The organism is Chitinophaga hostae (assembly GCF_018224885.1).
Taxonomy (GTDB): Bacteria; Bacteroidota; Bacteroidia; order Chitinophagales; family Chitinophagaceae; genus Chitinophaga; species Chitinophaga hostae.
The window spans coordinates 519,045-576,715 of record NZ_JAGTXB010000002.1 but is presented as its reverse complement, the minus strand read 5'-3'; the positions used below and the strand labels follow the sequence as shown (position 1 = coordinate 576,715).

General features: G+C 46.4%; 50 protein-coding genes, 3 tRNA genes and 2 pseudogenes (2 of these 55 cut by a window edge). 26 read left to right on the top strand and 29 right to left on the bottom strand.

The window, feature by feature from the left end; all coding sequences use genetic code 11:
- From KE626_RS06665 to lepB, 5 genes are all read right to left on the bottom strand, one after another.
- Positions 1-1,021 carry the 5' end (the start) of a SusC/RagA family TonB-linked outer membrane protein gene (locus tag KE626_RS06665; protein ID WP_211972074.1) on the bottom strand. Its footprint begins 2,336 nt before the window's first position, so the window shows 1,021 of its 3,357 coding nt (coding positions 1-1,021); its start codon is at positions 1,019-1,021; the stop codon falls past the left edge of the window.
- Between the two features lie 293 nt (positions 1,022-1,314).
- Entirely contained in the window at positions 1,315-2,502 is a 1,188-nt protein-coding gene (locus tag KE626_RS06660) for a FecR domain-containing protein (RefSeq protein WP_211972073.1), read from the bottom strand.
- Positions 2,503-2,564: 62 nt separating this feature from the next.
- The gene (locus tag KE626_RS06655; RefSeq protein WP_211972072.1) at positions 2,565-3,155 is read right to left on the bottom strand and encodes an RNA polymerase sigma factor; all 591 of its coding nucleotides are present in this window, start codon (positions 3,153-3,155) and stop codon (positions 2,565-2,567) included.
- Between the two features lie 100 nt (positions 3,156-3,255).
- The gene (locus KE626_RS06650; RefSeq protein WP_211972071.1) at positions 3,256-4,161 is read right to left on the bottom strand and encodes a YheT family hydrolase; all 906 of its coding nucleotides are present in this window, start codon (positions 4,159-4,161) and stop codon (positions 3,256-3,258) included.
- A 380-nt stretch (positions 4,162-4,541) separates the two neighbouring features.
- Positions 4,542-5,729, bottom strand: coding sequence for a signal peptidase I (lepB, locus tag KE626_RS06645; protein WP_211972070.1), 1,188 nt, complete (start codon positions 5,727-5,729; stop codon positions 4,542-4,544).
- A gap of 277 nt (positions 5,730-6,006) precedes the next feature.
- On the opposite strand from lepB, the gene KE626_RS06640 reads away from it, so the two are divergent.
- Together KE626_RS06640 and KE626_RS06635 are read left to right on the top strand one after the other, a co-directional pair.
- Positions 6,007-6,984, top strand: coding sequence for a sugar phosphate isomerase/epimerase family protein (locus KE626_RS06640; protein WP_211972069.1), 978 nt, complete (start codon positions 6,007-6,009; stop codon positions 6,982-6,984).
- Positions 6,985-7,239: 255 nt separating this feature from the next.
- A complete protein-coding gene (locus KE626_RS06635) occupies positions 7,240-8,457 on the top strand; it encodes a tetratricopeptide repeat protein (RefSeq protein WP_211972068.1) in 1,218 nt (405 codons plus the stop codon).
- A gap of 92 nt (positions 8,458-8,549) precedes the next feature.
- Here KE626_RS06635 and KE626_RS06630 read toward each other — a convergent pair whose 3' ends face one another.
- Positions 8,550-9,221: an ankyrin repeat domain-containing protein gene (locus KE626_RS06630; RefSeq protein WP_211972067.1), complete on the bottom strand. Its 672-nt coding sequence runs from the start codon at positions 9,219-9,221 to the stop codon at positions 8,550-8,552.
- Between the two features lie 194 nt (positions 9,222-9,415).
- On the opposite strand from KE626_RS06630, the gene KE626_RS06625 reads away from it, so the two are divergent.
- The 7 genes from KE626_RS06625 (at position 9,416) to KE626_RS06595 (ending at position 17,120) form a co-directional block, all read left to right on the top strand.
- A complete protein-coding gene (locus KE626_RS06625; protein ID WP_249207304.1) occupies positions 9,416-10,039 on the top strand; it encodes a (2Fe-2S)-binding protein in 624 nt (207 codons plus the stop codon).
- On the top strand, positions 10,036-11,016 hold the full coding sequence (locus KE626_RS06620; RefSeq protein WP_211972066.1) for an FAD binding domain-containing protein: 981 nt from the start codon (positions 10,036-10,038) through the stop codon (positions 11,014-11,016). The genes KE626_RS06625 and KE626_RS06620 overlap by 4 nt, the downstream gene beginning before the upstream one ends.
- Complete coding sequence (locus KE626_RS06615) at positions 11,013-13,214, top strand: xanthine dehydrogenase family protein molybdopterin-binding subunit (RefSeq protein ID WP_211972065.1); 2,202 nt, start codon at positions 11,013-11,015, stop codon at positions 13,212-13,214. Before KE626_RS06620 ends, KE626_RS06615 begins: the two co-directional genes overlap by 4 nt.
- Positions 13,215-13,239: 25 nt before the next feature.
- Positions 13,240-14,394: an XdhC family protein gene (locus KE626_RS06610; RefSeq protein ID WP_211972064.1), complete on the top strand. Its 1,155-nt coding sequence runs from the start codon at positions 13,240-13,242 to the stop codon at positions 14,392-14,394.
- Entirely contained in the window at positions 14,394-14,990 is a 597-nt protein-coding gene (locus KE626_RS06605; protein WP_211972063.1) for a nucleotidyltransferase family protein, read from the top strand. Before KE626_RS06610 ends, KE626_RS06605 begins: the two co-directional genes overlap by 1 nt.
- Positions 14,991-15,405: 415 nt before the next feature.
- Positions 15,406-16,299 carry a phytanoyl-CoA dioxygenase family protein gene (locus tag KE626_RS06600; protein WP_211972062.1) on the top strand — a complete coding sequence of 298 codons (894 nt, stop codon included), beginning with the start codon at positions 15,406-15,408 and terminating at the stop codon, positions 16,297-16,299.
- An 11-nt stretch (positions 16,300-16,310) separates the two neighbouring features.
- The gene (locus KE626_RS06595) at positions 16,311-17,120 is read left to right on the top strand and encodes an SDR family NAD(P)-dependent oxidoreductase (protein ID WP_211972061.1); all 810 of its coding nucleotides are present in this window, start codon (positions 16,311-16,313) and stop codon (positions 17,118-17,120) included.
- Positions 17,121-17,272: 152 nt separating this feature from the next.
- Here KE626_RS06595 and KE626_RS06590 read toward each other — a convergent pair whose 3' ends face one another.
- A complete protein-coding gene (locus KE626_RS06590) occupies positions 17,273-18,052 on the bottom strand; it encodes a DNA-formamidopyrimidine glycosylase family protein (RefSeq protein WP_211972060.1) in 780 nt (259 codons plus the stop codon).
- A gap of 328 nt (positions 18,053-18,380) precedes the next feature.
- Here KE626_RS06590 and KE626_RS06585 point away from each other — a divergent pair, with 328 nt between their 5' ends.
- Positions 18,381-19,133: a murein L,D-transpeptidase catalytic domain family protein gene (locus KE626_RS06585; RefSeq protein ID WP_211972059.1), complete on the top strand. Its 753-nt coding sequence runs from the start codon at positions 18,381-18,383 to the stop codon at positions 19,131-19,133.
- A gap of 1 nt (position 19,134) precedes the next feature.
- Here the strand turns inward: KE626_RS06585 and KE626_RS06580 are convergent, their stop codons facing one another.
- From KE626_RS06580 to KE626_RS06545, 8 genes are all read right to left on the bottom strand, one after another.
- Positions 19,135-20,703: a L,D-transpeptidase family protein gene (locus KE626_RS06580; protein ID WP_211972058.1), complete on the bottom strand. Its 1,569-nt coding sequence runs from the start codon at positions 20,701-20,703 to the stop codon at positions 19,135-19,137.
- 164 nt (positions 20,704-20,867) lie between these two features.
- Positions 20,868-21,449, bottom strand: coding sequence for a hypothetical protein (locus KE626_RS06575; protein ID WP_211972057.1), 582 nt, complete (start codon positions 21,447-21,449; stop codon positions 20,868-20,870).
- Positions 21,450-21,641: 192 nt separating this feature from the next.
- The gene (locus KE626_RS06570; RefSeq protein WP_211972056.1) at positions 21,642-24,176 is read right to left on the bottom strand and encodes a phosphocholine-specific phospholipase C; all 2,535 of its coding nucleotides are present in this window, start codon (positions 24,174-24,176) and stop codon (positions 21,642-21,644) included.
- 225 nt (positions 24,177-24,401) lie between these two features.
- Positions 24,402-24,818, bottom strand: coding sequence for a hypothetical protein (locus tag KE626_RS06565; RefSeq protein WP_211972055.1), 417 nt, complete (start codon positions 24,816-24,818; stop codon positions 24,402-24,404).
- Positions 24,819-25,058: 240 nt separating this feature from the next.
- Positions 25,059-26,201: a hypothetical protein gene (locus tag KE626_RS06560; protein WP_211972054.1), complete on the bottom strand. Its 1,143-nt coding sequence runs from the start codon at positions 26,199-26,201 to the stop codon at positions 25,059-25,061.
- 69 nt (positions 26,202-26,270) lie between these two features.
- Positions 26,271-28,079, bottom strand: a complete 1,809-nt coding sequence (locus tag KE626_RS06555) for an STN and carboxypeptidase regulatory-like domain-containing protein (RefSeq protein ID WP_211972053.1) — start codon at positions 28,077-28,079, stop codon at positions 26,271-26,273.
- A 15-nt stretch (positions 28,080-28,094) separates the two neighbouring features.
- Positions 28,095-29,075, bottom strand: coding sequence for a FecR family protein (locus KE626_RS35015; RefSeq protein ID WP_211972052.1), 981 nt, complete (start codon positions 29,073-29,075; stop codon positions 28,095-28,097).
- A 10-nt stretch (positions 29,076-29,085) separates the two neighbouring features.
- Positions 29,086-29,658: an RNA polymerase sigma-70 factor gene (locus tag KE626_RS06545; protein WP_211972051.1), complete on the bottom strand. Its 573-nt coding sequence runs from the start codon at positions 29,656-29,658 to the stop codon at positions 29,086-29,088.
- 403 nt (positions 29,659-30,061) lie between these two features.
- On the opposite strand from KE626_RS06545, the gene KE626_RS06540 reads away from it, so the two are divergent.
- Complete coding sequence (locus KE626_RS06540) at positions 30,062-30,559, top strand: OmpH/Skp family outer membrane protein (protein ID WP_211972050.1); 498 nt, start codon at positions 30,062-30,064, stop codon at positions 30,557-30,559.
- A gap of 140 nt (positions 30,560-30,699) precedes the next feature.
- Here the strand turns inward: KE626_RS06540 and KE626_RS06535 are convergent, their stop codons facing one another.
- Entirely contained in the window at positions 30,700-30,993 is a 294-nt protein-coding gene (locus KE626_RS06535; RefSeq protein WP_159454320.1) for a GNAT family N-acetyltransferase, read from the bottom strand.
- 183 nt (positions 30,994-31,176) lie between these two features.
- Positions 31,177-32,049 (bottom strand): SMP-30/gluconolactonase/LRE family protein, encoded by an 873-nt coding sequence (locus KE626_RS06530; RefSeq protein WP_211972049.1) that lies wholly within the window; start codon positions 32,047-32,049, stop codon positions 31,177-31,179.
- A 123-nt stretch (positions 32,050-32,172) separates the two neighbouring features.
- Here KE626_RS06530 and KE626_RS06525 point away from each other — a divergent pair, with 123 nt between their 5' ends.
- Together KE626_RS06525 and KE626_RS06520 are read left to right on the top strand one after the other, a co-directional pair.
- On the top strand, positions 32,173-33,153 hold the full coding sequence (locus KE626_RS06525; protein WP_211972048.1) for a DUF2157 domain-containing protein: 981 nt from the start codon (positions 32,173-32,175) through the stop codon (positions 33,151-33,153).
- Positions 33,140-34,315, top strand: a complete 1,176-nt coding sequence (locus KE626_RS06520; protein ID WP_211972047.1) for a hypothetical protein — start codon at positions 33,140-33,142, stop codon at positions 34,313-34,315. The genes KE626_RS06525 and KE626_RS06520 overlap by 14 nt, the downstream gene beginning before the upstream one ends.
- A gap of 42 nt (positions 34,316-34,357) precedes the next feature.
- On the opposite strand, the gene KE626_RS06515 is transcribed toward KE626_RS06520, so the two are convergent.
- The 5 genes from KE626_RS06515 to KE626_RS06495 form a co-directional block, all read right to left on the bottom strand.
- Positions 34,358-34,430 (bottom strand) — tRNA-Gly (locus KE626_RS06515).
- A gap of 67 nt (positions 34,431-34,497) precedes the next feature.
- A tRNA-Gly gene (locus KE626_RS06510) sits at positions 34,498-34,573 on the bottom strand.
- 228 nt (positions 34,574-34,801) lie between these two features.
- Complete coding sequence (locus tag KE626_RS06505; RefSeq protein ID WP_249207303.1) at positions 34,802-36,064, bottom strand: PepSY-associated TM helix domain-containing protein; 1,263 nt, start codon at positions 36,062-36,064, stop codon at positions 34,802-34,804.
- Positions 36,065-36,201: 137 nt separating this feature from the next.
- Positions 36,202-36,402, bottom strand: a complete 201-nt coding sequence (locus KE626_RS06500; protein WP_211972046.1) for a hypothetical protein — start codon at positions 36,400-36,402, stop codon at positions 36,202-36,204.
- An 84-nt stretch (positions 36,403-36,486) separates the two neighbouring features.
- On the bottom strand, positions 36,487-37,506 hold the full coding sequence (locus KE626_RS06495; RefSeq protein WP_211972045.1) for a glycosyltransferase family 2 protein: 1,020 nt from the start codon (positions 37,504-37,506) through the stop codon (positions 36,487-36,489).
- A 118-nt stretch (positions 37,507-37,624) separates the two neighbouring features.
- Here KE626_RS06495 and KE626_RS06490 point away from each other — a divergent pair, with 118 nt between their 5' ends.
- The 3 genes from KE626_RS06490 (at position 37,625) to KE626_RS06480 (ending at position 39,606) form a co-directional block, all read left to right on the top strand.
- Positions 37,625-38,773 carry a sensor histidine kinase gene (locus KE626_RS06490; protein WP_211972044.1) on the top strand — a complete coding sequence of 383 codons (1,149 nt, stop codon included), beginning with the start codon at positions 37,625-37,627 and terminating at the stop codon, positions 38,771-38,773.
- Positions 38,774-38,854: 81 nt separating this feature from the next.
- Positions 38,855-38,941: transfer RNA gene (locus KE626_RS06485), tRNA-Leu, on the top strand.
- Between the two features lie 164 nt (positions 38,942-39,105).
- Positions 39,106-39,606 (top strand): DinB family protein, encoded by a 501-nt coding sequence (locus KE626_RS06480; protein ID WP_211972043.1) that lies wholly within the window; start codon positions 39,106-39,108, stop codon positions 39,604-39,606.
- Between the two features lie 64 nt (positions 39,607-39,670).
- Here the strand turns inward: KE626_RS06480 and KE626_RS06475 are convergent, their stop codons facing one another.
- Positions 39,671-42,040 (bottom strand): PAS domain-containing hybrid sensor histidine kinase/response regulator, encoded by a 2,370-nt coding sequence (locus KE626_RS06475; protein ID WP_211972042.1) that lies wholly within the window; start codon positions 42,038-42,040, stop codon positions 39,671-39,673.
- 370 nt (positions 42,041-42,410) lie between these two features.
- Between KE626_RS06475 and KE626_RS06470 the strand changes: the two genes are divergently transcribed.
- Together KE626_RS06470 and KE626_RS06465 are read left to right on the top strand one after the other, a co-directional pair.
- A complete protein-coding gene (locus KE626_RS06470) occupies positions 42,411-43,232 on the top strand; it encodes a hypothetical protein (protein ID WP_211972041.1) in 822 nt (273 codons plus the stop codon).
- 386 nt (positions 43,233-43,618) lie between these two features.
- Positions 43,619-45,565 carry an ATP-binding protein gene (locus KE626_RS06465; RefSeq protein WP_211972040.1) on the top strand — a complete coding sequence of 649 codons (1,947 nt, stop codon included), beginning with the start codon at positions 43,619-43,621 and terminating at the stop codon, positions 45,563-45,565.
- Positions 45,566-45,583: 18 nt separating this feature from the next.
- On the opposite strand, the gene KE626_RS06460 is transcribed toward KE626_RS06465, so the two are convergent.
- On the bottom strand, positions 45,584-46,642 hold the full coding sequence (locus KE626_RS06460; RefSeq protein ID WP_211972039.1) for an alpha/beta hydrolase family protein: 1,059 nt from the start codon (positions 46,640-46,642) through the stop codon (positions 45,584-45,586).
- A gap of 364 nt (positions 46,643-47,006) precedes the next feature.
- Here KE626_RS06460 and KE626_RS06455 point away from each other — a divergent pair, with 364 nt between their 5' ends.
- The 4 genes from KE626_RS06455 to KE626_RS06440 all read left to right on the top strand — a co-directional run bounded on the left by KE626_RS06455 (position 47,007) and on the right by KE626_RS06440 (position 50,419).
- Positions 47,007-48,299 (top strand): DUF2130 domain-containing protein, encoded by a 1,293-nt coding sequence (locus KE626_RS06455; RefSeq protein ID WP_211972038.1) that lies wholly within the window; start codon positions 47,007-47,009, stop codon positions 48,297-48,299.
- A gap of 8 nt (positions 48,300-48,307) precedes the next feature.
- Positions 48,308-48,925, top strand: coding sequence for an HAD family hydrolase (locus tag KE626_RS06450; protein WP_211972037.1), 618 nt, complete (start codon positions 48,308-48,310; stop codon positions 48,923-48,925).
- Between the two features lie 209 nt (positions 48,926-49,134).
- Positions 49,135-49,773 (top strand): DUF4136 domain-containing protein, encoded by a 639-nt coding sequence (locus tag KE626_RS06445; RefSeq protein ID WP_211972036.1) that lies wholly within the window; start codon positions 49,135-49,137, stop codon positions 49,771-49,773.
- 25 nt (positions 49,774-49,798) lie between these two features.
- Positions 49,799-50,419, top strand: coding sequence for an outer membrane beta-barrel protein (locus tag KE626_RS06440; RefSeq protein ID WP_211972035.1), 621 nt, complete (start codon positions 49,799-49,801; stop codon positions 50,417-50,419).
- Between the two features lie 74 nt (positions 50,420-50,493).
- On the opposite strand, the gene KE626_RS06435 is transcribed toward KE626_RS06440, so the two are convergent.
- Together KE626_RS06435 and KE626_RS06430 are read right to left on the bottom strand one after the other, a co-directional pair.
- The gene (locus tag KE626_RS06435) at positions 50,494-51,510 is read right to left on the bottom strand and encodes an FAD:protein FMN transferase (RefSeq protein WP_211972034.1); all 1,017 of its coding nucleotides are present in this window, start codon (positions 51,508-51,510) and stop codon (positions 50,494-50,496) included.
- A gap of 92 nt (positions 51,511-51,602) precedes the next feature.
- Entirely contained in the window at positions 51,603-52,781 is a 1,179-nt protein-coding gene (locus tag KE626_RS06430; protein WP_211972033.1) for an acyl-CoA dehydrogenase family protein, read from the bottom strand.
- A gap of 187 nt (positions 52,782-52,968) precedes the next feature.
- Here KE626_RS06430 and KE626_RS06425 point away from each other — a divergent pair, with 187 nt between their 5' ends.
- The gene (locus tag KE626_RS06425; protein ID WP_211972032.1) at positions 52,969-53,406 is read left to right on the top strand and encodes a YciI family protein; all 438 of its coding nucleotides are present in this window, start codon (positions 52,969-52,971) and stop codon (positions 53,404-53,406) included.
- Between the two features lie 200 nt (positions 53,407-53,606).
- Here KE626_RS06425 and pyrF read toward each other — a convergent pair whose 3' ends face one another.
- Positions 53,607-54,428: an orotidine-5'-phosphate decarboxylase gene (gene pyrF, locus KE626_RS06420; RefSeq protein ID WP_211972031.1), complete on the bottom strand. Its 822-nt coding sequence runs from the start codon at positions 54,426-54,428 to the stop codon at positions 53,607-53,609.
- A 210-nt stretch (positions 54,429-54,638) separates the two neighbouring features.
- Positions 54,639-55,265, bottom strand: a complete 627-nt coding sequence (locus KE626_RS06415; RefSeq protein ID WP_211972030.1) for an FMN-binding negative transcriptional regulator — start codon at positions 55,263-55,265, stop codon at positions 54,639-54,641.
- Between the two features lie 104 nt (positions 55,266-55,369).
- Here KE626_RS06415 and KE626_RS35155 point away from each other — a divergent pair.
- Positions 55,370-55,546 (top strand): annotated as a pseudogene (locus KE626_RS35155) (hypothetical protein); the annotation flags it as partial.
- On the opposite strand, the pseudogene KE626_RS06410 reads toward KE626_RS35155, so the two are convergent.
- Positions 55,460-56,470 (bottom strand): annotated as a pseudogene (locus KE626_RS06410) (Mrp/NBP35 family ATP-binding protein); the annotation flags it as partial. The pseudogenes KE626_RS35155 and KE626_RS06410 overlap by 87 nt on opposite strands.
- Positions 56,471-56,596: 126 nt before the next feature.
- Between KE626_RS06410 and KE626_RS06405 the strand changes: the two are divergent.
- Both KE626_RS06405 and KE626_RS06400 read left to right on the top strand, forming a co-directional pair.
- Positions 56,597-57,262, top strand: coding sequence for a carboxypeptidase-like regulatory domain-containing protein (locus tag KE626_RS06405; RefSeq protein WP_211972028.1), 666 nt, complete (start codon positions 56,597-56,599; stop codon positions 57,260-57,262).
- Positions 57,263-57,321: 59 nt separating this feature from the next.
- Positions 57,322-57,671 carry the 5' end (the start) of a 3-hydroxybutyryl-CoA dehydrogenase gene (locus KE626_RS06400; RefSeq protein WP_211972027.1) on the top strand. It continues 538 nt past the right edge of the window, so the window shows 350 of its 888 coding nt (coding positions 1-350); its start codon is at positions 57,322-57,324; its stop codon lies beyond the right edge, outside the window.

Here is a 57,671-nt window from a genome sequence, read left to right as displayed (position 1 = left end):
TGGCATCCAGCAATTTGAGTTTATGTGCAGGCGCAGAAGTACCCAGGTAGCCGTTGTAGCTGACAGATATTTTACCGCTCTTTCCTTTCTTTGTTGTAACCAGGATAACGCCGGCAGCAGCACGTGCCCCGTAAATAGCCTGGGAAGCGGCATCTTTCAATACCTCTACCGATTCTATATCATATTGGTTCAGGTAACTGATACCGCCATTATCTACCACCACACCATCTATTACCCACAGCGGATTATTATTGTTGAAAGAAGTGATACCTCTTACGCGCACAGAGGAGGCAGACCCCGGCTGCCCGGAGCTGGCAGCTACCGTTAAACCGGAAGTGCGGCCCTGTAATACCTGCTCAATACGGGTAACAGGCTGCGACTCAATATCAGCGGCACGAACGCTGGAAATAGCGCCGGTTACCACACTCTTTTTCTGGATACCATAACCTACCACTACTGTTTCTGTGAGCGCGGTGTTGGCGGGCTTTAACCGGATATGTAAAGGACCGGCGGTAACAGGTACCGTTTTGCTGTCGTAACCAATAAAAGATACCAACAACATTACGCGGTTATTAGGCACTCTTAGCGCAAATTTTCCGTCAGCGTCTGCAGCCGTACCGGCGCCCGAATGCTGGATACGCACGGTAGCTCCCGGAATGGGTTCACCTGCTTCATTCGTAATACTGCCCGTAACGGTAAAACTGGAATCAGCCGCGCCCTTCTCCGGGAATACATTTACGAGGGTAATGCGGTTTCCATCTACAACATAAGCCAGTGGCTTATTTCTCAAACAAATGTCCAACGCTTCCTTTACGGATACATTGGTTACGTTGACGTTAACAGGAGCGAAAGAAGACAGCAAAGCTTCGTCATACACCACAGAGACACCTGCTTGTCGGGCCACTTCCCTGAGCACTTTTTTCAACGGCGCATTTTTTTCCGAGAGTGTGATCTGCTGCGACAATCCTTTTGCGCTGATATGCAGGCAAGCTGTAAGAAGCAAAAAGGCGGTCATTTTCATAACGCAGAACGTTTTGGTTGATAGTAATTTCCGGGTACAGGAAATTATACCACATAAGTTTAATTGCATACTTTTGTAGTGTTTGGGAATTCTTGTAAAAGAGATCGTTGATTAAGGGATTGATTTTCAAGGGATGCCCAGACATATACCGGCAGTGTTGCGAGCACTTCCGGTTTTTTTTGGGCAATACATCCCCGATTAGCTTGTTTCGGTTGTTGCCATCTTGATTAAAAATTTATCAGTTTTACTTATTATACGTGGTTTGCCATAACGTGGAACAGCAATTTTTGAACTTATCTTATAACAGTTAATTTCTTTCCTTCGAGTTTAAACCTCGCGCCGCTGCTTTCCAGCAACGACAACATTTCAGATAATGGCAGATTCCTGTTGAGTCTTCCTCCAAAAAGCCGGTTATCAACTGTTTGCGTATCTACGTCAATGTCGTACCAACGGGCTAACTGACGTAAAATGATATTTATGTTGGCATTGTCAAACTCAAAAAATCCTGTTTTCCAGGCTATCACGCCCTGTACATCAGTGTTGCGTACTGACATCAGGCCGGTGCTGTTGTCTATCGCCGCCTGTTGCCCGGGTTTCAGGTATTTCTCCACACTGCCCTGTTTCACTTTTACCGCACCGCTCACCAGCGTGGTTCGGAGCTCGGCTTCATCTTCATAGGCCATGATATCAAAACCTGTTCCGAGTACCTGCACTTCCGCCTTATTTACCTTCACTATAAACGGTTGCTTCGCATTCTTTGCCACTTCGAAATAGCCCTGGCCCTGCATTTCCACGGTACGGTTACCGCCTGTAAACGCAGTCGGATAACGCAGGCTGGAAGCGGAATTCAGCCATACCTGGGTGCCATCCGGCAGTACTATCGTAAACTGGCCGCCTCTCGGCACTTTTAAGGTATTAAATCCAATCGCCGCATTATCGCCTCCCGGTGCATATTGCAGCTTTCCATTCTGTTGCTGCACTTTGGTATCTCCCTGTTGTATCACCTGGTTACCGGCGCTGTCGAGCGTTACCACCGAACCATCGGCAAGCGTAAGCACAGCTTTGTTGGTACCCGGTTTCACATCGGTGGTACTATTCACCGCCAGCGGCGCCGATGGTTGATGGGAGCGATAGAACACCGCTGCAGCAGTTGCCAGCAATACCGCCACACTGGCGGCAGCCACCCACTTCCAGCGCCCGGATGTATTAATAGGCACTACCTTATCGCGGCGGATCGACTGCAACAATTTTTCCTCTATCCGGTTACTCAACTCTTCCGGTACTCTTGGCTGCTCTTTCATAATACGCTCAAAATCCTGCTGCATAACGGTCAGCAGGGGCTTATGCGCATCGGAAGTAAGCAGCCAGCTGTAAAGCGTAGCCATTTCCTCCGGGCTGCATTGCCCGTCAAGGTATTTTTGTAATAATGCTTGCTGATAGTCTTCCGGTTGATTCATCAGTATAAAGAACCATTTGAACACAGGTCCTGTATTATAATATCCGGAAATGAAGAAAGAGGGTACCCTCCCTGGAAAATATTTTTTTAAATCGTGGAAGCAACCAGGAACGCTGCCACCAGGATATCGCCATGGCGGAAGATATAGTCCTGTATAAACCGCATGCTGAGCACCATGTGTTTTTTAACGGTATCGCGGGAAATGCCCAGTATGGCGGCCGCTTCATCATAAGTTTTGCCTTCCTGCCGGCAAAGACGGAATACATTTAAACGCTGACTGGTCATCTGGCTCAGCGCCTCCTGGAAAAGACGGTCATATTCCCTGGCCCTCACGGCCAGGTCTGTCAGCCCGGCATCCTGCTGCGTCAGCTGCAAAAACAGCTGCTCCCGCATCTGCTCGTCGGTCGATAATTTAGCGATGGTTTTAAAAACGTGGTTGCGGGCAATCCGGTAAAGGTAACCACTGAAAGAAAGCTGCGGGTTAATACGCGCCCTGATTTCCCATATCTTCAGAAATACATCATGAACAAGGTCCTCCGCCAGGGAAGGCACTTTGCAAAAGCGTAGCAGGTAGATATAGAGAGAAGAATGGTAGTGCCGGTAAATACTGGAAAAAGCCAATTCATCGCCCGATATCATCCTCAACAACACCTCCTCTTCAGATGCCATTCGCTCCATATGAGTATAACAATTTTAATTGATGCACACCGTTCGGATGTAAATTAAAAAAAAGCAGGAAGAATACAAATACCAGGTTCCGGCTGTAAAAACGTACCCGTTACACTTGTTGCAGAAAGGCCAGCGCCCTCTTCTCTGACCAATAAAAATCCTCCCCAAAGCTTACAAAACCCACGTGTCCGCCCTGATGCGGCGTTTCCAGGAATACATACCGGCTGTTAGCTGCTATCTCATACGGATAACATTCCTTCCCTAAAAAAGGATCATCCTGAGCATTGATCACCAATACGGGTATACGGATATGAGACAGGTATTTCCGGGAACTACACTGTTCCCAATAGGTCAGCGCATCTTTAAAACCATGCATAGGCGCCGTATAGCGGTCGTCGAACTGCCGGAAAGATCTTACCTCGTTATAGCGCTCCATATTAATGCTGCCCGGGTATTGCAGCGCCTTTAAACGAAGCTTCTCACCCAGGTCGCGGATAAACCGCTGCATATATATGATGTTATGCCGTTTCTCAAGTTCGGCAGACCCGCTTTTCAGATCGCAGGGCACAGATATAGCCACCGCCGATTGAATAACCCCTTCAATGCCCGCCCCTTGTTCACCCAGATACTTCAGCGTTACATTCCCTCCCAGCGAAAAACCAACCAGGTGAATAGCGGTATACCTGTTCAGCGATAACAGGTGCGTGATCACGGTGTGCAGATCAGCTGTTTCCCCGCTATGGTAAAAACGAAGATTCCTGTTCGGCTCACCGCTGCAACCGCGGAAATTCATTGACACCGTATCAAACCCGGCGCCATTAAAGATATGCACCATACCCAACACATACTTGCGTCCCGAATTACCCTCCAGGCCATGCAAAATAACCACGATGCTTTTATTTCCCTGCTCACTGAAGTCCAGGTCCAGGAAGTCGCCGTCGGGTGTGGCAATCCGCTCCCTACGGTACTTTGCGGGGTTTATTTTCCGGAACAAAGAAGGATAGATCGTCAGCATATGACGATTCTGCAATAAAAAAGGCGCTTGATAATCTGAATTGTGTATCACCGGCATGCGGCGAAAATACGAATTCGTAGCGCTTAGTCGTATTTTCGTCGCATACCGCTGCCGCCCGGGGTATGAAAAGATCTTTGAACGTCCTTACAAAAAGCTTTCTCAGGATTTTTTTCTTGCCCAGGATTAGATTGATTACGATGATTTACAGGATTTTTTTCTTTTCTAATTTTAAAGATTCAGGAAGATACAAGCGATTTTTTTCCTATGTCTTCCTTAATCTTTTAAAATCAAATTATAATCACTATAAAAAAATCCTGTAAATCATCGTAATCAATCTAATCCTGGGCAAGAAAAAAATCCCTGGCAAGATAAAACCCGCGTTAGCGGATAGCTGAAAACATCCGCCCCCAGCGGATCCTGTTATTATGATAACTCAACCAGATGATCCAGGCTTTCCCCACAATATGATCTTCCGGAACAAAGCCCCAGAACCGGGAGTCGGTAGATTCATTGCGGTTATCCCCCATCATCCAGTAATAATTAAGTTTAAAGGTATACGAACGGGTTTCCTGGCCATTGATATAAATTTTATCCCCATCCGTCTTTAGGGTATTGTGCTCGTAGGTATCAATGATACGCTGATAAAATGGTAATGTGAGCGTATCCAGCTTTACTGTAACTCCTTTCTGCGGAATATATAACGGGCCAAAACAATCTTCATTCCATTCATAGTGTTTGGTGTCAAAAGGAAACACCCTTGAATCGGCAAAAACATCATATGTTTTTCGTGTAACGGTGGCGCCCATTGCACGAAGGGTATCCACGTTATCTGTGCTCAGGTTGTAAATAAACTTCGTAGAGTCAACGGTAGGGCGGGCAATATGGTCGCTGCCCAGCTTGTCCAGCAGTGCGCTGTCGATCGGTTTGCCATCGGGCATCGTAACATAATATCTTGCTTCAAAATGACGGGGTACCTGGCCCGGAACGCCATTGATATACACGATACCGTCAATGATCTGCAAGGTGTCGCCGCTCACGGCTACGCAGCGCTTGATCCAGTTCTCCCTTTTATCGACCGGCCGTGTCACCACCGGCGGATAATTTTTACGGACATAGTCATATCCCATTGGCCGGGCAATCGCATAGTAATCCTCATCATCTCCCGCCAGGTTCTTTAATACGCTATCTCCGCAGGGATAGTTAAATACAATGACATCATTCCTTTTTACACTGCTAAAACCCGGAAGTCGCCTGTAATCCCAGGTGATAGCAGTGGAAAACGGTTTTACATTTTTTGTAAAAGGAAGGGTATGATGGGTGAAAGGCCATGCCAGCGGTGTATTGGGGATACGTGGCCCGTAGCTGATTTTACTGACAAAAATAAAGTCATTCACCAGCAGGGTTTTCTCCATAGATGCGCTGGGGATAACAAAAGCTTCAAAAATGAACGTCCGGATAAGGGTAGCAGCAACCACCGCGAAAAGAGCCGCTTCTATCCATTCCCTTACTTTAGATTTCTTCCTGACACCTTCTTCTGCCGAGCTTACGTTGCTGAAAAAAAAATTCATTTGAACGCGGTTTTTGGATAAGTAACTCTAAACAATTTAATGAATTTAACCCGCATTTTTCCAAAATTTATATAAGCAAAAACCGCTGCTGTACGGGCGCAGGGGCCATTACACCCTCTTTTACAGGTATTATATTATTTTGTCTCTTTCTGCAAAAAAGTATTACTCCCGCCTGGTCCTTTTAAAAAATATCAACAGGATAAAATCGTTTTATTAAATTGCCGGTTATAACTACTTCACCCGTTATACATTTGTCCACGTTACAAATCTTATGAGCATGCATACTTCAAGACGTTCTTTCCTCCAGCAAACAGGTCTTATGGCTGCTGGCATGATGTTACCCGGCAGTATTTCCGCCATGACAGGCAACAGGGCCCTTCCAAAGAAAATTGGTTTACAGCTGTACACACTCCGCGACGAGCTGGCAAAAGACCCGAAGGCAACACTGGCAAAAGTGGCCGGCATTGGCTACCAGGAAGTAGAAACCTTCTACGGCTACCAGGGCGCAGCGGATAAAGGTGAATTCTGGGGACTGAAACCAAAGGAATTGAGCGCCCTGCTGAAACAGCACCACCTCAATACCCCCAGCGGTCACTATCAGCTAAACGATTACCTGACCCGCGGCAATGGCAACGCAGATGCACTGCAACCGCAAATAGAGCTGGCAGCCGCACTCGGGCAGCAATACTTTATTGTACCGGTACTCCCCCTCTCCCTCTGGGATAAAAAGCTGGTGGCAGATGACTATAAATTCATGGCCGCACAACTAAACAAAGCCGGCGAACTTTGCAAAAAGGCAAATCTTCATATCGGCTACCATAACCACTACTGGGAGTTTAAGCAACTCGCGGATGTTAACAGCACCGGTTATGATATCATGTTAAAAGAAACAGATCCCTCCCTCGTATCTTTTGAACTCGATCTTTTCTGGGCAGTAAAATCAGGCCGCGATCCGGTGAGTCTCTTTAAAGAAGCCCCCGGCCGGTTTGTCGCCTGGCATGTGAAAGACATGGATAAAAATAATACCGGTAGTCTCACCGCAGCCGGCACAGAAAACAAAACATCCATGGAACTGCTCTCCGGCGTCACTTTCGCAGAAGTAGGTACCGGCAGCATCAATTTCCGCAAAATATTCGCACAGGCAAAACTTGCCGGTGTAAAACACCTGTTTGTAGAACAGGATAAAATCACCATCGAACCATTCCAGAGCATTACCACCAGCTATAAGTATGTAAAGAATGTGCTGCTGAAGTAAGACGGAGTTTTTCTTGCCCGGGATTGTCTTGCCCAGGATTAGACTGATTTTGATGATTCGCCGGATTTTTTCCAGTGAAGATTAAAAAAGATTAGAGGAGACATAAGCGGATAGTTTCGCTCATATCTCCTCTAATCTTTTTTAATCCTATAAAATAAAAAATCCTGCAAATCATCAAAATCAGTCTAATCCTGGGCAAGACAATCCCGGGCAAGAAAAAAATTCACGTATTTTCGCGCAAAACCAAGTTATAGTATGGCGATGCACGAAGTAGAATCATTGGTGGAGCTATCCGTTTACTGCCTCGACAAAAGCGGGGAAGAAGGACTGGATCGCAGAAGTCTCTTTTACAACCTATATCAATTACAACAACAGTTTGATACCGGCTTTACCCATTTCAGGGTAATGGATATCCTGATCAAACATCGTTTCGTATATACTTTCCCGATAACAGCACACCCGGCATACCATACCTTCAAAGACTGGTTTGATGCCCTCGCCGCCAGTCAGAAATTTAGTTTTATTTACCGGCAGCCAACGAAAGAATGGGATGAAGAAACCAACCCGGTAGCGGGTTATGCTAATTTCGACTTCAACACACAAACCTATATTTTATACTGTGATGCAGGTTCCCTGCTGTGGGCCAGCCTGGTGGCCAATGGCGCCATCACCGGCGACGACGCCATTGCGCCTGTTGACATGGAAACCTTTTCCATGGCGCATGAAATCGCTGAACTGGCCGGTGAACAAAAGGACAAAGACCTGCTGGCGCTCTGGTATCAGCTCCTGCCCTACATGGTGATGCAGGCGGAACAGGAAGGAGCAACTATCAACTACAAAGCCCTTGAAGCGGTACAGGAACTGGTGGTCGCCAATGATGCTATTAAGGAAGAAGGATTGCCACCTGCCGATGAACTTCCTGTAGGCGGCGAACTGGGCAAATTTTGCCAATGGTGGTATGCACCGGCGGCCGACAAAATGAAAGCCACCGCTGAGCCGGAAGAAGAAATAGACCTGGAAACAGTACCCTTCACGGAAAATGTGGAAAAAAGTGCCGCCTGGTACGAGCAACAGGTAGTGCAGATCCTGCAGGAAGCTAATACAGCTATTAGTGAGATGGAAGATAACGGAGCCAATGAAGCCACCCGGCAGCATGTGTATGGCAGTTTGCAACTGGGATTACAATATGCAGAAAAAGGACTGGAGCTGTCGACCGCCGAGCCTGGCCTGCTGATGAATAAAGGCTCTATACTGATGCTGCTCGAACAATACGAGCCTGCGCTCGCGGCTTACGATCAGGCCATGGCCATTTCGCCGGAAAATCCATATGTGCATCTCAACAGGGCTGTCCTCTTTTATCATATGGACCAAATCCCCGCGGCTATTGCTTCCTTCGAACAGCTGTTAAAACTTGATCCCGGTAATGAGTTTGCACAACAGTGGCTGACACATCTGAAAAATAATGAACAATAATATTACAGATATTGAAAAGCACCCGGCAGTATGATGCCGGGTGCTTACTATAGCTTCCTGTTACAGGAACAATTTAGCCATGAACGCCTGGTTTACTTTGCCCCTGCTTCCTGCAACATTTTTATGATCTCACTGTAATTGCTGTTCTTGGCATGCTGTAATGACGTAACCCCGTCTTTATCTGCGATATTCACATCTGCTCCGCCGGCAATCAGCATCTTCACTACCTGTTGATGCGCAGTGCCTCCACGTCCAAGTATAACGGCTTCCAGCAAGGCTGTCCAGCCAAGGCGGTTGATGTGGTTTACCGGGAAAGTTTTATCGGCCAGCAACAATGCTATTACTTCAATATGCGCGCGTTCGGCAGCTGGTATAAGCGCAGAACCACCATAACGGTTAAACACGGTGTAATCCGCACCTGCTCCCATACACATTTTCAGGATATCCGCATATCCTTCTGCACCGGCATAGAGAAAAGGAGAATTCAACTGTTTATCCTGTGCATTCACATTAGCGCCCGCAGCTATCAATACCCGCGCTGCTTCGGTATGATGATGATAGGTAGTTACCATCAGCGGGGTACGTCCCCGCTCATCCTTTGCTTCCAATAATGCCGCATCGCCCAATGCGGCTTTAATGCCGGCAGTGTCGTTGTTGGCCGCTGCTTTGAAAATAGTATTGTTACGTATCACCACTTCCCTGTTTTTTTGCGCGCATGCCGGACTCATTAGCCCGAACATGCCCAGTAATAAAATAAGTCGCATAATAATCGGTTGCTATGTTACAAAGATAACTGCGTCTGCAAAAAGATAATGGTGTTATCCCGGGATAAAACAGGACTAATAGCAACCGGCGGCGCAGGCGGCGAAAAAACAATCTCAGCTATATAACCACCCAAACTAAAATCCTAAAAATCCCAATATTTTTTCCTACCTTATTAATGAAAAATTCTGAAGCAATGTCCGCTGAAAACGACCAACACCCAAGGGATAAACAAGCAGGCCGCCGCGACTTCCTGAAGCAATCTTCCGCTATGATGGCCCTGGCACTCACACCGCCACTGGTAATAAAAGCTGCAGCACATGATGAAGCCATCGCCGGGATCTTTGAGAAGATGCCGGTGAACATGGAAATAAACGGTAAAAAAATGCAGCTGTCGGTGGAGCCACGTACCACATTGCTCGATTTGCTGCGGGAACAACTTGCATTAACCGGCACCAAAAAAGGTTGTGACCACGGGCAATGCGGCGCCTGTACGGTGCATGTAAACGGCCGGCGCATCAACTCCTGTCTTACCCTCGCTGTAATGCAGGAAGGCAACCAGGTCACCACGATTGAAGGCATTGCCAACGGTGATCAGCTCCATCCTGTACAGGAAGCTTTCATCAAACACGACGGCTTCCAATGTGGCTACTGCACACCCGGTCAGATCATGTCGGCCGTTGCCTGTATCCGCGAAGGCCATGCGGGCTCACCGGAACAGATCCGTGAATTCATGAGCGGTAACATCTGCCGCTGCGGTGCGTACGACAATATTGTAAATGCGATCGTAGACGTAAAAAGCGGAGGGAAAACAGTATGAACCAATTCTCCTATGTACGGCCGGCCAACCTGAAGGCCGCTATCGACGCCGTTGCAAAAGATAAGTCTGCCCGCTTCATCGCCGGCGGTACCAATTTACTCGACCTGATGAAAAGCGGCGTGGTTACCTCGGAAAAACTGGTAGACATCAACCGGCTGCCGCTAAAAGATATTCAGCTCAGCGAAGGAGCCCTGCATATAGGCGCCCTGGTGCTTAACAGCGACCTGGCTGCACATGACCTGGTAAAAACCCAACACCCCCTTCTTTCCCAGGCCTTGCTGGCAGGCGCTTCCCAACAGCTCCGCAATATGGCTACTGTAGGCGGCAATATGATGCAGCGCACCCGCTGTACCTATTTCTATGATACTACAATGCCTTGTAACAAACGTGCGCCCAACAGCGGCTGCGGTGCCATCGGCGGCATCAACCGCATGCACGCCATATTCGGCGCCAGCGATAGCTGCATCGCCGTGCATCCCAGCGACATGTGTGTAGCCCTTGCCGCACTCGACGCTATGGTACTGGTAACCGGCCCTAAAGGCAGCCGCCGCATTCCTTTCACCGACTTCCACCGCCTGCCGGGAAATACCCCGCAACTGGATAACAACCTCGGAAAAGGAGAATTGATCACCGCCGTGGAAATTCCATCGAACCACTTTACCAAAAATATATATTACCTGAAAGTACGCGACCGCGCCTCCTACGCTTTCGCACTGGTATCGGTAGCCGTGGCACTGGATATCCGCGATGGCGTTATACACGAAGCCCGCTTAGCCATGGGTGGCGTAGCACACAAACCCTGGCGACTGCCCGAAGCAGAAAAAGCATTGGCTGGCAAAGCACCCACTGCAGAAAATTTTCGTATAGCCGCCGGCATTGCCACACAATCTGCCAAAGCCTATAAACATAATATGTTCAAACCGGCACTCGCACTCAACAGTATCCAAACCGCCTTACAAAAAGCCGCCAGCGTATGAAAAAACAACAAACAGGACAGTCCATGGACCGTGTAGATGGTCGCCTGAAAGTAACCGGCGGCGCCAGGTATTTCGCTGATCATCAGCCCGACGGGCTCCTCTATGCCGCGTTGGTATGCAGTCCTGTCAGCAGCGGCACCATAAAGAGTGTGAATGCCACCCTGGCCTTACGCGCACCTGGCGTAGTGGACGTAGTATCCCATCTGAATGCCCCAAGGGTGCCTGCCTACCAGGAATCCAAACCCGGCGCGAAAGATGGACTCAAAATTTTTAAAGACGACCGCATCTACTCCAACGGCCAACCCGTGGCCATTGTAGTGGCCAATACCCTGGAACGTGCCGTATACGCCGCCTCACTGGTAGAAGTACAGTACAACCAGGAAACACATTACACCGATATGAACGCCAGCATGGACAAAGCCTTTCAGAACAGCCGTATGAAAGACTATGTCCGCGGCGAAGCCGGCGCATGGGAAAAGGCGGCAGTTACACACACCGCACAATATACCATTCCACTCGAAGTACATAACCCCATGGAACTGGCAGGTATTATTGCGCACTGGACCACCCCCGATACGCTCACCCTGTATGCCAAAACCCAGGGCGTAAAAAGTGTGCAGGAAACTATACAGGATCTGTTTAAGATCCCCGAACAAAATATTACCGTACATTCCCAGTTTGTGGGCGGCGGTTTTGGCATGGCCCTGCGTATCTGGCCGCTGGAAGTAGCCACTATACTGGCTGCCAAAAAAATACGCAAACCTGTAAAACTGGTGATCACCCGCGATCAGATGTTTACCCTGGTAGGCTACCGCCCCAATGCCACGCAGCAACTGAGCATCGGCGCTACTGCAGAAGGAAAGCTCACCGGCATTACCCATGAAGCAGTAGCCATCACGTCGCCATACGAAGACTTTACCGAAGGCATTGTAGCCATGAGCAAATTCATGTACGCCTGTCCCAACGTAAATACCAAATACCAGCTGGTACCGCTCAATATGAGCACGCCGGTATGGATGCGCGGCCCGGGAGAGGCAACTGGTTCTTTCGCGCTGGAATCAGCCATAGATGAGCTGGCACATAAACTAAAGATGGATCCGCTGCAACTCCGGGTAATCAATCACGCAGATGTGGATCCGGAAAAAAACCTGCCCTTCTCCAGCAAATACCTGAAAGAAGCTTATGAAATAGGCGCCGAAAAAATCGGATGGACCAACAGGAACCCGGTTCCCCGCAGCCGGGAAGAAGATGGTATGCTGGTAGGCTATGGTATGAGCAGTGGCACCTTCGGCGCATACCGCGGCAAAGCTACGGTATCGGCTACACTAAAAGCCGATGGCTCCCTGGTATTGCAAAGCGCCGCCAGCGACATTGGCCCTGGCACCGCCACCGCCATGGTACAAATTGCCGCCGATGTAACCGGTATTGCGCCTGAAAAAATAAAATTTATGCTGGGAGAATCCAGCTACCCGTTTGCCCCGGAACAAGGTGGCTCTTCCACCGTATCTACCGTAGGCAGCGCAGTTTCAGACGCCTGCAAAGCATTGCAGCAACAACTCGCCACCATCGCCATCAGTAATATTCCTGCTTTTAAAACAGCTGCACCGGAAACCATTATTTATGAAGACGGACAACTGCTCACCGCCAACCGGCAGGAAAAAATCAGCTACGAGGCGCTCTTACAACAGCAACAACTGCCGGAAGTAAAAGTGATGACGACCTCGCAAGGCGGGCCGGAAAGAAAAAAATATTCGATGTACTCTTTCTCCGTACACTTTGCCAAAGTACATGTACATCCTGCTACCGGTGTAGTGCGTATCAAACATATTGTAAGCGTGGCCGACGCAGGCACCATTGTAAATGCCAAAACTGCCCGCAGCCAGATGATTGGCGGCGTAGTAGGCGGCATCGGTATGGCACTAACGGAAGAGGCTATACTCGATCATCGCTTCGGCCGTTTTGTGAACAACAACTTCGCCGATTACCATGTGGCCGTAAATGCAGACACGCCGCCAACGGATGTATACTTTATCAATAAGAAAGATCCTTACATCAACCCGATGGGATCCAAAGGAATGGGAGAAATAGCACTGATAGGCTTTGCAGCGGCAGTAGCCAATGCCGTTTTCAATGCCACCGGCAAGCGTGTCCGCGATTTGCCGATTACACCGGATAAAGTGCTGGAAACTACCGCATAGATTATAGAGCTGGAAAAACAACGACATGAAAGAACTGGAAGATATTGTGAATGCATACCATCATGCCTGCCGTCAGGGCCTCAACACCGCACTGGCAACGGTAGTGCATGTGGAAGGCTCCGCCTACCGCCAACCCGGCGCCCGTATGCTGGTTACTGAAAATGGCCTCCTCACCGGCGCCATCAGTGGCGGATGCCTCGAAGGAGACGCCCTGCGCAAAGCCCAGCTGGTGATGATACAACAGCAACCTCTGCTGATCACCTATGACACCAATGATGAAGATGATGCCAAACTCGGCGTGGGACTGGGATGCAACGGTATAATACATATCCTGCTGGAACCGGTAAATGCAACAGACGCGGGCAATCCAATAGCCCTGCTCCAACAGGTGATCAACCATCGCTGCCCTGCCGTACTGGTAACCCTGTTCACCCTGCGCGACCGTAAAGCGCCACAACCAGGTACCTGCCTGGTATTGACTGCCAACGGTGAAATGCAGCACCGCATCCCCGATTGCCACCTCCAAAATGCAATCACCGCCGATGCGCATCTGTCGCTGCAAACACAAACAACCTTTACAAAAACATACCTTTCTACCGGTAACGACTATACGGCACATACTGCCTATATTCCACCGGTGCCCCAACTGCTCATCGCCGGCGCCGGCAATGATGTGATCCCCCTGGTGAAAATGGCCGCCCTCCTCGGATGGCATACCATTGTGGCCGACGGCCGCCCCGGATACGCCACCACCGCCAGGTTTCCACAGGCTACTCAACTGCTCACCGCCAAACCTGCACAATTATTATCGCAGGTGCGCACCGATCAGCACACCGCCGTGCTCCTGATGACGCATAACTACAATTACGACCTCGCCCTGCTGGCACAGGTAATGCCATTGCCACTGCCATACATCGGAGTATTAGGCCCCGCAAAAAAACTGCAACGCATGCTCGATGAGCTGACAGACAATGGCATCCGCATTTCCCGGCAGGAACGGGCACGTATACACGGCCCCGCCGGACTGGACCTCGGCGCAGAAACAGCAGAAGAAATTGCACTGTCAATTATCAGTGAAATCAAATCCGTACTCTCCACTACAACCGCCCACTCCCTGCGGGAGAAAACAACGGCCATACATCCACGTGAACAACAAATCATCCTTCAACAACAATTATAATGGAAACAACCGGTATCATCATCCTGGCCGCTGGCGCCTCAAAAAGACTGGGAACACCCAAACAACAACTGCCCTTTCAGAATAAAAGCCTGTTGCAAAATGTTGTTCATACCGCAGCGCAGGCAGGTACTATGCCTATCGTAGTGGTGCTGGGTGCTTTTGCCACACAAATCAAACAGGAACTCATCGCAGAAAAAGTATACACCGTGGTTAATCCCCACTGGCCCACCGGTATGGGCGGTTCCATCCAAACAGGCCTGCAGCACTTGTTACAGCTGTCGCCCCAGGTACAAAATGCCTTATTGCTCCTCTGCGATCAGCCATTTATCACCACCCCACTGCTGAAAGAAATGTATGCACTGAAAGCTTCGTCCCGCAAAGCAATCGTTGCCTGCGCCTACGGCGACACCATCGGTACCCCCGCCCTGTTCGATAAAGCACTCTTCCCCCGGCTGTTAGCGCTGAATGGACAGGAAGGCGCTAAAAAAATATTACAGCAACATCCCGAACAGGTAGCTACGGTGAGCTTCCCGCAAGGCGCCATAGACATCGATACCAACGGTGATTACGAACAATTTTGTCTTGCCCAGGATTAACGGTGATTATGATGATTTTCAGGATTTTTTCCCATTTTTTGATTTTAAAGATTAAGGGAGATATAAGCGGATATATCTTTATTAATCTTTAAAAAATCTAAAAGAAAAAATCCTGAAAATCATCATAATCACCGTTAATCCTGGGCAAGACAAAAAATATTTTTTTGTAAATAAAATGATATACCTATATTTGTCTACAAGATTGGTAGACTAATAAAAAACGTATTCACCATGAACAAAGAGCATCAATACAAAAACCCGCGCCCGGTAAGCGCTTCAACCCAATATTCATACGCAGCAGCTTATTGTTGTTGTTAATCCCCCACGCCCACCCTGCGGCCACCCCACCAATTGCCGCTATCGCATTTATATTTCAACAACTGTATTAATCACTGTCAGCTAAAGTACATTCGTCATGAAAACGAACAACCAACCCGCATTCCATCTCGGCGATGGAGTAACAACAACGCATCTCTCTTATTTCCGTAAACACGGGATCATCCAGTTTAAAAACTTCCTGGATAAATCTGCTTTAACACAGATTCATACAGAAGTACACCAGGTACAGGAATTACTGCTGCGTAATAACATCCAAAAAGTGAATGGCATTCCGCTGAAATTCGGTACAGATGTAGATGGCAGCCCGCTGATACAGCGCATCGCCTTTGCCTCGCACTACAGTAACACGTTGCGTGAATTACTGAAAGACAAAAGACTGCAATCCCTCACTGCTTTGCTGGGCGCCTACGCCGGTAGAATAGGTGAAAATGAAAAAGATGGTTTGGTGATCAACCACTACGTAAATGCTGCCGAAAGCCAGTTCAAACAACTGGGCTGGCATACCGATAGCCCGCGCGACCTCTTCCTCGGATCCCGCATTCTGCCTATGCTGAATGTAGGCATCCACCTGGACGACTGCCCACTGGAAAACGGCGGACTAAGAGTATTACCCGGCACGCATGAGCAGGGATTACTAAAACTGTTATTCAGAAAAAAATACTTCATCGACAACAATCCCGATAAGAAAGAAGTAGGCTTCGACATTCAAGCCGGCGACCTTACTGTACACGATGGCCGCCTCTGGCACCGGGTACAGCAATCACCTTACACCGGCGAAAAAAGCCGTCGCAGGGTGATGTACATTCCTATCATCACAGGCGCCTATCAGCCTAAAACGGCCAACAGCCCTACGCCTTTCTATCATAAACTGGCGCACCTTAAACAACATCTCTATGGTGGCAGACCGCAATGGGCAAATATGAAAGCCGGAACAGAAAGTCTCGCTGAAGTAAATACACCAACACGCTAAAAACAATACGTATGTCATACGCACTCATAACCGGCGCGGCCAAAGGAATAGGCAAAGCCATCGCGGCGCAACTGGCCGAAAGAAATTATCATCTGCTGCTCGTGGATATCGACGAAAAAAATCTTGCTGCCACCGCAGAAGAACTCTCTGCACAATATCACGTGCACGCACACACGTTACAGCAAGACCTGTCGCATCCCGATGCACTGGAAAAAGTAACTGACTGGAGCAGCACGTATCACGATGCGCTTTCTGTAGTGGTAAACAATGCCGGTTATGGCATCAACGGGGCGTTTGAACAACTTTCACTGGCGGAACAATTCAATATCATTGATGTCAATATCAAGGCGCAGGTAGGCCTGTCATATGCTTTTATTCCCATACTGCGGAAGTTCCCAAAGGCCTACCTCCTGAACCTCGCCAGCACCACCGCTTATCAGACAGTGCCCTACCTGAATATTTATGCCGCTACAAAAGCTTTCGCGCTTTCTTTTACGCGAGGGTTAAGACATGAACTAAGGCATTCCGGCATCTCCGTAAGCGCACTAAGTCCGGGTAGCACAGATACCGATTTTGTAAACAGGGCCCGCATGGGCGACTATACCCGCAACATCGCCAACCGGTTTAACATGACGCCCGAAAGCGTTGCAAAAATTGCGATAGACGGGCTTTTTAAAGGCAAAGCAGAAATCATCCCCGGCTTTACCAATAAGCTGAATGCATGGCTGCCTAAATTTTTCCCCAAAGCATTTGTAGAAAAAATTGCCGCAGGTATTTACGAACCAAAAGAAAAAGCACCCGAAGTGGCGCTTATAACCTGAGCATCATTGTCGCTGATTATATATAAAAAGCTGCATCGTTCATAGCGATGCAGCTTGCTATTTATAGGAACAAGATTTGTGTTATCATCATAAAACAGATCTACCTTCGCATACCTGGCTATGCACTTCAAAATGCGCAGCAACTCATTGAACTACTCAAATAACACCTGCTCGTCGGTATAATATGTTTTCCTGCCGCCACCGGTGTCTTTCTTAATCTCAGCGCCACCAGGGCTTTCCTTCAGCTTGGCATTATGAACGAGCATAAAATCCCTCACTTCCCCATTGATAATATCCGGGTGATGCTTCAATATTTTCTTCTCCGCATCCTGCAGGATCTTTTTAATAGATTTCAGCAATACTTTTACCTGTACGGCCGGAATCTTATTACAAACAGAAAAAGGAGAAATTTTTGCATCCCATAAAATATCATCTGCATAAGCATTACCTATCCCCAATACATTATGTTGATCCAGCAAATACTTTTTAATCGTAACCTTCTTTTTAGCCAGCTGTGTTTGCAGGTAGCTGTCATTAAAATCGGCCGATAAAGCATCCGGCGCCTCCTTCTCTTCCGGGTCAAGAAAAACATTGGCAGCAGCCTGGAAATCTGTCAGGGCCAGCCCGGCGCCATCTCCAAATAATAGTTCCACAATGGTATATTTCTCCTCATTTTTCTTTTGGAAGAAGTATAACTTACCGTGCAGCATTAAATGCATGCCCAATACATGCCCGTTCTTAAACACAAAATGGAGTTCTTTTCCCACTCTCCGTATATGCTCCAGCATTTGGCCGTCCAGGGCTGCCGCTAATGCGGCTGGCGTAGTCTGCAGTTTTTTGGCATTTTTAACGGTCACTGACTTTAGTTCTTTATGCAGGAGCGCTTTTTCCAGGTTATGGCTAAACACTTGTAAATCGGGTAATTCAGGCATAGCTCAATTTTTTATGAAAATTTAAAGATAGGGCAAATAATAAAGGGCCGGCACAAGGCCGACCCAATTTTTATGGCAGTTTTTTCCTCTTACAAAACAGTATCCCAAAGATAAAATCCATAAAATAGCGGCTTATGCTGATATTGTCCAATATTTAACCAATGTTTGCCACTTATACACATTTTTCATGTATGTGAAAGACCTGTTAAAAAAACAGTCACAACGGCCTCAGACGGCCATTACAAGAATATTTCCACTGCAAAAAACGTTATCTTCGTAGTCTATGCCTTTTAAAATTTAATAACTAACAAAATACTACGGCGTGAACATGAAATTGAAGAAAGCGATCAGACCGTTAATTTTTATTTTTACCATTTGCATTTTTGCATTCCTGATTACCACTCTCACCACAGCAGAAAATAAAACTGTCACCCATCAACCGGTTGCGGCTGATGTTAAATCTGACTCCGTTCAACGGGAAAGTCTATACGATAATATGCGGTTGGATTCAACAGGACTTTCAAGGGAAGCCTTTGAAAATGCTTTGGTAGGCTATCAGCACTTGCAGGAAAATGGCCGGATAAAGAATCCGGATGTGTTGTCAATTATCGACTTCTCCCTTCCCAGTACAAAGAAGCGTTTATTCGTTATTGATCTCAAAAACAAAATCCTCCTTTTTAACACACTCGTATCACACGGCAGAAATTCCGGGAAAGATATTGCCAGCACCTTTTCCAACAAAATGAACAGCTTTAAAAGCAGCCTGGGATTTTATATCACCGGAGATACCTATAGTGGCGAGCACGGTTATTCACTACGTTTGGAAGGAGAAGAAGCAGGCATCAACGACAACGCGCTTAGCAGGGGTATTGTAATGCACAGTGCGGATTACGTAAATGAAAATTTAGGTAAGATGCAGGGATATATTGGCCGCAGCCTGGGATGCCCTGCCATTCCTGAAAATGTTCACCGTAAAGTGATCGAGCGCATCAGAAATGGTACCTGCCTGTTCCTGTACAGCCCGGATAAATACTATTCTGCCCACACAAAAATACTGACCAGGGATAGCAGCGCTTCCTGACCTATTTAAATAGTTTCCTTCTGAACACAACATCGTGACCATAAACGTCCGATGCGAAATGCAGCTGCCCATTATCGTTCCAGGCGGTAAAATAAGTAATGATCACGGGCACCGGGTCTTTTACCGCCACAAATTGCTGTTTACCACTATTCATCGCGCTATCTATTTTTTCGTTGGTCCATCGGGGTGAGCCTTCCAATACAAACTGTGCCATTTTCACCGGGTCTTTTAACCGTATACAACCATGGCTGTAAGCGCGGTTATCCCGCTCAAACAAGCTCTTTTCCGGGGTGTCATGAAAATATATATTGTAACTGTTCGGGAACAGGAACTTTACCTTTCCCAGCGCGTTATGGGCGCCGGGCAATTGCCGTATTACGGGCAGCCCGTTAGCAGTTCCGGTAACTTCCATATGTTTGGATGCCAGGTACCGCTTATTACGGGCTATCGCCGGCAATATTTCCTTCCGTACAATACTGCGCGGAATATTCCAGTAGGGGCTGAATACTACCTGGTTCAGCACGCCGGAAAACATCGTAGTGCTGTGCCCTTCTTTTCCCACCACAATATCCATATCGAACAATCGGGTTGAACCATCGGTAACATGCAGTGCAAACGCCGGTATATTCACCAGTATCAGCTTGCCTTTGGGTGTTTCCGGCATCCATTTCATACGTTCCATATTCACCAGCAGCTGCTGCAAACGTTCCTCCGCCGGGATATTCAGGGCGTTTATCACCGTATCATTCAGCACCCCGTTTTGCGTATAGCCATTACTGTTGCGAAAGCTGTTTATGGCCGCTTCCAGTTCACCGGTAAACACCTCGCTGCTATCGTTATGCTTTAGTTCTCCGGTAACAAACAGCCTCTTTTTAACAGCTATTATTTCGGGAGATGACTGACCTTTCTTTAATCCTTTTTTCACCGCAGACACCGGCTGCCAGCCGCCCTGGCGTATATATTGCCGGTAAGCTTTGAGCGGGCCTTTCATTATTGACACCGCAGGAAACATTCGATCGTTTGTTTGCAACATAGAATCTGCCAACTCCATCACCGGGTACCTTTGCGCTGGTATCATATGCTCCAATTGCCCGATACTGCCATTGGTTTCCCGGAAATAGTTGATCAGCCGCCAGGTAAGCTGCAGTTCAGTGCTGATCATTTCCGCATCTGTAGCCGAAATTTCCAGGCTGTCTTCGTCCATCAGGGCATCCAGCCTTCTGTCCAGTGCCTTGTTGCTGGTACTATCCTTACTATAATTATACAGGCTGCGAAACGCCGCTGCCTGCTCCGAAGGCCCGCGGCTATCCAGCCAGGCAAACTCAAAATTGCGGGCATTGTAAAAACTACGCAAACGCGTGGCCAGGGTATCACCCAACCGCTGCTTTATAATAAACTTTTCTACCGCCATGCTGTCGAGGAACAGATCATTGTAGGCATTCTCCGGTGTAATGCCGGTATTCCGGGGGCTGATATCATCTTTGTTGTTGGAGTTGACCGGCGCAGTGGGACTACCGCAGCTGTTCAGTATCATATAGGCGACCCCTGCTATCAGTAATAACCTTTTCATACCCGTTACACATCAAAAGAAAAGCCGTTTCCCTGATTTGCGCTCACAGCGGTTAAATAACACCGGATACGTGGCCGCAGGGGAACAAATTGTGCATTTGTGGCAACAAAAAGTCCCCCTGCACCATGCAGGAGGACCTTTACCATCGTTGTGATATTATTGGGTTAGTCTTTCAAACCAAGGAACTTCTTCACAGAAGCATAATTTTTCCAGTCAACCGCACTGCTGCTGCGCGCCTGCACACCGCCAGGCACCAGCACATAACGGAACTGGAACACCTTCGTACCTGTTGAAGTCTGACTGGTAGTGAGGTCAATATTAGAGTTAATAAAAATCACACCTGTTTGCGCCGCAAAATTGATGTATACCTGTGGCTCTATATACGGGATAGGTACAATGGTAGGATTGGAGGCGGAATCCAGGTTTAAATATACGTGCACAAATCCCTTTGTCAGGATTTCTGCGGTGAGTTTGGGCGCTTCTATCGCGCCACCGAAACCGGCGGGTTTACCTGCATTATCTCTCAGGGTATCAAAACCCACGTCCAGCCAGCCGGAATAAATAACGTTGGCAACACCGGTATCCCCTTTAGGACCGGCAGGGCCACCGGGGCCATTAGCGCCCGCAGGACCGGCGGGACCGGCAGGACCAGCAGGGCCCTGGGAACCATCTTTGGAACATGCTGCAAAAGCGATAATAGCAGCGAGCAATAACATGTAAGGCAGACGACAGTTAGTTCGTTTCATAAAGGAAGGATTTTTGGATAATTTAATATAGTTAATTGGTTGAGGTAATACTAGGTAAACCGGGATCATCACCATAATCAATATACAAAAACAAATAACAAAAAAGGTATGTTTTAGTTCAATTCATTACACATAAAAAAACCGCTTCCCTAAAAGGGAAACGGCCTTTTTAAAAATTACATCCGCCCGGAATTATTCCCGCGCCATTAACGGATCACTCACACTTTCCTTACCTGTTTCTACTCTTCCGGCATAACGCTGTTCAAACACTGTGCTCCCGGCTATCTTCACTGAAAAGTCGTACCAGCCATGGCTTTTAGACAAATCTATTACCAGCGTAGCCTCCGTACGGGCAGCCACGGTTTTCTTTAACAAGCCTTTGCCATACCCCATATCGCTGATCACTACATTAGCTGCCTGCGCGCTGCGGTTAACCAGTTTCAGCTCCGCATTACCCGTCAGCTTCCGGTTGTCTGTCAAACTGCGCTGATAACTGCAGCGGATCTCTACCTGCGGATCATGAGCATCGCCGGTAAACTCCCTGAAGAAACCATTAGGTCCGTATACTCTTAGGTGATAGTGCGCGTCCTCAAAGGAAGCAACCGGCCAGGTATCTTTCAATTTGTCGGCCGCCTTAACGGCATACGACCAGGTGCTTACCGGCTCCATTGTTTGCGTACCCTCCTGCAGGTATTTGCCGGGGGCGTAAACATTAAACGGTGCGCCGGCTGCCTGTTTTCCAAATATTTTACTGCCCGCTTCAAAGCTGATTTCAAACGACTGTTTATCTGCACTCAGTTTACCATCCACATATAACTCATAGGGCAATGCGTTAGCCACCCGGACACCTTTTTCCTGTTTCGCCATCCACTCCGATCCCGCCGGATCAGTATTGAGGGCCGCAATTTCTGCTGTTGTCAGCACCTTAAAGCCATCCGGCAACTTCTTGAACTTTGCGTTATACACCATCTCTATAAACTCATTCCTTTCCGGGAACGGCACCGATATCTTTTCTCCGTTAAATGGACGGAATACGGAAGTAAGGTCACTGCACACCGTACGACGCCACTCGGAAATATTAGTTTCCTTCACATGTTTGCCTTTATGCTGCAGGAAATTTTCCATCAGCCGGATAATGGAAGTATGGTCGCATACCTGCGAATTCACGTACCCGCCGCGGCTCCAGGGTGATGCAATCACCAACGGCACCCGGTACCCCAGCCCGATCGGACTTTCGCGGATTTCGTCGGCGCCCAGGTATTTCTTGGCTTGTTCTTCTTCTTTGGTAACGTATTCCAAACCGGTATCAATCCCTTCAGATACCTTGCCGGTACCAGGTTTATGCGGTGCGGTAAACGGAGGCACGTGATCGAAATAACCATCATTTTCATCGTAGCAAAGGATAAAAATGGTTTTCTTCCACACCTCTTCCTGCCGCGTTAAAATATCCAGTACTTCGGATACGTACCAGGCGCCATACCAGGGCGAACCCGGATGATCGGAAAATTCTCCCGGCGCAACCAGCCAGGATACGGTTGGTAATTTCCCTTCATTTACATCCGTTCTGAACTGATGCAGGATATCACCTTTGGGCACCTGTACAGTTCTTTCGGTATCCCCGTCTTTGTAAGTAAGCGTTTCCAGTTCGTGATAATCCGGATCAGCAATATTGGTCGTAAATGCTTTGTTGTGCAGGTTCTGAGCGCGTTGCGATAGTTTTGCAAAATTGGCGGCGGTAAATTTCTCCGCATCCACTTTTGCCCTTTCCAGTTCTGCTTTGTATTGCTCCAGCTTCTTTTGCAGTTTAGTTTTTTCATCCCCCGAAACCGTCGCCACTTTAGATGCCAGCGCAGCAATTTCGCCCGGAAGCGATTTTATTTTATTTTGAAGATAGGCAATGTGACCGGTAGCAAAACGTACATTAAACGCTGCAAACCATTCTATCGGGTTATCTGTAAAATTGGCCAGCATACCGTCTTTCTCACCTTCCAGTCCGGCGGCGCTGATTTCATTCTGATATATCCTCCAGGATACACCGTTATCTTCCAGGCGCTCGGGGAAGCTGGTCCAATGAGCTTCCCGGCCATAGTCCACATCTTCATTCCATACGTTGGCCTTGGAGGAAGCATTTTGTTCATCACGGAGGGTGCCCGTCCACAGGTAAAGCCGGTTGGGTGTGGTACCGGTCAGAGAAGAGCAAAAATTCTGGTCACATACAGTGAAGGCATCTGCCAGGGAATAATAAAACGGGATATCTTCCCGGTTGTAATATCCCAACGTGAGCGGCATGGGCGCCCAGTCCTGATTACCGGATTGTTTTACCAGCAACCATTTGTCGTACTTACCTCCATTGCGGGCATCTACCTGGTTACCCCAGGAATGCGGCAAACTGCTCATCCAGGTAGCCTTGGTATCTTTCAGATTCAAACGGAAAGGCGCATAGGTTTCACCTTTTGCATTACTCTGGAGCCATACCAGGTTCTTGTTGGGCAGCTGGATAGCACGCGGATCGTTGTAGCCGCGTACGCCCCGGAGCGTGCCGTAACAGTGATCAAAAGAACGGTTCTCCTGCATCAGGATCACGATGTGCTCTGCATCAAGGAAAGTAGTACCAGGCTTGGGATCAATAGCCATCGCCCGCTGAATGGAAGCAGGCAAGGCGCTGAATACACCGGCAGCCCCGGATAGTAATGCTGCCTTTTTGATAAAATCTCTTCTGTTATCCATTAGTTGAATTTTTTCATGTACACTGATACACGGGATCACGTGAAAAGCGGAAAATAATAAAAAAACACCGGCTATACATAGCGAACTGTGAGGAATGGTAGTTACTTTATTGTTATGGCTTCTGAAAACAGCACCAGCCACACATCGTAACGATACCGGGCACAAAAAAGGCCCCCGTTTTCACGGAAGCCCTGTATATATGTTGAGAAATGGTAAAGCCTGGTGTTACGGCGCAGAAGGAATCAACACAATCTTCATCCTTACCGTCGTATTGGGTCTCTGCGATGTGGCCCCGTTTACCCCTTTGATATCTATTTCTACCTGTTGATCGTCATGAATAACAAAATAGGATTGCGTATCAATTACCTGCGGCAACAGCTCAAACGATTGTGGTACTGTTGAACTACCTTGGGTATACCTCCCCATTGACACCACCACGCCGTCAGTTTGATTCACATTGTTCAACTGGGGAACATCTTTTACAAAATAGTAAGTGCTCGTAGCATTATCAAACTTCCAGGCATCCGGCGCGATTTCGAATATAATAGTCTGATTAGGTATTACAACTTCATTTGTTGTTTTGGTACAACCGGGTAAAATGAAACCCAGTATCACCAGCGGCAGGTAGAACCATGTTTTCATATGAGACTCTTTTAGTATTCAGATAACCAAATACAATGCCACAATAGAATAGTCCCGGGTAATCCGTAAATCGCAGCATGTTACAGCGGCCAACTTTACCCTCGACAATAAGGGCAACGTTATTGTGCCGGCTATGGTGGCAGGCAATATATTAGTGCCCCCTCCCGAAATAATCAAAAAAAACAGCCGGCTGATGATAAATCAAACGGCTGCTATATATAATTGATGGTACGAGTGGTCTTAGAGTCGCACCTGCACACCACCGGCGGCGCCGATATATCCACCGCGGAAGCGGTTGTTACTTACATGTTCGGACCAGATGTAATGACTCACCAAATCTTCACCCAATCCATGCTTGGTGCTCAGATAATTAAATGTGGGGCCGGCAAATACTTCCACCCTGCTGCCAAAGCGATACGCCGGGTAGATACCTAATGTTTGACGATTATATTCTCCATCACCTTTAAAGGTAGTCATGAACGTGTTAGTACCCTCTACATTCAGTCTGAAGTGCGAGAGCAACGGTAAATGTGCACCAATACCAATTCGTAAGGCATACATAGGCGTAGCGGTATTTTTCAGGTTATAGCCAGCACCCAGGATACCATACAAAGTACGTCCCCCTGATTTGAAAGCACCGATCAGCGTAGTAGTTTCATCTATACTCACACTCACCTGTCTTTCACCACCCTTTACGATGTTGATAAGACCAATCGGGCACTCACTGCTGTCCGCAATGTTAATAAAACCGGCTACCTGCACACCTTTCACCTTCTTTGCAATGTTTATAAAACCAGCCACCTGTGTATGTACTTCATCTGCCTTATTAAAAAAACCGGCTACCTGTACATTTCCCTTATGGGTGATATTGGTGAACCCTGCTACCTGCGGCTGTGTGATATTGCGGGCTTTATTAATAAAACCGGCCACCTGGGTGCCATCCGCATCCTTACTTACCAGGTTGGCAAACCCTGCTGCCTGAACTCCTTTCATGCTTTCTGCCATATTCAGGAAACCAGCTATCTGAACACCATTGGCATCATGCTTCACCTGGTTCATAAACCCGGCAATCTGTCCGCTGTGCACCGTATATCCTACATGGTTAGAGATCCCTGCTATCAATACGCCTGTTGAACTTTCTTTTACAATATTGGAAATACCGGCAATAGCAGCACCCGTTTCTGCTTTCGATAACCCGGCAATAATATGCAGTGAAAAATGATTGGTATATGCAGCCGCATTTTTACCATTGCTGCTCAATGGGTAAACCAAACCTATATGCGCCGGGCTTGTAAGCGGTGTTTGCGCATAAGCACTGTTAACAAGGAATAAAACGGAAACTGCGATTATGATGATCCGGTAGCTAAAGTTAAATGTTCTCATGTTTGTGTAATTAATTCGTATGGTATAACGACACGTTGAGAAACATCTACCCCTATGCGGAAATTAAAATTATAAAAGACTGATACCAGCCTGCCAGCCCAGCCAGCCTTTGCCGCCATCGCCGATGTTAAAGGAAGGATATTGCGCGCCAAATTCAAAATAATGGCGGCCCGGGGTTATCTTATTTTCCGCTTGTGGCACAGATACCGCAAACGCAGGACCGGCAAACAAAGAAATATGTTTAGCTAATTTCACATTGAGCGAAGGTTGCAGCCGTAATACCTGTGTACTGTAACTCCAGCTTCCTTCATATATATTTTGCGCGGTCGCTTCCGCAGCAAGTGAAAATACTTTGTTGAAAGGAATCACTTTTCCGACGCCGTACCCCAGGGACCACCTGTCGTGTGTGCCGGCACTGAAACCGCCCATTATGATGCTGTATAATTCACTGCGACCAGCTTTCCAGGCGATGTTGTAAGGCACGGCATCAGTACTGAATACCGCTACTTTTTTATATCCCCTGCGTACAATGTTGATGATGCCGATGCTGTACCCGGTAACAGTATCTGCAATATTTACCAACCCGATCTGCACACCATCCATTTGACGCGCATAGTTGAAAATTGCTCCCAGCTGTACCCCTTTCATAGTACCGCGGTTGATATTACCAACGCCGGCCAGCTGTACCCCATTTGCGTCCTGGCGGTTGTAATTGGCGATACCGCTCAACTGCAACCCTTCCATTTTACCACCGTTATAATTCAACACACCGGAAACCTGCCAGCCCGCAGTATTACCACGTGTAAAACCGGCCAGCCCCTGTATCTGCGCTCCATTCATGTTGCGATATACCTGGCCAATAGCGCCGGTAATTTGCGCGCCTTTCATATTACCCTCGGTAATATTGCTAAACCCAGCTACCTGCAAACCTTTCATGGAATCAAGCACATTGTTGTGAAAGCCTGCTAATTGTACGCCATTGGTTTTTCCTCCCACCACATTAATGAAACCAGCTACCTGTACATGCTGCATATCATTTTTAACAATGTTAAATACCGTACCTAATTCCAAACCATCTACACCAGCAGCATAGCCACCTACCAAATTAAAAGAAAATTTATTTACGACCTGTCCGCTCATACGGCCATGGCTGCCCAATCCAGGTGTAAGCGATACCTGGTAAGGCTTATCGGCGAAGAAGCCGCCAATGTTTAAGCTGGTTAATTTCTGACGGGATGATAAAAACACACTGGCAAACCAGTTTTTCTCTATCTGTGTATGCCCCGTAATGTCTACTGTTTTAAGCTGGTAGGTGGCCGGTGAAATACTTACCGCCACTTCCTGATCGTAGCCTGTTGTCAGCAACACGGAGGTATCCGCATACAGGTCCTTACTAACGCTGATGGCTACGGTAGGATTTTTATCCCGTAACCGTAGCCTGAAGTAACCGTCGTTGTTTGTTAATGTGGAGATGAGTTGCTGTCGTTCATAGACGCTGGCATTGGGTAGCCGTTGCCCTGTTTTCCGGTCCGTGACGATGCCGCTGACCAGGTAATAATTTTGTCCCGCGGTTTTTCTCAGCAGAATAATATAATTGCCTGATTCTTTATATAAATAATCCCCGGCGAAAATAATATCGAGTACCTGTTTTACACTCTTATTTTTTACAGAGATGGTGATAAGACTATCCTGCGGAAGCACCGTAGTCAGGTACGAGAAATAGAAACCGCCCTGTTTGCTGATGGACGTCAGTACTTCTGAAAGTGGCCGCTGCTTTGCCTCTACACTTACTGTTTTGTTCAGCAGGGTTTGTGCGGCAACAGACATGGAAAGCAGGCATCCTAAAAATAAAATCAGCAATGATTTAGACAGTAACATACAGTACGAAGGCTATTATTTCAATATGATTTGTGATCCCTTTTTCTCCACAGCAATTTCATAAGTAAGCCCGATTACCTGTAAAGTACTATCCAGCGAACTGTTGGTAAAGGTAGAATTAATCTGCAAATCACGTTTATTATTATCTGCGATAATGATGTTTACACCGTATGCTTCATTCAGGATCTCTACGAGTTTCCAGAGCGGCGTGTTGTTGCATACAAAAGTTCTTGTGCGGTAATAACTGTACAGCTCATCAGTGTTGCTTTGTTTGCTCGGAGCGGTTTGATCGGCAGTAACCACTGCTTTCTCATGTTGCTTCAGCTGCACGCTGTTCTGATTTTTTGTTACTTCTACCGCGCCGGTTTCCACGATCACTTCTGTTTTACCGTTAGCGCTTTTTACGTTGAAAGACGTTCCCAGCACTTTCACCGTCACATCGTTTACCTTCAATACAAAAGGCTTCCCGGGATCCTGGGCTACATTAAAAAAGGCTTCCCCTTCCAGTTTAATATGTCTTTCCTTCTTGAAGGAGCTGGCATATTCGATAGACGATTGCTTGTTGAGTGTTACCTGCGAACCATCGGGCAATATTTCGCTTTTTATTTGTGTGCCGGAGCTTACAATCATAGGTTGCACACGCATTTGGCTAAGATACCAAAATCCACCTGCGCCCAGCAGCAATATCAGCACTGCTGCGATGCGGAGTATACTGCGCCAGTCCGGACCGGTATCCAGTTTTACAATACGCGCAGTATTTTCGTTGGTGCCTACCCGTTGCTGGAAGCGGGACCACGCATCATTTTCACTGACTGTGCTCACAGCGGCGAGTTTTTTACTCTCTGCCCAGATGAGCCGGAAATGTTCAAAGTAACGTTGATGCTCCTCCTTCTCTGCCAGCCATACCGCTACGGCTGCTTTCTCCTGTGCGGTGGTAATATCCAGCAGGTATTTTACCAGGAGGTCATCGTTTATATGATCGGATTGTTTTTTCACTTATGCACTTTTACAGGTGGAGCAAAATTAATAACAAGGGTAGAAAATCTACCAGGTTGAGTCGTAGTAAGCGCAAAGCTTTGCCCATCTGGTTTTCCACAGTTTTTATAGAGATATCAAGACGGTCCGCTATTTCCTGGTACTTCAGTTCTTCGAAGCGGCTCAACTGGAAAACGGTGCGGCATTTTTCAGGCAGTGCCTGTAAAGCAGCTTCCAGCTTCTCCTCCAGCTCCCGTAGCATTACTTTTCCGGATGTATTCCCGGTACTCTGATCATTGCTCATCTGATATTTTGTATGTGCCTGATGCGTGGCTTTCACTTTCTGATGTCGCAGATAATTGATGCACTCATGGTATACGGCCCGGTATAGGTATCCCGATATAGATTGCTTGATTTTTATATCGCCGGATTTCTCCCACAGTTTGCAAAAAACGTTCTGCACCATTTCCTCCGCCATCACTTCGTCTTTTAATAAAGTACATGCATAAGAATGCAAGCCTTTAAAATGAGTTTTAAAAACCTGTTCAAATGTTAATGAGTTTTCGATCTCCGGCACTACCGTACCCGGACTTGTAAATTCCATGCTTAGGGTTTGATATCTAACGTCAAATATAATTCCTTCTGCCAATTGAACTGATTTATTATACGACACCATGAGGACCTTCTACCCCTACGCTTTCGCGAAGCTTTTTCTTGCCCGGGATTTAAAGATTTTAGCGATTTTGAAGATTTTTATTTTTATTAATGATTTTTAATAAATTATATATAAAAAATAATACCACATCGATCAATATAAATAAAACGCCCGCATCATCCTATTAATGTAAAAAATCATCCTGATCATTAAAATCCAAAAAATCCTGCCCAAAAAATCCTGCCTCCGAAGGATGCCCACATCAACTTTTCTAGTCACTTTAACATTACATTATATTAGTCTTAAAGAATATTTCACAACTGGACGATTAATATTGTGAAAAATATCCCGAATGAAACTGATCTGTACACTTTGCCTGCTGCTGTTAGGAAGCACTGTCCTCTTTGCCCAAACCAAAACGGGCTACATTAATTTTCAACAAATGATCAGTATGATGCCAGAGAGTAAACTGGCCAGCGACACGTTAAATAGTTTACAGGAAAGATTGAATAAAGACGGGCAACAGCTCATCGAAGAGTATTCCAGGAAAGTGAAGGAGTTGGATAGCGCAGGTAATATGAGTCCTGCGATGGTAGAGGTGAAAAGTGCGGAACTCAAATCCGCCCAGGCTAATATACAGCGCTACCGGGAAATATCGGAGCAAACCATGTCGGCCAGAGAACAGGCATTACTTACACCCATTCTAAATAAAGCAAAAGGTATTTTAAAGGCGGTAGCTAACGAAAAGGGCTATACGCTGGTGATTGATAACTCCAGAGACGCGGTATTAGTATCCGCAGACACCGACGATCTGATGCCGGCAGTGAAAGTGAAGATGGGCATCAAATAAGAGGGCATTTGGTTATTTAGTTATTTAGTTATTTGACCGGTATAAATGTCTGTTGTCTCTTCCGCCATTCTTAGTTGCTTCAAATGTTTATGGCCGGCAAATAATTAAATAACTAAATGTCAAATGTAAACTGTAAAGAACTATATGTGTAAGCCGTGCGCCAACAATGTTTTCCATTGCGGATTGCTACGTACAAACTCTGCCACTTTTTTGCTGGAAGGCACCATGCGGATATTCTGTGCAGAAATTTCCTCCATCACTTTTCCCAGCATCATTGGTAATACACCTTGCTTCTCCAATACCGGCGGCACTTCTGCACCAGTCAGGAAAATACGGCTTCCATTTCTTTCGTAAATTACTTTAGCCATTTGGCCAGCGATGTGCGCTTCAAACTGCCTGGCTTCCTTGTTGTCAATAATTTTAAAATCCTTCATGATCATAATTAGTTTTACACGATGTTTCTAGCGGTAGCATACTAAAGGGAAGTATCTTATGCAAAAGGGAAGTTGAAATAAGATAGCATGATTGGTATTAAAATACCCTGAAAAAGCCCGTTCGGTCTGCAAATATACTAATATTTTAGCAGAAAACCGTGAAACATTAATATGTAAGAATAACTAATACTTAAAGTAGTTGGCAGGCAAGCCTTTAACGGGAAGCTTTACGTGAAACACACTCCCACTAAGGGGATATTGCGCTATTTCGGCCGCTGTCATATGCTCCCGGGCAGTAGTAATCAGCATTTCATCCATATTAACGCCGCCAAAAGCACAGGACGATACATGAGGCGCCGGCACCATTACCTTCGCCAGCAACACCCCCGTTTCAGGATTCCAGCAATACACACCGCTGCCACCCCAGTGCGCCACCCATAACATACCTTCACTATCTATAGCCATACCATCAGGGCAACCCAATTCCGGCGGAATATGCACCGCCACCCGCGAAAACACAATATTACCCGTTACCCCGTCATAATTGAACGCCTGTATGGTCCCGGTATGCGTATCATTATAATACATCCTATCCCCCTTCCATACTAATCCATTTGAAATGGTTACACCCCGCAACTTCACCACGGGCGCTTCTTTCCCCGCAATACAAAATAATGTGCCGGTACCTTCTTCTGCCGGCATCTGCATAGTACCTATCCACAAGCGCCCGGCCGGATCACATTTACCATCATTACAACGCATGTTCTCTCTTTCATCCAACACGGCCAGCAAAGGTCCCACGCCCCGCTCAGGCGAAAAAAACGCCACACCACTTTTCAGCCCCGCTATCAACTCACCCCTTTCCGCCACCGGCACCAGTGTGGTTACATGCGTACCGACATCAAACACCTGCTGCCCGCCGTTCTCCGCCCTTACATAAATAGTATGTCCTAATATATCTACCCAGCACCAGCTGTTTCGTTCCGGCCACCAACAGGCGCCTTCAGCCAGCTCACACGTGAGCGATGATAACAACACTGATTGATATTCCTTCATGTTACCTCGTTGTTGATTTGATAAATAGCCCGGTTCACAAACATCCAATATATACTTTTGCGCGTTGATATTGTATATTGCAGGTTATTATGATTGTTAATTTCCAGTTCTTTAACTCCGACTATGAATGTAAAAGTATTTGAAAAACTCCACGCTGAAGGGTTGTTGAGCGACGCTTCCCTTGAATCCGTAAAAACTGCTGAAGCTAACCGTTTATTTTCTCTTCACTGGGAAATTAAAACATTGCTGTACCTCGGCGTATTACTCCTTAGTGGCGGATTGGGTATCCTCATCTATAAAAATATCGATACCATCGGGCACCAGGTAATACTGCTGATCATCGGCGTTATTTGCGCCGGCTGCTTCAGTTATTGCATACGGCAGAAAGCACCTTTTTCGTGGCAGAAAGTAAATTCCCCGAATGCCTTTTTCGATTATGCGTTACTGTTAGGTTGTCTTACGTTCGTTACTTTCATCGGATACCTGCAGTTTCAATACACTGCTTTTGGCACTGCGTATGGACTGGCAACCGTTATACCGCTGGTAGTACTCTCCGTCAGCGCCTATTATTTCGATCACCTCGGCGTATTGTCTATGGCTGTTACCAACCTCGCCGCGTGGATGGGCATCGCAGTAACACCTTTCCAGCTGCTGTCGGCCAACGACTTTAGCAGCGACCGCATTATATACACCGGCGTAGCCTTGGGCATAATCCTGTTGTTGCTGGCATTGATATCTGCCAAAAAAAATCTGAAAAAACATTTCGCCTTTACCTACCAGAACTTCGGTGCACACATCCTTTTCATTGCCTGTATTGCCGGCATGTGCATGTACGAGGCAACTTACCTGTTATGGTTTCTGTTTATGGCCGTTGTCGGCGCCTATGTTTACCTCCAGGCGTTTAAGGAAGGCTCTTTCTATTTTGTATTGATTACAGTATTGTACGGCTACGTAGGCGTTAGCATTGTAGTAACACGTTTACTCATCAGGAGTAATGATATCGACGGTATTTATACAGGCCTCCTGTATATGATCGGCTCCGCTATTGGTGTTATTGTGTTATTGATCAAACTCAACAAAAAAATTAAACATGCTCGCGTATAGTTCCCTGTCTCTCGACAACCTTGAAATAAAAGAAGAAGCGGAAAAAGCCCTTCGGAAAGAATGCATCGACGTGCCGGCGTACAAAGCTATTGAAGCTGCGCACCCGGTAAATTTTTATACGCCAAATCCCGTTATAAAAATCGGGCTGTTTATTCTTACCGCCGTTATTGTTTGTTTTTCACTTGGGTTGCTTACCCTGATTTCATTTGACATGCTGCGGAGTGAGAAAGGCTTTGCAAGTCTCTGCGTTTTCGTTGGACTCGCCTGCTACGGTGTGCTGGAAATATTTATCCGTGAAAAAAAACTGTTCCGCGCCGGCGTAGATGATGCGTTGTTATGGAGTGCCGCCGGGCTCCTGGTCTGCAGTGTCACCTATCTCTATGATGGTTATTCTTCTCCCATCAGCTGGTGCTTTTTTACTTTCGCCATTACATTGCTGGCCACCCTGCGCTTTGCTGACATGGTGATGGCAGGCGTTTCCTTCCTTGCGTTGCTGGGACTTGCATTCACACTGCTGATCAAATTGGGGCCGGTTGCCAAAACTGTTATACCTTTTGCCATCATGGTGCTTTCACTCGCCGTTTATGCTATTGGGAGAAGTTGGATGAAGCAGTATGCCTTCCGCCACTACAACTGGTGTTTGACGGTAGTTTCCGTACTGTCGCTGCTCACCCTTTACCTGGCCGGCAACTATTACGTGGTGCGTGAATTAAGTAATACCATGTTTGATCTTCAGCTGGAGGAAGGGCAGTCTATACCCGGCGCGCTGTTCTTCTGGATTTATACCACCGTTATTCCATTGGTATACCTGTACCTGGGTATTCGTAAAAAAGATGCGATCCTGCTGCGCACCGGCATGATATTGCTGGCAGCCATTGTATTCACCATCCGTTATTATCATAGCGTTATGCCCCTGGAAACAGCAATGGTACTGGGCGGGCTGGTATTAACAACCGGCGCCTGGGCATTGATCCGCTACCTGAAAACACATCCTCACGGATTTACTTACGTGGAACCTGATGAGCCATCGCTCGCGGATAAGCTGAAAGTAGAGTCGCTGATCATTGCTCAAACCTACACGCCTGGTGCGCATACACCTTCCAACACAACAGATTTTGGCGGTGGTACCGGAGGTGGTGGTGGCGCCAGCGGGGACTATTAATCAAAAAAAAAGCCTGACTGAGATGATCAGTCAGGCTTGAAGAGCGAAAGACCGGGCTCGAACCGGCCACCCCGACCTTGGCAAGGTCGTGCTCTACCAAATGAGCTACTTTCGCAGATGTATTAAGAACTTCGGGACAGTGGTACCACATTTTATCAGTGTGTACCGTTATCCAATTAAACTGGAGCGAAAGACCGGGCTCGAACCGGCCACCCCGACCTTGGCAAGGTCGTGCTCTACCAAATGAGCTACTTTCGCAGGTATTAAAAACTTTGTTATTTTAAGAACTGTTCCCTTCGATGTGCATTCGTTCGTTTGCTTTGCCCTGTGGCGTTTTCGTTGGGATTGCAAAGATAGGAAACGGACTGAAAACACAAAATTTTTTTTCGAACTTTTCTGAATTTCCCCTGCACGAATCTATGCATCAATTTCCTAAAACACAGTACTGCAAAGTATTTCAACAGAAAAATTAGTAATACTTTTTATTTACATTGTACCGGTGGCCGCTACTTCCCGGATCACCACCGGCTTCTTTTTCGACTTTTTCTGCTTTCCCCACCACACATAGAAACCTGTTACCGGCAAAGATGCGCAGATCAAACTGATGATAAAAGCGAGAATTTTGCCAGGTAACCCGGCAATGGCGCCCACATGTATATCATAGTTCATTTCTATCAACCGCTCTCCCCTGTTTTTATGCGTGTCGTTACGCCTTCCCAGCAATTTTGCACTGTATTGATCAAATTGCAGTTCATCTGCACCGAAATAGGTTTCCTTTCCTTTGTACCCTCCAATAACGTTAACGCCTTTCTCTCCGCTCGCCGGGGAAATAAATATCCGGCGGGAACCTTTTAAAACAGGCAGTGCCTGCTCAAATGCCTTATCCAGCGGATCCCCGGTAATAGCCGCCGTGCCTTTCACCGACTCATGCAGCGACCTGTCAGGAGGAGTAACGCTGCCGGAAGCCACCACGTATACCGTTGCCTGAAACCAGCTAAATGCCCACACCATACCAGTTAACGAAATGACCAGGGCAATCACCAGGGCATAAAAGCCCAGCACATTGTGCAGATCATAGTTCACTCTCTTGAAACCGGCCCTCCACTTAATTTTAAAGCTTTTATCACGATTACCTTTATTCCACTTTTTGGGCCACCACATGATCAGCCCCGTGATCAGCAGGATCACAAAAATGAGGGTACTCCAGCCTACAATTGTTTGCCCGTATTTATCGTTCAGCAGCAAACTCCAGTGGATTCCCTTTACTATAGAAAAGAAATTGTATTTGTAATCGATCCTGCCCGTCATTTTTCCCGTATAGGGGTTCATCAGCACCGATTCATAATGTTCCACCGTTCCGAAATAGGTAAGGGCGGTATCATTTCCCTTGTAGCTCATGAATTCCCATGCCTGATCAGGCCGGGTGTAGGTAGTTATATTCAACAGCTGCTTATCGGCCCCGAGGGCAGCCTGTGCCGTCTTTTTTAATTCACTGATGGGGCGAAGCGGGCTGTTTTGAGGAGTAACATATACTATTTTTCGATAATAATAATCATTGATTTCTTTCTGGAAAACAAACAAACAACCGGTAATACTGATAATAAGCACAATAATACCCGACCCCAGGCCCAGCCAGAGATGCAATTTATCTACAACTATCCTGAACAGCGACTTGGACTGCTTCTTTTTTATCTTATCCGTTCGTTTAAACATACCTGAAATACCAGCGGAAGATATCATTCCGACCATACAAAAATCCCTGTAAATCGTCAGAACAGTTAATCAGATCGGGAATTTCATTTACGCAAAACGGAAAGATGGCGCAAAAAAAAGACCTCCTCCGGGAAAACCGGGGAGGTCTGGATAATTATGTTTGAAGCCGTGGCTTATTTATATTTTGGATTATACAGCGAGCTTTCCTGTACTTTTACTTCAGGCTTTCCAGCATATCTATGAGCGTAAAGACCATAGCTAAGCCCGAATAAAAAAGCTACCATGCAAAACAATTGCACGTAAAACAACCAGCGGGAGCGGGAAACCTTATCTAAGGTAATATCTAACTTATTTTCTACTGTATTCTGTTCCATAATCAGTTTATTTCCGGTGCAAACCTACATAATATTTTGAAATTTTCGAATTTTCGGCACCAGTTATTTAAGGCAAAAGATGAGTTAAATCAATTCAGAGAATTTCTTATGCTTCAGGAAATAATATCTCCAGATCATAATACCGTGAAATACCCCTTTCATTTTCATCAGCTTCATTTCCGGTAAATGATCATTCCGTTTGTAATTACGGCGCCAGCGGTAATAATCCTTGTAGGCGCGGTAAATAGCCGCCATATCCTTGGGTTTGCCGGCCACCAGGCTTTTTATCCCTGCCAGTATATCGAGGAAAAAACGCTGTACCAGCACAATCCAGCGGTCTTCGCTATGCAGGTTTTTCCACAACATCATGAGGTTATTCCGGAAGTTAAGATACAGCTTGCGGGGGTTCCCCTGGGGCAAACTGCCGCCCCCCACATGAAACACCCTGGAATCAGGACAGTAACAGATCCGATACCCTGCACGCTGTAAACGCCAGCAGAGGTCCACTTCTTCCATATGTGCAAAAAAATCGCGGTCAAAACCATTTACCTGGTGAAAACAGGCCGACCGGATAAACAACGCCGCCCCGGTAGCCCAGAAAATATCCTTTACATCGTCGTACTGCCCCTTATCCTTTTCCGTGGTGTACAGGATACGCCCCCGGCAAAAAGTGTAACCCAGGATATCCATCCAACCACCGGCTGCCCCTGCATACTCAAACTCATCCGGCTGCTGGTAAGCCCTCATTTTAGGCTGACAGGCAGCAATGCGGGCATCGCTTTCCATCAGGGCTACTACAGGCTCTATCCAACCGGGCTCTACTTCCACATCCTGGTTGAGCAACACATAAATATCTGCTTCCACATGCTGTAAAGCATCGTTATAACCGCCGGCAAAACCATCATTGCTGGCGTTACGGATAATCCGTATCTGTGGATAATGTTGCGCCACAAAAGCCACGCTGTCGTCCGTAGAGGCGTTATCCGCCAGCACCAGCTGCAGGTTACCATAGGTAGACCGGCACACGGATGGCAGGAACTTCTCCAGGAAAGACTTTCCATTCCAATTTAAAATAACAACTGCTACTGATGGCAATACGGGCAACTGATATTACGTTTATGCGTGAACAATTATTTTTGAGATGCAAATATGCAACAAAGGATTTTAATATTTGCGAATCATTACAGAATCAGTGAAGCCAAATATGGCTTAAATTAGAAGTATGGTTAAACAGTATTTCGGATGGAAGTTTGTACTGGCCTCCATAGCAGTCCTCATCATCGGGACCACTATATGGTTTGTAAGTAACTTATCAAAGAATATTCAGGAAGAAGAAAGGAAAAAAGTAGCTACCTGGGCAGATGCCAACCGCGAACTGTTGCGCGCCGATACCGACGCCAATCTCAATCTCGCTATCAGCATCGTTACCAATAATACTACCATCCCGCTCATACTCACCGATGAAGAAGGTAAGATCCTCGACAGCCGCAACCTCGACTCCATGCGCATTATGCAGGACCCCGGCTACCTGCCGGCCGAATTGCTGGCCTTCAAGAAACAACACCCTCCCTTTATCATGGAAGTAGACGCCAAACAAAAGCTCTACAACTATATCTACTACGGCGACTCCCTCATACTCCGGCAAATCCGCTACTACCCTTATATACAGCTCATTGTTGTTACCCTTTTTATCGGTATTGTACTGTTTGCCCTGTCCAGCACCAACCGTGCCACACAGAACCAGGTATGGGTAGGCCTCGCCAAAGAAACCGCCCATCAGCTGGGTACCCCTCTTTCCTCTATGGAGGCCTGGCTGGAGATTTTAAGGGAAAACGAAGCCAATACCACCCTGGTAACAGAACTGTCCAAAGACGTAGACCGACTGAAACTGATCACCGACCGCTTCTCTAAAATAGGCAGCGTACCCAAACTGGAAGAAAAAGACATTGTGGAGCAGATACAGAACATGACCAGCTATATCCGCAAACGGGCCCCTCAGAAAGTGCAGTTGTCTGTACACAGTACCGAAGAAGAGCTCCCGGCCATGATCTCTCCTCCTCTTTTTGACTGGGTTGTGGAAAACTTATTAAAAAATGCGCTGGATGCCATGGAAGGCAAAGGCAAGATCGATATTAACATAGAAAATCACCCCACTTTTATCACGGTCGACGTAGCTGATACCGGCAAAGGCATCCCGAAAATGAGCTTCGAAAAAGTATTCAAACCCGGATTCAGCACGAAAAAGCGGGGATGGGGCCTGGGGCTTTCACTTGCCAAACGCATCATTGAAGAATACCACCGCGGCAGACTGTTTGTGAGGTCGTCTGAAATGAACAAAGGAACCGTTTTCAGGATAGTACTTCGGAAATAATGACCCTTTTCAGCAAAATATGAATAAATAAATTTGCTTATTTTAAAAAAGCCATTATTTTTGCACCCCATTCTACCAGATGCGAAGGTGGCGAAATTGGTAGACGCGCTACTTTGAGGTGGTAGTGCCTGAAAGGGCTTGGGAGTTCGAATCTCCTCCTTCGCACCAAACGAGACAATCAGGGTTTTCCTTGTTTGTCTCGTTTTTTTTGCGCAAAGCCAGGCTTTTATTTTTCTCCCCGAAACACTACACTCCCAATTACCTTAACTTCACGGGCATATCATATCTTCCTGTCAGTTTAATCTTCTTCTGTAAACCTAAAAAACCTTGTTATGAAAAACGTTTCATTTGGCGCGGCATTTTTAGCGGAACTGGATGCGGAAACTCCGGCTACCCGTAAATGCCTGGAACGCATCAGCGAAAGTTTATACAGCTGGAAACCCCATGAAAAATCAATGGGCATGGGATACCTGGCCCTGATTGTTGCGGAGATCCCTAAATGGATCACTACTATGATCGAAAGTTCGGAAATTGATTTTGCCACCTATCAACATTTTAATCTTTCTACATCAGCCGCACTGGTAGCTCATTTCGAAGAAAACATCCGGGGCGCCAGAAAAGCGCTGCAGCAGGTGACCGACGAACAGCTGGCCGCACTTTTCCATCTTAAAAACCAGGGACAGGTACTTTTCAGTTCCCCGGTAAAAGATAATATAGGGTCCTCTATCAATCACATGGTACATCACCGGGGACAATTAACCGTATATATGCGCTTGAACGATATCCCGGTTCCATCGATCTATGGCCCATCGGCAGATGATAAAGGGTTCTGAGAAAGAAAACAAAGAAGTCCCCGGGGGCCGGGGACTTCAAAAAAATGATCTGCGACAAAAGCTATCATTCAACAATCTTCCTGTCACGCGCCACATTCAGCAATACTTCATACATTTTTTCCGAGGTAACCGGTTTATTCAGAATATCATAAACATGGAGTTTAGCCAGCCTGGTCCTTACCTCGGTCATAATATCTGCGGTAAAAATGATGATATGTGTATCCGGATACTGGCGACGCACAATTTCGGCAAGGGCATAGCCATCGATAGAAGGCATGTGCAGATCCAGCAACGCTACATGATAACTGTTATTTTCCAGCATTGTAAGCGCTTCCTGGCCATTGTACACACAATCAGGTACTACCCCGAAATACTCTAATTGCTTCCTGGCCACCAGCACATTAATGGGATTATCCTCTGCAAATAAAATGCGAAGCCCCGTGAGCTTTTTCTCAAAATGGGCAAGCGCATCATTGCGCACAAATTTAGCAGGGCTGTTCTGGTCATTCGCCCGAAGGAAAGACATTTCAAAATAGAACTCCGCCCCTTCTCCTGCAGCGCTTTTTATAAAAATATTGCTGTTATGCAATTGAGCCAGTCTTTGCGTGATCGTAAGTCCAAGCCCTGTACCGGCGTGTTTACGATGGGATGCCTGTTGCAGCTGCTTAAAACTTTCAAAAATGGTTTCGTGCATCTCTTGCGGAATCCCTATACCGGTGTCTTTTACAGAAAAATGAACAGTTGCCCGGTCCTTTGTTTCTGCGGTCAAGCGGAGCATGATGGTAACAGTTCCCTGCTCGGTAAACTTAATCGCATTACTGACAAGATTATTAAGAATTTGCCCCAGCCGTACCGGGTCAGCAATCAACCGGTCCGGAATATCATCATCCACAAAACTTTTAAGCAGGATGCCCTTGGCTTCTGCCAGCGACTTAAACTGGCTTTTGATATTGCTTACCAACTCAGCAAAGTTTACTTCCGCTTCTAAAAGCTCCAGCTTATCGCTCTCTATTTTGGTAAGATCCAGTATATCGTTGATTAACCGGAGCAGGTGGTCGGCCGAAAAGATCAGGCTGCGGATATACTCCTCCTGGTCCAGCGTGTGATTGAGTTTGAGCAGGTTGGAAATACCGATAATGCCATTAAGCGGAGTCCTTATTTCATGGCTCATTACCGAGAGGAAATCTGTTTTTGCCTTCGCTGCATTCTCCGCAATATTTTTCGCTGCTATCAACTCCTGCTCCACTTTCTTGATCCGGGTAATATCCATCAATGCTCCCTTCACAACCACTACCTCCCCAGCTTTTACCACAGGCATCCCAATAGCCCGCACCCATTTCTTATTCCCCTTCGCCGTTGTAAGCTGCAATTCAATATCGTAAGGAATCTGTTGCCGTATAGCCTCCCCTACCACCTGGTCCATCCTGGCGCGATCATCCGGCTCGTAAAAAGCACGGGTATTGTCCAGGTCAGGGATAAAGTCATCATCGACTTCGTACAAAAAATAATTTTGCTTTGTCCAAAATACCTTGCCTGTTTTCAGGTCTGCTTCCCATCCGGCGGTATCGCTCAAGCGCTGACTTACGTCCAGCAGCAGGTGACTATGCTCCAGCAGTTCCTTTGCCTCCCGTACAATCAACTCGTCTTCTTTTATCTTGGAAATATCCATCAGCGCTCCACGTAGTGCAACCACTTCATTATTCCGGATAATGGGAATCCCTATTGCCCGCATCCATTTCTTCACACCAGCACGGGAGATATGTCTGAATTCAAAATCGTAAGGGATACGATGTTCAATGGCCCGCTCAACACTGCGTTTCAGTATATCCGCATACCCCTCATCGCAAAATGAGAGTACATCCTCAAAGGTTGGCACAAAATCGGCAGACACACCGTTGATCAGATAAGTTTGTTTTGTCCAGAATATCTGGTTGGTCCGCAAATCATATTCCCACCCTCCGTTCTGGCTGATTTCCTGGCTGGCATCGAGCAGGCTGTTCGCACGTTCAAGCTCTTCATTCATACTCTTCAAAGCCTGTCCCTGCTCTATTTGCGCCGTAACATCTTCTACAAATCCGGTATAGTGAAGCGGTACCCCGGATGGGTCAAACTCAAATTTCGCATTGGCTTTTAAATACCGGATACCATTTAAAGGATGTCTGATCCGGTAAATGAAATCAAAAATCTCTTTCCTTTCCGCCAGCATTTCCTGTAAAATGCTGGAAATACGGGGAAGATCTTCCTCATAAGCAATTTTCATCCATCCCTTGCCCAGCAATTCTTCCCGGGTTAGTCCCCATATATTTTCCATCCGCCCGTTAACAAAAAAAACATTCCCTTCTGCATCGGACTGAAAAGCGCCCAGAGGGACTAGTTCAAGCAGGTGGTGTACCGGTATATTTTCAGCTGGAGGTATAGCATCTTCGTGCATCATTACAGACCTGTTTTTTTGGTGTACTATCGGTTCGATTCGCTTGGGTAGTGTGACGTTTACCTGTAAAGTGAATATACAATTAATTTGCAATAATATCTACAATTAGTTCGAACTAATAATAAACGTTAGGACGACAAATTACTAACAGGAAAAAGGCATTCCAGATGAATGGTAACGTAAACGGGCACACGCCTCATTGTGTTGGCTGGTGCGACAAAACAAGCCGTTATCATTCGCCGCTTAGTGCTCTCTTAACAACCGGTTAACACGGTTAACCCGACGTTAACAAAAATCGAAAAGGATTCACGGCAACTTTACATCGTTGTTAGTGACATTCTTCAGTTAGCCAAATCATAAAATTCAAACTGATATGAAAAGGAAATCTATTTTCCCGGGGGGAAGCTACGTGTTGTTATTAGCTATGCCAGCTTTACTTTTATCATTCCGCCCGGATAGTGGGAAAACCACAGGTACATATCTGCATAAGATATCTTCCAATGAAGGCCAGACAAGGCTGGAATACAATGCAGATAAAACATTGAAAAAAATGTTGCAGTTCCGTAAAACAGAAAACGCTTCCTATACAGACGTGATCCTGCCTGTATATGAAAACGGACGCCTGACACGAACGCTTTTCGCTGATGACGAAAACGCGGCCACCGGCGATGTGTTCGCCAGCTTCGACTACAGCACCAGCGGCCAGCAGATCCAACTGGTAAAGTACTACCGCAATGGCGATGTATTTACTTATGATTCGCTCGCATATAATGCCGGTGGAAACCTGGAAACACGCTATCATTTCGGAAAACATCCGTCTTCCGGTAAATGGGAGAATACAGGCTATGAACAATTTACCTGGGATCAGAATGGAAACGTTGAAAGAGTGGATAACTACGGAAAACAACCCGGATACAGCAAGTTTGTATGTACCTCTTCCCTGGCTTACACTTATGACAAAGCACAGAATCCCCAACACGAACAGCCAGGTGTGGCCTTTGTGCTGGAAGCAAATGCAGCTAACCTGTCGGCACATAACGTATTGTCAGAAACAATCAGTTCTGTCAATTCATCCAGGAGTATTACCAATACATACAGCTATGCATATAATGCCGCCAAATACCCTGTGCGCGCCACTTTCAACTCCGGCATGGACAACAGCACTGTGAAACTGGAATGGGTATCGCTTCCGTAAATAATCTGTCTGACAAAGGATAGTGAACCATTATTATTGAATGACCAGGATCTTTATCATGGATTTAAAATGGAGGTTTAATCACGCCTGAAATGCCCCCGAAATGCAGACTTTTGGGGGCTTTCAGTTAACATGTAAGACTTTTCATAACCTATTCCAACTATCAATGATTATTACTAAAACCCGGCCTTTCCTCCATTTTTGGTTAACCCTTACCTCCTGTCTCCATCCTGGAAAATAACCGCTGCAAGTATATACCCGGATATTTTTTAATCAGACAAATTTCATACATTTAGATAGGGCATAGCTGGTGTTAGCAATAGCCGGATTTACCAGATACTTCAGGTTATTTACCCCTCTGACAGATCCCGGTTAAACCTATTGTAATGAAAAATGAACCGAAGTCACCACTGGATGGAGATAACAATCTCCTGGCGTTCCTGCAATATGCGCCCATGGGAGCATTTTGTTTTGACGCTGCCGACAATTGCATTTTCATAAATCCTGCAATGGAAGACATCTCCGGCCTCACGCTTTCGGAGTCGCTGGGCCAGGGATATACCAAAACAATTTTCCCGGAAGACATAGAAGCACTGAAAGCAGCCCTGCTGACTACCAGCACCAACCCGGGCCACCCTATATCACTTTCTTTCAGGATCCATCACCCTGTAAAAGGAACCCGCTATTGCCGGGTTAATTCGTGGATAGTACCAGGCAAAAAAGGCATCGCACCCTATCGCATAGGTTATGTACAGGATGAAACCGATGAACTGATATTAAAAAGCAAACTAACGCAAAGCAACGGGCTGCTGGACTTTAGCCAGGCTCTAGGAAAAACCGGTGGATGGGAATATCACCTGGAAACAGGAGAAATATTCTGGTCCCGGGAAACCTATCGCATCAACGAAGTACCGGAAGATTTTATCCCCTCCATAGATACAATATATGCGTTGCATGATGAAGCATCGCAACAAATCCTGCAGGAGCGGGTACGCGAGGCCATAGAAAATGGAACGCCCTATGATATAGAGCTACGGCTGGTTACCAACGATGCCCATAATTCCCGGAAATGGGTCAGAGCAATGTGTATCCCTATATTAAGAGATGGCAAGGTGGTAACGCTCAAAGGAGCCATCATGGATATTTCGGAAAAGAAAAGAGATGAACAGGCGCTGATAAAAGCCCGGGAAGCCGCGGAAAAATCAGCAAGAGATAAATTCGACTTTCTGTCGACCATGAGCCACGAAATACGTACACCGCTCAACGGTATCATTGGCATCACTCACCTGCTCAAAATGAATTACCACCCCGCGCAGGAAGAGTTTATCGATGGCCTTATATATTCCTCAGAACACCTGTTACAATTGATCAATGACATCATGGATCTTAACAGGATCGAAACCGAAAACCTGGAACTGCACTTTTCCGAAGTGGATTTAACTCAACTGATTCAGCAGATAAAGGGCCAGCTTAGCCAACAAGCCACAGAGAAAGGACTCTGGCTAAATAGCGTCGTAGATTTAAATATGCCGCGTTATATCATGGCAGATCCTATCCGGATCAGCCAGATATTAAATAACCTGATCAGTAATGCGATAAAGTACACAGAAAAAGGCGAAATATCAGTATCTGTGCTTATAACAGCAGAAACGGACAACCATGTAACATTACGGTTCTCTGTAAAAGACACAGGAATAGGGATTCCCGCGGAACTCCAGGAAATGATTTTTGAAAGATTCAGACATCTTCATACCACTTCTTCGCACAGGTTGTCAGGTTCCGGTCTGGGACTGGCTATTACGCGCAGACTGATAGCGATGCTGGGAGGCAGGATTTTGCTGGAAAGCAGCCCGGGAAAAGGCTCCAGGTTCTATTTCGACCTCACCTTTGAAAAAGCCGCTCCCAAAGCAGCAGATGATAAATCGCTGCAAAATGAGATATCAGCTTATGCCGGTAAATTCAGCTGGTTGCAGGTACTCCTGGTTGAAGACACGTCTGTTAACATTATGGTGGCAGATAACCAGTTGAAATATTTCGGGATAATTCCGGATGTAGCCACCAACGGCAATGATGCAGCCAGCCTGTTGCAAAGCATTACCTACGATGTAGCGCTCATCGATCTTCACATGCCAGGTATGGATGGCTATGCACTCGGGAAACTGATAAAGGAGCGGTACCCGCATATCCAGGTCGTTATCTTTACGGCCGATATCCTGGCAGATGTAAGAACACGCTTTACAAACCTAGATATCACCCATTTTCTCAACAAACCATTTCTCCCCGAGGAGATGCTGGCTATCCTGCTTAAAATAACCCATGAAAGAAAGAAATAACAATCAGCTATGGTAGCATTACTTCAAGCCTAACCCCTTTAACCAACCCGTCATCAGTGAGATATAGCCCGGGGCAAAAATTTCTTTGGGATTATGCTTGTAGTCCTCCCTCCTTTTATCAGTTTCGGAAGGTTTCCCCGTCAGGTTATGGGTAAGTGTATGGTCGGCCTCCCGTATAATTTTTATCAGCACATGGCGGTTGCCAATACGTTTCAATTCTTTCTCATAAACGGCCGCACTTGTTTTAGGCGGTACTACCAGGTCGTTTTCTCCCCAGATAGCCAGTACGGGGCAACGAAGACTCTCAAGATCCGGGGGGCTATCTTCCTTAAAAACAATACTCAAATAATTATACACCACCTCTTCTCCGGTGATAACATTATCCCCCCATTTTTCCCCGTTTATCTCTTTTTGCAGCAATGCAAACTCTTCATAGGGCTCATTCGCTGCAATCATCTTCCGGAGTTTTTCGTTGTAGCAAACCGCTTTATCAATATCTGCCCGGGAAAAACCCTCCGCCCTCATTTGCGATCTTACGCGGTATAATTCCTGCTCGAAGGCTGTTGTTACCGGTGAAGAAACGGTGATCACAAAAGCAGGTTTCATGGCTTTGGCCGCCAGGGGAATAACCCAGCCTGCCTGGCTGATGCCCCAGTAGCCTATTTTTGAACTGTCAATTATCTCCAGTGCTTTGAGTTTATTCACGGCACTGATTACTTCATGAGCCCTGCCCGCTACAGAGAGTGTATACCATTTCCCCTGCGATTGGCCAACACCTGGTCTGTCCCAGGAGTAGCATGCAAAGCCCATCTTTGTAAATGCTTCCCATAAATACCGGTAGTTATCTGATGAACTATAATCTTCCGGCCCGGAGCCATGGACAAAAACAATCACCGGCAACTTACGCGTATAGCCCTCCGGCATTATGAGTTTTCCAAAAATTTCATTCCCATTGTCTGTGAAATTCAGCTGCTGTTCTTTATAGCTTGCTGCCGGGTGCTGCGCGTACAAAGGATTCAAACCGGCAAATCCCAAAACTATCATTAACAACAGGAAAGGCGTTTTACCCAAAAACATGGTGACAGATTTATTTTTTTAACAAACGGAGTCGGAAAAGTATATAAATATAAAATATATTTATAAAACCAAATAAATAGACTGCTAAAACAGGATATCCCACTGACACAGGGTATAGTTTCAACAGGAATATAAGTCATTTTTCCATCACAGATCCTTAACAATTATCTAACCCGCCCGTAACACCATGCTAACAATAATTATCCAATTTACACCTGTCCCCAAGCCGTATTTACTATCTCAGAAAACCCTCTGCCTGTTGTTTGTTTCTATTTACGTTGATTGAGAGGAAGGATGAGAAGCCTTCCTTTTTTTTATTCCGGCAACCAAACCCCTATCTTTACGTAATTTTTTACTAAATACTATGGGAACATCAATCACCTGTCCCAACTGCAAGCACCAGTTTGTCATGGAGGATGCATTTGCAGCGGATATCGAAAAGGAAATGCGGGGTAAAATGGAAGATGAATGGCGCAGACGCCTGAAGTCACTCCAGGATGAGAAAGATACGCTCCTGTCTGAAAAGAATAAGATGGCGCTGGAACGCCGGCAAATAGATAACCTTAAACAACAACAGGAAGAAGAAGTAAATAAACGTGTACTGGCAGGAAAAAAACAACTCCAGGAAACGATCGAGGAAGAATTGCGCAAATCTATCACCGCCGACCTTGACAACCAGTTGTCGGTACTCAAAGAAGCCAACCAGGAACAGGAAGAAAAGCTCCGCGAAGCGCGTAAACAGGAACTGGAATTTTTACGTAAAGAACAGGAGCTGAAAAATAAAGAAGAGGAGCTGGAAATAAATCTGCAAAAAAAATTGCTGGAAGCCCGCTCCGAGCTGGCAGATAAAATACGCAAGGAAGAAGCCGAAAGGAACGGGTTGAAAGATACGGAATACCAGATGCGTTTGAAAGAGCTGGAAAAACAACTGGAAGACCAGCGAAGATTAGCGGAAGAGATGAAACGCAGGGTAGAACAGGGTTCTACACAGCTGCAGGGAGAAGCACAGGAGCTGGTACTCGAAGAAATGCTGCGTGTTAATTTTCCGTTTGATGAGGTAACCCCGGTAGGCAAAGGGGTTCGGGGCGCCGATTGTATACAACTGATCCGTAATCAGTATGGACAGGAATGCGGTCGTATTATTTATGAAAGCAAACGAACCAAAGAGTTCATTAGAGACTGGGTAGAAAAACTCAAGGCAGATATGCGCAGCCAGGGCGTTGATGTAGCCATACTCGTTACCCAAACCATGCCTAAAGACATGGAACGTTTCGGTGAAAAAGACGGTATCTGGATCTGTACATTCGCCGAAGTAAAAGCGCTGGCCTACGTACTCCGCGATGGGATCATCAAAATCTCCGGCAAACTGCGCACCCAGGAAAACAAAGGAGATAAAATGCATATGCTCTACGAATACCTTACCGGTGGAGAGTTTGCAGAACAATGGAAAGCCATCCGCGAAGGGTTTATGTCCATGAAACTATCCATACAGCGCGAACGCGATGCGATGGAAAAACTTTGGAAATCACGCGAAAAACAACTGGAAAAAGTTTTATTGAATGCAGCACACATCCGCGGTTCTATTGAAGGCATTGCAGGCAACGACTCTGTAAACCTGCAACTGCTCGAGGATGCAGCCGACGAAATATCAGAATAACAATACCTATGCAAACATCTGTCAACACCATCATTTTTGATCTGGGCGCTGTATTAATCGACTGGAATCCGCGCCATCTGTATCGCAAAATTTTTTCTTCAGAAGAAGAAATGGAAATTTTCCTGCGGGACATCTGTACTTCGGACTGGAACGAGGTGCAGGACGAGGGAAGAACCCTGGAAGCAGGCACCAGCCTGCTGGTAAACCAATTTCCCCATCACGAAGAAAATATCCGTGCCTACTACGGCAGGTGGCAGGAAATGCTCGGCGGAGAAATTGAAGGCACCAAAAATATACTCCGGCAATTAAAAGAAAGCGGGCAATACAAATTGTATGCACTCACCAACTGGTCCGACGAAACGTTTCCCGTTGCCTGGGAACTGTATCCTTCGCTTCATTGGTTTGACGGCATTGTAGTATCCGGCCGGGAAAAACTCCGCAAACCAGCTGCAGCATTTTACGAGTTGCTGCTCAACAGGTACCAGGTGAACGCTGCCAATGCATTATTCATCGATGACAATGCGCGCAATGTAAAAGCGGCGCGTGAGTTTGGTATAGACAGCATATTATTTGAAAACCCATATCAGTTAAAAATTGAATTAGAAAACAGATCTATTAATATTTAATCAACTTCGTTAATTATTGACATTGTTAACCCTTCTTTCAATTTAGGATTTCCTTAACACTACCCTGCTAAACTTCGTGTAACAATCAACTATCTAATCCGTTCAAGAGAGAGGAAACACGGAAACATGATTGTCAGGAATACCAACCTGTTTGGTCCATGATCGTTAACCTGTGAGGAAAATATTTTTACTAATTAATACGCTAGGACATGAAAAGAACTTTGTTTTTATTCAGTGCCGCTGCCGCAGTGGTAGCGATGGTTTCATTCAGTAGCTGCCGTAAAGATCCTTTAAAAGATATGACCAACGAAGAGTCAAGGATCTACATCACCAATCACGACAGCACCGCAAATTTCACCTCTTATTCAACTTTTAGCATAGTGGATTCGGTGGCAGTATTAACGCTTGCCAGCGACAGTGCCAAGAAAGCATTAACAGATTACGATAAAAAGCTCATTGCATCTGTTACCGCAGCTATGCAACAGCGCGGCTATACGCTTGTTAACAAAGCCGCTAAGCCTGATCTGGCGGTGAATCTTACCCGTATCGATAACTCCTATACCAACATCTCCTGGAATCCGGGATGGTGGGGAGGTGGAGGCTACTGGGATCCGGGTTACTGGGGATATCCCGGTGGTGGCTGGTACTGGCCTTCTTACTACACGGTATACCGGGTAAATGAAAAACAGGTAGCGATTGATCTGTTCGATCTGAAAAATCCGAAAGGCGACAAGCTAACAGCCGTATGGAATGCACTGTGGCGTGGATCTGGCGTGTGGACCACCGGTAATGTTGATTCCATGGTGCAGGCATCCTTTGCACAATCTGCATACCTGAGTAAAAAATAAATTGAACTTTTAAACTGACAGGAAGATGAAAAAGATAAGAAACTGGATATTGATTTTTGCAGGATGTTTTGCTGCCCAGGCAGTATCCGCACAGGTTCGTCCACCATTATCAGTGGATATCAACTATTCTATTGCACAGCCCCTTGGCTCATTGAAAGATTATACCGATAAAACCAGCTTCCGTGGATGGAGCGCAGGTTTACAATATATGCTGAATGATCAGTGGTCCGTTGGTCTTCGTTCCGGATTCCAGGACTTTTATCAGAAACTGCCACGCGCTGTTTACCCTGATAAACAAGGCGATGTATCTGCTGTACAATCACGTACCCTGCAGGTAATTCCGATCCAGGCAACCGTAAGCTATGCCTTTACCAAACCCGGATCAGCAATCATTCCATACGCCACGGTAGGTGTAGGTACTGCCAATATGAATTATGAAAAATACTGGGGTGAGTTTGTGGAAAAGAATAACAGCTGGCAATTCCTGGTAAGTCCCGAAATAGGTATCAACGTTCCTTTCGGAAAGGCTTCACCAGTGATGTTTAACGCCAACGTACGTTACAACTATGCACCGTACAAATATGCTGATATTACCAATTTCAACACCGTCCAGGGAAATATTGGGGTGAAGTTCCATTTGAACTAAACCACTTTTGTCCATATTCTAAGAAAGCGTGAGAGTGGGTCCCATCCGTTTAACCAGCGGATGGGATATTTTTTTCAGAACTCCATGTATTGTTTAAAACCTTTACTGAAAGCCTCTTTAATAGTTCCATCTTTATCCTTGTAAATATAAATCGCCTCCAGGCCATAGGCCGGATGCTGCGCAATATATGTTAATCCTTTTTCCACACCCATCAATATCAGCGGATTATCAAAAGCGTCTGCGGTAAAGCAATCTTTCGCAATCACCGTTACGCTGATAATATTGTTATGCAGCGCCACACCGGTTAACGGGTGAATGGTATGCGCAAAACGGGTACGTCCCTGGTCAAAAAAACGACGGTAATTTCCACTGGTGGCAATACCCTTATCCGGCAACCGTACAAGGCCCTGTACCGGCTCGTATGCCGTATCTCCAGGCGACGGCCTTTCAATACCCACGCTCCACACTTTATGCTGATGATTATGCCCTTTTGCACATAACTCACCGCCTACATCCACCAGGTAATTTTCTATTCCCTGCGATGCAAGAAACCGGCCCAGTACATCCACCGTATAGCCCTGTGCAATACCATTGCAATCTATCTGTACCCCTTTTCTGACAGCATACAGATGATTCCCTTTTATACGGAGATAACGGGAACCAATAAACGCCATCGCTGCTTTGATGCTGTCGGGTGGAGGTACGCCTTTGAAAGATGGTTTATGCACACCGAAACCCCACAGGTACACCAGTGGCTCCACGGTAATATCAAACAGGCCCTTTGTAGCTTTATAGGTGAATAACGCCTTTTTCACAACCGCCTGCATGTGTTCATCCATTTGTACTTCCCCGGTTTCATTAAAACGGTTGATCACCGATCCTGGTTTGTATAAAGACAATGACTGATCAATCACACCAAATATGGAATCGATTCGCGGTTGCAGTGAAGTGGTGTCGGCACACAAGTATTTTACGATGTAATAGGTACCCTGGGCTTTGCCTTCGCAGGCTACCAGTTTCATAACGGGTGCCTGCTGCGCTTTAACTGCAGCAGCCCATAGCAGGATACCTGCAAATAAAAATTTCTTCATTTCAATTCAGCTGTTGCATATTATGCTATTCTGCATTCAATTCTGAATAATCTTCGCTGCATTCCTAAAAGCTAAACGCTAACGGCTAAAAGCTATTTGAATGCCTCGAATCCCGTTACATCCATACCGGTTATCAGTAAATGTATTTCGTGCGTGCCTTCATAGGTCATTACGCTTTCCAGGTTCATCATATGCCGCATAACGGAAAACTCCCCTGTAATACCCATGCCGCCTAAAATGGTGCGGGCATTGCGGGCAATGTTGGCCGCTATTTCGCAGGAATTCCGTTTTGCCATGGAAATTTGTGCCGGCGTGGCTTTGCCCTCATTTTTCAATACGCCGAGGCGCCAGTTAAGTAATTGCGCCTTGGTGATTTCGGTAATCATTTCAGCGAGTTTCTTCTGCGTAAGCTGAAAACCGCCGATAGGACGACCAAACTGCACCCGTTCTTTCGCATAACGGAGGGCTGTATCATAGCAATCCATGGCAGCGCCTATGGCCCCCCAGGCAATACCATAACGCGCGGAAGAAAGGCAGGATAAAGGCCCTTTTAGCCCTTTCGCCTCGGGGAGTATATTTTCTTTGGGTATTCTTACATTATCAAAAACCAGTTCACCGGTAGCACTGGCGCGTAAACTCCATTTGCCCTTGGTTTCCGGGGTGGTAAACCCTTCCATACCTCTTTCCACAATAATACCGCGGATAACGCCTGCTTCATCTTTGGCCCATACCACGGCAATATCGGCAAAGGGCGCATTGGAGATCCACATTTTAGCGCCGTTCAGTATCACATGATCGCCATCGTCACTAAAATTGGTAATCATACCGGCAGGATTGGAGCCATGGTCCGGTTCTGTTAAACCAAAACAGCCCATTAATTCTCCTGTAGCCAGTTTGGGAAGATATTTCCGTTTCTGGGTTTCGCTGCCGAAAGTATAAATAGGATACATCACCAGCGATCCCTGTACGGATGCAGTAGACCGGATACCGCTGTCGCCCCGTTCCAGTTCCTGCATCATGAGTCCATAAGCAATATGATCCATGCCGCCACCACCATATTCTACCGGAATTGTGGGTCCGAAACAGCCCAGCTCACCCAGTCCGTCTAAAATATGCGAAGGAAAAGCAGCCCGCTGGCAATAGTCTTCTATGATGGGAGATATTTCTTTCTTAACCCACTGCCGTACCGCGTCACGGGTCAACAGGTGTTCTTCTTTCAGCAAAGCGTCTACGGCAAAATAATCAGGAGACTGAAACAGATCTTGTTGCATTAACTACAGGTTTATACTCAATATAGGAAAATAAGCAGAAAGCAGAAGGCAAAAAGCAAAAAGCTATTGAAGGGAATGTCCACAGCGGATATTAATTTTCCGCGTTAATCATTTGCTTCAATAGCTTTTTGCTTTATACTTTACGCTTTCCGCTTATTTTCCTACCTTTCTGTCAAATTAGAGAGCTATGGCAAGCAAAGTTTTACCTGCGCTTTTGCTAATGGGATTTTTAGTCATTGTGATGTTATCATTTCACCCCACACCATTACAATCCATTGCAGTCAAATCGCTGCCCCCAAAAGACAAACCAGGCGCAAACCCTGAGCTAAAACGGTACTGGATGGTCTTTCTGCGGAAAGGCCCCTGGCGCAACCAGGATTCCGCTACAGCTGCAAAAATCCAACGTGATCATCTTGCCAACATTGGCAGACTGGCCCAGGAAGGCAAAATCCTGGTGGCAGGCCCGTTTGGGAATGATGAAGATTTACGTGGCATTTTTATTATGTCCTGCAACGACAGCCTGGAGGCGGTGTCGTTGGTGAATACGGATCCTGCAGTGGCAGCAGGCCGTCTTATTTTCGAGGTAAAACCCTGGTGGACAGCCAGGAATTGTTTATTTAACTAGGATTTTTTCTTGCCCAGGATTAGACTGATTTTGATGATTTGAAGATTTTTTTCTTGTGATTTAAAAGATTTAAAAAAAATTGGAAGATATAGGCGAAAAATACTCACATACATCTTCCAAAATCTCTTTAAATCTTTTAAATCACAAGAAAAAAATCTTCAAATCATCAAAATCAGTCTAATCCTGGGCAAGACAATTTCTTATACTGCAGCAGCAATTTTAGTCAGATAACCAGCCATTTCCTGCTGATATTTTAACGCCACGTTTCTGGCGTCGGTGGCAAAGTCCTCTCCGTTACCGGCGTAAATAATAGCGCGGCTTGCATTCACCAGCAGTCCGCAATCCTTATTCATGGCTTGTGTGGAGATTTCTTCCAGGCTGCCGCCCTGGGCGCCTACACCAGGCACCAGGAAGAAATGATCCGGTACCAGTTTACGGATATAACCCAGTTGTGATGATTGGGTAGCCCCTACCACAAACATGAGATTATCTGCCGTACCCCACTCTACTCCCGCTTTCAGTACTTTTTCAAACAGGAATTCGTCGCCGATCTGTTGCATCTGGAAATCCTGGCTGCCTTCATTGGAAGTAAGGCCCAATAAAATAGCCCATTTTTCAGAGAACTGCAGGAAAGGCGTTACACTGTCCTTACCCATGTAAGGCGCTACAGTTACGGAATCGAACTTATAAGTTTCGAAGAATGTTTTGGCGTACTGGGTGGAAGTATTGCCGATATCGCCACGCTTGGCGTCAGCAATGGTAAAAATACCGGAAGGTATATACTCAACGGTACGTTGCAGGCTTTCCCAGCCACGGATACCCATACTTTCGTAAAAGGCCGTATTAATTTTGTAGGCTACACAAAGATCTTTGGTAGCATCAATAATCGCCTTGTTAAAGGCAAACACCGGATCTGCATGAGAAAGCAGGTGTTTTGGAATCTTTTGTACATCTGTATCCAGTCCTACACAGAGGTACGACTGCTTTTCCTTAATCAGATTCACCAATTCCTGTCGATTCATATTCGGTTAATTTGGGGCGCAAAGTTAAGTAAAACTTAAGCATTGACGCTTCTTTAAACATATTATGATTACCTGTATTTGAAAAACCACCTTTATTATTCACTGTGGTAGTTGTGGTTACCTACAATGCTGACATATTTTTACGAGGAAGCTAAATAAAGATATTCCTTTTTACTGTTAAGTGCGTCAACACAAAATAAAATATTTCAGCTATTTTCCGGCAAACCGGCGGGCTTCCATTTCAGCTGCCACGCGCAGCGAATTTTCATCTCCCAAAGCCTTCAAATGGTTAATAACACTGTAATAATCTGTGTCTTTCTTATTCTGACTTAGCTTATAATTGGCATTCACATCCCGGATGCTGAGTTCAAATCCTACGATCGCTTTTACGTTGTTCCGGAGTGTTTGATCATCAATATCGCTTATATGTACCGGGCAGGCAGATGTGGCCTCGTAATGGTCCATCAGCGTACCCAGGGCAGCTACCATTTCGTCGGCTGTTTGTATACGGATGTGACCGTGAATATGCACTGCCATGTAATTCCAGGTTGGAATTCTGTCTTTCTCATACCAGGAAGAAGAAATGTAGGCATGATGCCCTGAAAAAACAGCCAGGGTATCACCTTTTTCAAACCACTCCCATTGCGGATTAATCCTGGCGACATGCCCATGCAGCACAAAATTACCGGGTGTTTTTTCTACCAATGTCATGGGAATATGTGTGGCATGAGGGGTTCCTTTGTCGTCAACGTTGATCAGCAAACCAAAACCATTATCCCTGATAAAAGCAGCTATCGTATCCCAGTCGGTTTCCCTGGTGTGTTTCGGTGTATACATATTACAGAGGGTAAGGCAGAAAGCATAAAGCAAAAAGCTATTGAAGCGGATTATCAACGCGGATAATCCGCTTCAATAGCTTTTTGCTTTACGCTTTCTGCGTTGTGCTAAACAATAATATCAACTATTTTGGTAGGTGCAATATTGGCATTGCGCATAGCGATGCTGCGGGCAGCAGCGCCGGCAACATCCAGGAATGCCTTGCGCGTAATTTTTTCATCACCAGCCATGGCAGGAATACCGTCGTCACCACCCTCACGGATGCTTTGTACCAACGGAATTTGTCCGAGGAAAGGAATTTCCAGCTCCTCCGCCAGGCGTTTTCCGCCTTCTTTTCCAAAAATGTAATATTTGTTGTCCGGCAGTTCTGCGGGTGTGAAATAGGCCATATTTTCCACTAAACCAATAATTGGCACATTTATCTGCTGTCCCTGGAACATGGAAATACCTTTTTTGGCGTCGGCCAGGGCCACGTCCTGCGGCGTGGTTACAATCACGGCACCGGTAACAGGCACTGTTTGTACCAATGTGAGGTGAATATCGCCTGTGCCGGGAGGCATGTCGATCACCAGGTAATCCAGTTCATCCCAATATACATCTGTAATAAACTGTTTCAATGCACTGCTGGCCATAGGTCCGCGCCAAACTACTGCTTGTCTTTCATCAATCAGCAAACCTATAGACATCACCTTGATACCAAATTTTTCTATTGGCTGGATCATGCCTTTGCCATCTACATTCACCATCAGTGGCCTTTCTCCGCGTAACCCAAACATAATAGGAACAGAAGGACCATAGATATCCGCGTCCATCAGGCCTACTTTAGCGCCATCTCTGCCCAGCGCCAGCGCCAGGTTGGCCGCCACAGTCGATTTACCAACGCCCCCCTTACCGGAAGCCACCACAATGATATTCTTCACATTAGACAATACCCCTTGTCCGTTGGTTCTCTTGGTACTTACATTGGCGGTCATGACAACTTCTACCTCGGCTTCCCTGCTCACCAGCATATGAATGGCATTCACACAGGCATTCCGGATCAGGTCCTTTAAGGGACAGGCCGGCGTGGTAAGTATGACCGTAAATTTTACTTTATTGCCATCAATTTCTATATCTTTTACCATGTTCAGCGTAACGAGATCCTTACCCAGATCCGGCTCTTCTACGTTGCTCAGGGCCTTTAAAACCTGCTCTTTCGTGATCATAAATTGTTGTTAATTTTGAATCCAGACAACAAAGTTAACCCAATTGGGATTTAATTTACAATTTCTCTGGGCAGGTGATCAACTGCATGGAAACACGTAATTAAATTTTTATATCTTAGGGCCGGCATGCATCAGAAAAGATCCTACATACTGTCACTCACAATTGTTTTCCTTTTGTCTCCTTTCCTTTTAAAGGCTCAGATTGCGGAATTCAGAGACAGCGTCATTCAGATTTCGGGTATTACCATGACCGCAGACAGTCTCCGGGCCATCCCCGCTGTCAGCGTATTGGTGAGAGGTCAGGGCAGAGGAACGATCTCCAACAGGTCCGGTATATTTTCTATCGTGGTGTTTAAGGGCGATACCCTGTCGTTCAGTGCGGTGGGCTTTAAACACAAAAACTACCGGGTACCGCCGGATATCAAGGGGAACAGCTTCTCCCTGATACAGCTGATGGTAGAAGATACCACCTATCTCCCGGTAACCATCATCAAACCGTATTTATCAAAGGAAGAATTTGACCGTGCCTTCGCCAATATGGACATCCCCGATGATGCCTATGAAGTAGCACGAAAAAACACCAACAATGCCAGGCTTCGTGCCATGGCACGTTTCACACCGGTCGACGGGCGTGAAGGCGTAAACCAATACTTCAATAAACAGGCACAGAACCTCTACTATGCCGGGCAGCCACCTCCACAGAATATCTTTAACCCGCTGGCATGGGCTCAGTTTATACAGGCCTGGAAGCGAGGCGACTTTAAAAGAAAGGATGAGAGTTACGGAGAGTAATTCGTAACCCGTAATGCTTTAAATTAGTGGCTCATTCAATCCCGACAAATCACTACACCATGCAAAAAATTGCGGTAATTGGCGCTGGTACCATGGGAAATGGTATTGCGCATGTCTTTGCTCAACACGGTTTTACCGTTAACCTGGTAGACGTTTCTGCCCCGGCGCTGGATAAGGCCCTTCAAACCATTACCAGGAACCTGGACAGACAGGTTACCAAAGGATCTATTACGGAAGAAGTAAAAGCCGGCACCCTGGCCAACATCAGCCTGCAAACAGATCTCGCCGCAGGCGTAAAAGATGTTTACCTCGTGGTAGAAGCAGCCACGGAAAACATTTCCCTGAAGCTGAAAATATTCCAGGATCTCGATCAACACGCACCAGCCAACGCCATCCTCGCTACCAACAC

Excerpts from the sequence above, each read along its gene's own strand:
- KE626_RS06650 (WP_211972071.1), bottom strand. The coding sequence starts at position 4,161 with ATGCTGACGATCTATCCTTCTTTGTTCCGGAAAATAAACCCCGCAAAG.
- KE626_RS06475 (WP_211972042.1), bottom strand. The coding sequence starts at position 42,040 with ATGATGCACGAAGATGCTATACCTCCAGCTGAAAATATACCGGTACAC.
- KE626_RS06545 (WP_211972051.1), bottom strand. The coding sequence starts at position 29,658 with ATGGAATTTACAAGTCCGGGTACGGTAGTGCCGGAGATCGAAAACTCA.
- KE626_RS06440 (WP_211972035.1), top strand. The coding sequence starts at position 49,799 with ATGAAAAAGATAAGAAACTGGATATTGATTTTTGCAGGATGTTTTGCT.
- KE626_RS06450 (WP_211972037.1), top strand. The coding sequence starts at position 48,308 with ATGCAAACATCTGTCAACACCATCATTTTTGATCTGGGCGCTGTATTA.
- KE626_RS06435 (WP_211972034.1), bottom strand. The coding sequence starts at position 51,510 with ATGAAGAAATTTTTATTTGCAGGTATCCTGCTATGGGCTGCTGCAGTT.
- KE626_RS06465 (WP_211972040.1), top strand. The coding sequence starts at position 43,619 with ATGAAAAATGAACCGAAGTCACCACTGGATGGAGATAACAATCTCCTG.
- KE626_RS06425 (WP_211972032.1), top strand. The coding sequence starts at position 52,969 with ATGGCAAGCAAAGTTTTACCTGCGCTTTTGCTAATGGGATTTTTAGTC.
- KE626_RS06630 (WP_211972067.1), bottom strand. The coding sequence starts at position 9,221 with ATGCGACTTATTTTATTACTGGGCATGTTCGGGCTAATGAGTCCGGCA.
- KE626_RS06610 (WP_211972064.1), top strand. The coding sequence starts at position 13,240 with ATGAAAGAACTGGAAGATATTGTGAATGCATACCATCATGCCTGCCGT.
- KE626_RS06565 (WP_211972055.1), bottom strand. The coding sequence starts at position 24,818 with ATGAAAACATGGTTCTACCTGCCGCTGGTGATACTGGGTTTCATTTTA.
- pyrF (WP_211972031.1), bottom strand. The coding sequence starts at position 54,428 with ATGAATCGACAGGAATTGGTGAATCTGATTAAGGAAAAGCAGTCGTAC.
- KE626_RS06580 (WP_211972058.1), bottom strand. The coding sequence starts at position 20,703 with ATGAAAAGGTTATTACTGATAGCAGGGGTCGCCTATATGATACTGAAC.
- KE626_RS06520 (WP_211972047.1), top strand. The coding sequence starts at position 33,140 with ATGCTCGCGTATAGTTCCCTGTCTCTCGACAACCTTGAAATAAAAGAA.
- KE626_RS06590 (WP_211972060.1), bottom strand. The coding sequence starts at position 18,052 with ATGCCTGAATTACCCGATTTACAAGTGTTTAGCCATAACCTGGAAAAA.
- KE626_RS06635 (WP_211972068.1), top strand. The coding sequence starts at position 7,240 with ATGGCGATGCACGAAGTAGAATCATTGGTGGAGCTATCCGTTTACTGC.
- KE626_RS06595 (WP_211972061.1), top strand. The coding sequence starts at position 16,311 with ATGTCATACGCACTCATAACCGGCGCGGCCAAAGGAATAGGCAAAGCC.
- KE626_RS06620 (WP_211972066.1), top strand. The coding sequence starts at position 10,036 with ATGAACCAATTCTCCTATGTACGGCCGGCCAACCTGAAGGCCGCTATC.
- KE626_RS06600 (WP_211972062.1), top strand. The coding sequence starts at position 15,406 with ATGAAAACGAACAACCAACCCGCATTCCATCTCGGCGATGGAGTAACA.
- KE626_RS06555 (WP_211972053.1), bottom strand. The coding sequence starts at position 28,079 with ATGTTACTGTCTAAATCATTGCTGATTTTATTTTTAGGATGCCTGCTT.
- KE626_RS06530 (WP_211972049.1), bottom strand. The coding sequence starts at position 32,049 with ATGAAGGAATATCAATCAGTGTTGTTATCATCGCTCACGTGTGAGCTG.
- KE626_RS06615 (WP_211972065.1), top strand. The coding sequence starts at position 11,013 with ATGAAAAAACAACAAACAGGACAGTCCATGGACCGTGTAGATGGTCGC.
- lepB (WP_211972070.1), bottom strand. The coding sequence starts at position 5,729 with ATGAATTTTTTTTTCAGCAACGTAAGCTCGGCAGAAGAAGGTGTCAGG.
- KE626_RS06430 (WP_211972033.1), bottom strand. The coding sequence starts at position 52,781 with ATGCAACAAGATCTGTTTCAGTCTCCTGATTATTTTGCCGTAGACGCT.
- KE626_RS06470 (WP_211972041.1), top strand. The coding sequence starts at position 42,411 with ATGAAAAGGAAATCTATTTTCCCGGGGGGAAGCTACGTGTTGTTATTA.
- KE626_RS06655 (WP_211972072.1), bottom strand. The coding sequence starts at position 3,155 with ATGGAGCGAATGGCATCTGAAGAGGAGGTGTTGTTGAGGATGATATCG.
- KE626_RS06525 (WP_211972048.1), top strand. The coding sequence starts at position 32,173 with ATGAATGTAAAAGTATTTGAAAAACTCCACGCTGAAGGGTTGTTGAGC.
- KE626_RS06460 (WP_211972039.1), bottom strand. The coding sequence starts at position 46,642 with ATGTTTTTGGGTAAAACGCCTTTCCTGTTGTTAATGATAGTTTTGGGA.
- KE626_RS06415 (WP_211972030.1), bottom strand. The coding sequence starts at position 55,265 with ATGTATACACCGAAACACACCAGGGAAACCGACTGGGATACGATAGCT.
- KE626_RS06625 (WP_249207304.1), top strand. The coding sequence starts at position 9,416 with ATGTCCGCTGAAAACGACCAACACCCAAGGGATAAACAAGCAGGCCGC.
- KE626_RS06585 (WP_211972059.1), top strand. The coding sequence starts at position 18,381 with ATGAAATTGAAGAAAGCGATCAGACCGTTAATTTTTATTTTTACCATT.
- KE626_RS06455 (WP_211972038.1), top strand. The coding sequence starts at position 47,007 with ATGGGAACATCAATCACCTGTCCCAACTGCAAGCACCAGTTTGTCATG.
- KE626_RS06640 (WP_211972069.1), top strand. The coding sequence starts at position 6,007 with ATGCATACTTCAAGACGTTCTTTCCTCCAGCAAACAGGTCTTATGGCT.
- KE626_RS06500 (WP_211972046.1), bottom strand. The coding sequence starts at position 36,402 with ATGGAACAGAATACAGTAGAAAATAAGTTAGATATTACCTTAGATAAG.
- KE626_RS06575 (WP_211972057.1), bottom strand. The coding sequence starts at position 21,449 with ATGAAACGAACTAACTGTCGTCTGCCTTACATGTTATTGCTCGCTGCT.
- KE626_RS06490 (WP_211972044.1), top strand. The coding sequence starts at position 37,625 with ATGGTTAAACAGTATTTCGGATGGAAGTTTGTACTGGCCTCCATAGCA.
- KE626_RS06605 (WP_211972063.1), top strand. The coding sequence starts at position 14,394 with ATGGAAACAACCGGTATCATCATCCTGGCCGCTGGCGCCTCAAAAAGA.
- KE626_RS06540 (WP_211972050.1), top strand. The coding sequence starts at position 30,062 with ATGAAACTGATCTGTACACTTTGCCTGCTGCTGTTAGGAAGCACTGTC.
- KE626_RS06535 (WP_159454320.1), bottom strand. The coding sequence starts at position 30,993 with ATGAAGGATTTTAAAATTATTGACAACAAGGAAGCCAGGCAGTTTGAA.
- KE626_RS06445 (WP_211972036.1), top strand. The coding sequence starts at position 49,135 with ATGAAAAGAACTTTGTTTTTATTCAGTGCCGCTGCCGCAGTGGTAGCG.
- KE626_RS06505 (WP_249207303.1), bottom strand. The coding sequence starts at position 36,064 with ATGGTCGGAATGATATCTTCCGCTGGTATTTCAGGTATGTTTAAACGA.
- KE626_RS06560 (WP_211972054.1), bottom strand. The coding sequence starts at position 26,201 with ATGAGAACATTTAACTTTAGCTACCGGATCATCATAATCGCAGTTTCC.
- KE626_RS06570 (WP_211972056.1), bottom strand. The coding sequence starts at position 24,176 with ATGGATAACAGAAGAGATTTTATCAAAAAGGCAGCATTACTATCCGGG.
- KE626_RS06405 (WP_211972028.1), top strand. The coding sequence starts at position 56,597 with ATGCATCAGAAAAGATCCTACATACTGTCACTCACAATTGTTTTCCTT.
- KE626_RS06480 (WP_211972043.1), top strand. The coding sequence starts at position 39,106 with ATGAAAAACGTTTCATTTGGCGCGGCATTTTTAGCGGAACTGGATGCG.